Here is a 41,182-nt window from a genome sequence, read left to right on the forward strand (position 1 = left end):
GCCGAAAGCTCGGCGGCTGATACCACCTTTAAAGTTGCCACCGAGCCTGCTTTTCCACCGTTTGAGTCGCAGGCTTCAGACGGTTCACTCGAAGGATTTGATATCGATTTGATGAATGCGATCGGTGAAGCCGCAGGCTTTAAGGTCGAATTCGAGAGCTTACCATTCGATGGCATTATTCCGGCGCTACAGGCTGAAACGGTGGATGCTGCTATCAGTGCTATGACCATTACTGCCGAAAGAGCCCAAACGGTCAGCTTCTCCCGACCTTATTTCAAAGCTGGTCTGGCGATCGCTGTGCAAGAGTCGAATACCGACATCACCTCGCTTGACAGTCTGAAAGGTAAGAAAATTGCTGCTCAGATTGGTACAACGGGTGCAAACCAAGCCAATGAAGTCGAAGGCGCAGAAGTTCGCACGTTTGATTCTGCACCGCTGGCATTGCAAGAGTTACTCAATGGCAACGTCGATGCCGTCATCAATGATGCTCCTGTAACCCTCTATGCCATCCAGAGCGGCAATATCCAGGGGCTTAAAGTCGTTGGTCAGTTGGTGACCGAAGAGTTTTATGGCATTGCATCGCCTCAAGACTCGACCAATGTCGATCTGATCAACACAGGCTTGAGCGCTATTTTGGATAACGGTAAGTACACCGAAATTTACAAAAAATGGTTTGGCAGCGAACCCCCTGAGTTACCCGAAACCGCACCCCTCTAACCTGTGCTAAATCATGGTATGAGTTTGACAGTGAACCCTTTGGCTTCACTGTCAAACTCATAGCTAATATGAGATCGCAATAGAGCCATCATTTAGATCGACGTCCGTTTAATATTTATTACTGTGACTAATTTTTTAGACATTATTGTAAAAGCCCTGCCCAATATCTTGTTGGGCGCTATTGTTACCCTGCAACTGACGGCTTTGTCGGTGGTTTTAGGGATGATAGGAGGCGTCCTCATTGGTATCGCGCGCCTTTCTTTGAATCTGCCGATACGATGGCTTTCTAGAGCGTATGTTGATTTTTTTCGTGGCACTCCCCTACTGGTGCAAATCTTCTGGATTTACTTTGGCTTTCCGGGGCTTGCCAATGCGATCGGCTTCAAACTCAATATGAATCAGTGGACCGCAGCCGTGCTGGCTCTGAGTCTTAATAGTGCGGCTTATTTAGCAGAAATTGTTCGTGCCGGTATCCAATCGATTGAAACAGGTCAGCGTGAAGCTTCTGAATCATTGGGATTGGGTGCAGTTCAGACGATGCGCTATGTAATCTTTCCGCAAGCCTTCCGCCGGATGATTCCGCCCATCGGCAACGAATTTATTACCTTGCTCAAAGATACCAGTCTGGTTGCCGTGATTGGGTTAGAAGAAACCTTTCGCCGGGGGCAGTTGATTGTTGCCCAAACCTATCAATCCTTTCAGGTCTATACAGCTGTTGCGTTAGTCTACTTGATTTTGACAACGCTTTCATCCTACGCCTTTACGGTGCTAGAAAAGTCGATGAATCCTGTTGAACAAGCCAAACGTAAAGCCAATCAACCCGTTCAAGATGCGATCGCTGGAGAGTGAAGAGACAGAACCATCGCTTCAGTCAGTGTTGTTGAATGAGCATCTCTATAGCCCCCCAGATCTGCCAATTCTGGGGGATTTTTATTTTTTATTTCCTTGATAGCAGTCGAGGGTTTGATGAGGGCAAAGGTAGTGTGAGAACCCGCGCGGAGCGCGGGTTCTCACACTACCCCCTGATTTAACCGTCTCGACGGTTGCGATATCAATGGCGCGATCGCCAACTTACGATCTGAGATGGCTATGCTCTGGGTGCCACAGGTTATCCTGTGTAATAGGGTTCATTAGAAACCGTTCCACCCTTAATCACCCGTCTCTTATCCTTCAGCTCCTAAATCTACCTATGATTGATCTCTACTACTGGACAACCCCCAACGGGCACAAAATCACCATTTTTCTAGAAGAAGCTGAGCTGCCGTATACCATCAAGCCGATCAATATTGCGCAAGGCGATCAGTTTCAGCCCGATTTTCTGAAAATCTCACCCAATAACCGTATTCCAGCGATTGTCGATCAAGCTCCTGCGGATGGTGGCGCACCGATCAGCGTATTTGAATCGGGAGCGATTTTGCAATATTTGGCAGAGAAAACAGGGAAATTCCTTGCATCAGATCTGCGCGATCGCGTTGAAACCATGCAATGGTTGTTCTGGCAGATGGGTGGATTGGGACCCATGTTGGGGCAAAACCATCACTTTGTTACCTATGCACCCGAAAAAATTCCCTATGCGATCAATCGCTATGTCAAGGAAACAGAACGGTTGTATGGGGTGTTAAATGAACGGTTGAGCGATCGCGACTTTGTTGCCGGAGCTTACTCCATCGCTGATATGGCAGCCTATCCCTGGATTGTGCCCTACGAACGTCAGCAGCAAAATCTGGATGATTTTCCCCATGTCAAACGCTGGTTTGAAGCCATCAAAGCTCGTCCGGCTGTTCAACGAGCCTATGCCAAAGCAGATGAAATCAATACCGCAGCAACTGTAAACGAAGCCTCCAAAGCCATCCTCTTCAATCAAGGACGACGAAGTTGATGATGCAGTTTTATAACTATCAAATCTAAATCATGCTTTTGCAAAAAAGCCCTGCAAGTCTATTCCTAGGCATGCAGGATTTTCTTGTAAATGCTTGTCAGCTAGTTTTTTAATAATGCGGATTTTAGTCCAAACCCCATTCATTCCGAAGAGTATCAAGTTTAGGACTCTTAACACTCAAACTTTTACACTCATTCAAAAACATTATTACCTGCTCGTTATCAAGAGATAAACCTGCTTCTTGTAAATTACTAATAAAAGTGATGACATCCGAAGTTGTCAGAGAAGAATTAATCTCACCCAACAAGATTGCATTTTCGAACTCCCTGCAAATTAGTTCAATATCAGAAGAGGTACATCTAGAACTTTGTTCTGCCAGAATCGTAAAGTTAATAAGTTCTAGTTTTAGATCGAAATCAAAATTAATAAGTTCTAGATTCTTCTTAAGCTTCAAAAGATAGTAGTTAAACAACTCTAGTCGTTCTTTCTCATTAGGCGGGAAAATAGGAATTTTCCAATCAAATCTGCCAGAGCGTTTTAATGCGCCATCAATTCTACTCAAACAATTCGTTGCTGCAATCACGATAACATCACTATCTTTAATGTTATTCAGTTCAATCAGAAGTTGATTAATCGTTGCCTTCTGATCTGTATGAGCTTGAAATTCATCTCGACTGAATCCAATACTATCTAGTTCATCGATAAATAAAACCGAAGGGGCTTTCTTTTTAGCTTGAGCAAAAATATCTCGAATATTTTTTTGTGCTTCACTAATATAAGAACTCTGAATATCAGCAGGAGAAAATTTAAAGAAATACCTTTCAGACTCATTAGTAAATGCATTAGCAAGTAGAGTTTTACCACACCCTGGTAAACCAAAAAACAAAATACCTCCTACTCTACCTTTAAATCCTTTAGCCTGAAGATCTAGAAGTCTTTTCAGTTTTACTTTCTCATCATGCAGTCCGACAACATCTTTAAAGTCTAACTTAACTTCTTCAGCAATTGGGATTACCTTCTGAGCCTGAATATTTCTATTAGGTGAAATGTATTTAAAGGAAGGATAGTTTATCGTTTCAAACGATACTGAAACTAACTGATGATTTTCATAATCAGGTGACATGATTAAGAGCTTGAAAGACCGTCCAAATTTCGAAGAAAAATCATGTTCAAGAATTTCTTTAACTTTCTTGAGTTGATAATAATTCCGAGCAACTTCAAATCCAGGTAAAACTAGCCAAAGGCTTTCAAGTGTTTCGGGCCATCCCATGGATTTAGCTAAAGTTCGGTCAATTAAATCAAAGAAAACATTTCCTCCATTATACCCTTTACTTTTTAATGTTTCTACTTCAACAAAAATTCTGTTTTCTATGCAAACATCGGGGCGTCTTTTAATAGAGTTTTCTTCTAAGATTTCTTGAATATTTTGATCTTCTGTGACACCATCAGAAGAATTGCTTGTAGTTGTTCCAATCTCGCAACGAATTTCGGATAAATTGAAGCCGATATTTTCAAGAGTTCTAATAGCAAAATATTTGAGGAAAATATGCTCATCACTCTCATATCCCCAAGTTAAGCTACTAAAATGTTCAGGTTTCATTTTCAACAAAAGTTGGGATTCTGCTTGAATCTGAGTTTTTTGAAGTTCTAGAAAATAGTCAAGCATGGATATCTCATCTTCATCAAGCTGATAATTTGGGACTTCAAGTAAAAGCCGGAAATGAGCATAGATATCTTCTAAATTTTGAATTTCACTAAATCTAGAATATTTACATCTTAAAGTGAATGTAAAGGGGATTTGGCTGGCGGCTCTATTAACTAAATATCCTAATAAGTCTTCTCTTTGATGACTATGAATTTCATATTCTGAAGGGCAGTGAAACAAGATGAAAAGCTGATCAGAATTGTATTTATTTGCATATAAAGATAATCGTTTTAGTTCTTCGTCAAACTTCTCCGAATCTAATAGTTCTAAGCCAGTCGAGCCAAGCAAAACATTCGTCATAGTAGTTTGATCAAAATGAAAAATGCTAGCATTAAGAAAATCGAAGCTACTTGAGTTTTCAATCTGGCCATCAGCCCGATCAAATGAAATTTTTGAAGATAAAGGTATGCCATGCAAGCCACGATACTGAGATTTTCTAACTAATTCATAGGTTAGAATTTTGACGACAACTTCAGAGAAGAAATCTTCTTGGGATGGAATCAGGAAGATTCCAATAGGTTGATTTGAATCAAGACAAGCTTGAAATCGCTCATATTCTTGATCAGAGCCAAAATCAAATAGATAGTAAAAGAAATCATGCTTCACCTGCACAGGTTCTAGAACTTGTGCTGGAGTTCGACTTGTTAGTGAAGGTTGACCGATAAAAGTTTCAGAGTTTCCTTTGATAGAAATATAAACTCGTGTATCAATTGGTATATAAGTATCAAAAGCAGGTGTGCAAGAAAGTCCTAAAGCACTAAGAGCGATATTAAATTCATCTATAAACACCTGGCTTCTACGAAGGTAGCCAAATTGCTGCATGATTGTTTTAACTCGCATACTCTTTTTAGATTGACCTGTTCTTTGAAGCTCATTTTTGATAGCGGTTAGATATTCGATATACATGATGTTGCCTCGTCGAATCTTTTTGATTGAATGTTTTACAAGGTTTTCGTATGATAGTTCTCTAAATGCTGATATGAAACAGTTATCGTTCTGAAATTTAAGCAAAGTAAACAAAGCTTTTAATATCGCAATATTGATTTTCTAAAAAGATAGAGGTTACGATTTTAACTCTGACAGACATGATTTATCAGAGTATTCAACGCAGCAGAGAGCAACTAATGCTTGATAGCAACAATGCGTAATCTGCGATAGTGGGCAGTCCAGTGATCATCTTGATAAAAGCGATCGCGCAGATGCTCTTCAACTAGATGAATCGCTTGGCTCTGTTTCTCAATCGGTAGCGTAGACAAAAATGGGGCAGCAAACATCGTCAACCAATTCGCCATGCCTGCATCACCCTCTTCTAATGGGGTTGGACGATCGAAAAGAGCGGCAAAGTTAACTTCAAATCCTGCTTGCTCTAACAAGGTGGTATACTCCCCAATGCTCGGAAAATACCAGGGATTCAAGGCTTCGGGCTGATCAACACCCAGAGTTTGCAGTGCCAAATAAAGTGCATCGGCGATCGCCTTGATATTTCCCTTACCGCCCAATTCGGCAACCAATCGCCCACCCGGTTTTAGGGCTTCATAGATACAACGAATGGCGTCTTCCGGTGGCTTGATCCAGTGCAACGCGGCATTGGAAAAAATGGCATCGACCGGATCTTCGATCTGAAAATTTTTTGCATCTGCCACAACAAAGTGTAAGTGCGGATAGTTACGTTTTGCTTGCTTGATCATGGCAGCATCGGCATCCATCCCCAACACAGAGGCATGGGCGATCGCAATTTCCTGAGTCAGTTGACCCATGCCACATCCCAGATCTAGAATTCGTTCTCCAGGCTGAGGATTGAGCAGTGTCACTAATGCTTTGCCATAGTGCCAGACAAACGCATGATTCTCTTCGTAAAGGGTCGTATTCCAGGTATGTTGTGGCATGGCTAAATCAGGAGATGGAGTTCAACTGGGTCTAATGACACGGAGAATTGGGAGTTGCGCCCCCAATCCTTTGTAAACCGTTTAACTCCTTCAAAAGAAGGAGATTGGAGTCAACGTCTCCCTTTTTAAGGGGGTTTAGGGTGAGGGCAACCTGTCATGGGTACTACCACGGTAGAAAAGAGAACTATAAATGTCCAATATATTTTTCTCTATGGTTTAATATCTGAGGGATCTTAAACCGGGTGGGTGGGTAGCCATGATCGAACTCCGTCACTTGCGCTATTTCATTGCGGTTGCTGAGGAGTTGCACTTTGGCCATGCCGCAGAACGATTGCACATGGCACAACCGCCCCTGAGTCAACAAATTCGTCAGCTTGAAGAAGAGCTTGGGTTTCAACTGTTTTACCGCACCAAACGCAGTGTGCAACTCACAGACGCAGGGCAGGTTTTTTTAGAAGCCTGTCGGCACCTGTTTGTGCAACTGGAGCAAGCGATTCAGGCCGGACAACAGGCCAGTCGCGGTGAAACGGGTCAATTGGCGATCGGGTTTGTTAGTTCTGCGGCTTACAATGTGTTACCCAAACTCTTGCAGCAATTTCGCCAACATTATTCGTCAGTCGATTTGGTATTGCGAGAGTTAACGACCGATCAACAGTTGCAATGGTTACGAGAACGACGGATTGATATAGGGTTTGTTCGTCCACCGATTGAAGATGAAACATTGAACCTGCAAATCATTCTGCGAGAAGCATTGGTGTTGGCATTACCCGAAAATCATCCCCTTGCCACGCAACCTCAGGTTAGCTTGCGATCGCTATCGACAGAACCCTTCATCCTGTTTCCCCGCGCCCTGGCACCGGGATTATATGACCAAATTATTAGCCTTTGTCAGCAAGCAGACTTTAGCCCCAAAGTGGTGCAACAAGCGATTCAAATGCAGACGATTGTTAGCTTAGTAGCCGCTGAAATGGGGGTTGCCATTGTGCCTATTTCGCTGCAAAATCTGCAACGCACGGGGGTTGTCTATCGCCCTTTGCAAGAAGCCACTCCCGAAGCGGCGATCGCCCTGGTTTGGCGACGCCATGACCTCTCTCCCACCATCCAGCGCTTTCTGGAAGTCGTGAAATTAACCCTTTCCTAGCAGTCAATTTCTATTTGTGCGCTCGCAGAGAATTACAGGTTGATTCGTCTGCAATCCTAACGATCCTTACAAGATTAAAACCCACACCTTTTTTGGGAGCGCGCGGCTCCGCCGCGCGCTCCCAACTATGACAGTTATGCCAAAGTTATGCCAACGTATATTTGTATTCTGCTTTCAACAATTTCAGGGTTAGCTGAGAATCGTAGCTGATAATTCCCTGAATATTTTGCAGCTTGTCGAAAAATGCAATTAACTCTTCATGAACTCCGAAAAATACATCCACAATAACGTTGTACCGACCAGCGGCGATCGCCACAAATCGGATCTCTTCCATCTTGGCTAATTCTTCAGCAACCGCATCCACTCGCCCATTGGCAACTACCATATAAATAATTAACAAATGAGGCGTACCAAGCTTTTCCGGGTTAGGCCACGCCAAAATTTGAATCATGCCAGATTGCAATAATCGTTGCACCCGATACCGGGCTGTTGCCTCTGGAATGCTTAACCGCTTGGCAATTTCGGTAAAGGGCATCCGCCCATCAATTCGAAGTAACCCAATGATTTCTTGATCTACGACGTCTAATCCTGTGTTGGGGCTAGTGGGGGGGATAGCTTGGGTCATCGCGTCTATTTAAGTAACGATTAAGTTAATAGTTGTTTTTTAGGGATTCCGCAATTGCAGCCTATCTTACTACGTTTGTAGTGAGAGAGACATTTTTCTCTTATCATTCCCTTAAGCTTTGTCGGTACTCTTTGTGTGAGTGAGTTTCATGGCTGCAAACTGGAACAGCTTCGAGTTTCCGGGTATCCAAAATACTCTGGCGATCGCCTATGCACTCGGTGGTTATGGTATTGGCATTGCACTCTTGACTCAGCCCCAGTGGGAGTTCAATCTATTGGGGGTGGGTCTACTCAGCCATGCCCTCGTGATTGCTGCCGTGCTCATCCATGAGCTGATTCATGGCAACGTTTTCAAAAATCGTGCCCTCAATAGTTTCTGGGGAAAGCTGATGACCCATCTGACGGGTGCTTGCTATGCCCCGTATGAACATGTGGTGCAGCATCACTTAAACCACCACGTTTACCATGCCGATTTTATTCCCTTCGATATTCCAACGTATTTTCAGTCGTTGCCAAGCTTGGTGCGGCACATGTTTCTGGCATTAGAGTGGGCTTACGTTCCTATCTTTGAATTTATTTTGCGATGGCGGTTGATCGCAGCACCCTTCCACCAGCCCGATCAGGCACCCCGACGCCTGCAAACCATTGCCCTACTCGCGTACCGACTCGCCTGCTTTGTTGGATTAGCCTGGATTTCGTGGAAAGCTGTTGTGCTCTACGCACTGGCTTATATCTGCTTTGTAAATTTCATGCGCTTTGTCGATGCGTTTCACCATACGTATGATTACGTCGTGGTTGGGCATCCTATCCCAGCCCGAAATCGAAGCTATGAAGACGAACACACGTTCTCCAATTTAGTTTCAGAACGTTATGCTGGGTTGAATGGGGTGTATCTTAACTTTGGGTATCACAACGCCCATCATCACGATATGCGATGTCCCTGGTACGAATTGCCCCAACTCCACGAAAAACTATACGGCACCGCTAGCAAAAATCGGTTATCCCTCCCCAAGCTGGTGAATAACTACCATCGATTTCGCTTAAAACGGTTGTTTGGCGGGCAGGGCAACCTCAGTGATCAAGCCCATCAGCCTCCCCAATTGGAAACCTTCACAGGAGGGGTAGGGGTCTCGTTTCTCACACCTCCTTAGCCACTGATAAACAGGAGGTTGATGTGTTGAAAAGCGTCGCAGCGCGTCGCTTTTCAACACATCAACTGTCCTGGCTCGATTGCGTCAGGCTATATGAGATAAATTAGGGTTGTTTTGTGGTTCAACCCGTAACGGTGGATTTAATCGATGAAAACATTTTTGCGCAAACTCAGGTGTTCATCAAAACCGACGGGTTGGAAGGATAATGTCTTACCACAGCCTTCTTTTCAATCTCCCAGGAACCTGTCGGAGATCCCTCTAAATTCTCCTACCCTGCGAAAAGACTGCGCCAACAAAAAAGGATTTCCGAGCAATTTTTCTCATTTGAAGGAGAGCGAAGGAGAAGCAAATCCATGTCTCCGGCAGGCTGTTAGTAGAGGCAACGTGGGGAGTTTCGTGATCCGGTATGGGGGACTTGGGGTCATCTTGGCATCTGTCATATTCATGACGATCGCCTGTCAGGCTCCAACCCGCGAAACTCAGAGTCAGGGGACTTCTAGCCCTGTTCCTGACCTATCTGCACCCAGTTCCATCTCCCAAACTCCTAATGCTCAACAAGCCAAGGACCTGACAACCAGCACACCTGTTGCCTCTCTCCCAGCGGTTGGGTTAGAACCGGGAACCTATTGTTTTGCGGCGGACACTGCCACTCTGACTGCTTATGTGCAACTTGCTGTTACTCCGGGGAACACCGTTTACGGCAATACGCAAGCCACCATTCACGATCAACAGGCAGGATATTACAGTGCTTATACCCAGGTGTTTGAAGGACAGTTACAGGGCGATCGCCTGGATCTGAATATCATTACTGAGATTGAACTGGATACTCAAAATGTTCAGGAAACCTGGACGCTCAGCCATGATGCGATCGCAGATCGCAATACCCGCTTCGACAAAACGACCTGTGACGCAGAAGTAGAGCCACCCACCCCGGTTCATATCGTTCGCACCCAATTTGACCGAGGTGCCCAGTCGGCAGTGATGGAAAATGCTGTAATCCGAGGAGAACGAGATATTTATCTACTCAATGCCCAGGCAGGGCAACAGATGCAAGTCCGCATCACATCACCGGAAAATAATGCCGTGGTCGATATCCTGGCACCCGGCGGAGAAATCATTCAGCAAGAAGTCACCCAAGCCGACCTGACCTTACCCAGTTCTGGAGATTTTCAAATGGTCGTGGGCGGCACACGGGGGAATGCGTCGTATCGCCTTGAGGTCAGCATTAAATAACTGGAGCGTTCCGCGCCTGGATGGATGACGGGTGTTGAAGGAGTCACGCTGACAGGCTCCATAAAATCCCCTTTGTAGGGTGGCGCGGCTCCGCCGCGCCACCCTACAAAGGGGATTTGGCAAGGGGGATTTGTGATCTTTAACGGGTTTGCAAAAAGATTGTTCAAAACCTCATCTTGTATTTTTGATACACAGACGCATTGATAATAGAATATTATGGATGTCTGTGATCTCAGGTCTAATTTTGGTATACAGTAAAACCCTGTAGCCCCCCACAAATCAGCGATCGCCCAGTTAATGGGCAAAATCTCTACTTCTTATACCAATCGTCTACTGGCACCCAGCGAGGCGACAGGTCAACACCATCGTGTGATCGCAGGTTATTCACTTGAACCATCGATTGCATTAAAAGTTCGGTAAAGCGATTCAAACATTTAGCTTTTATTCGTCTAATGGGTGAATGCTAAATTAAACTGCCAATCTTACCGATCACTCTGTCGGTTTGAATGAATAGTTGCGTTTAAACAATTGCATAGAAGGAGAAAAAACCATGCTGAGCCTTGGAGCCTATGCGATGCATAAAATTACAGGACATTCTGGCGAAGTTTCCGGATATGGGCTTCGCGTTGTCAATGGTACCTGTATCCCAACCTTGAAGGTGCGCGTCACAACCCGCAAACGTCATAGCAAAGGCTGTTGCGTAGAAGACGTCACATCGGCATGGTTAGAGCTTGATCGAATGTCGTATCAGATGCAGCCATCCTCTGACCAGCCTTGTAACCTGGATAGAGAGATCTGTTCACCGGTTCCGATTCGACGATGAAAGTTGCTGTTTTCAGTGCCAAATCCTACGATCGCAAATTTTTAACGGCGGCAAATGCCAACCACAATCACGAGTTGGTATTTTTTGAGTCGCAGCTCAATCATGATACGGCTGTTCTGGCAGCCGGGTTTCCTGCCATCTGTGTGTTTGTCAACGATGAACTCAGCGCCAAGACGATTCATGCGATCGCAGCTCAAGGGGTGCAGTTAATTGCCCTGCGTTCTGCCGGGTTCAATCATGTTGACCTTCATGCTGCCAGCGAGAGGGGGTTAACGGTTGTGCGGGTGCCTGCCTACTCACCCTATGCCGTAGCAGAACATACCATCGGCTTGATTTTAACGCTCAACCGCAGAATTCACCGGGCTTATAACCGCGTCAGAGAAGGAAATTTTTCCTTAGAAGGGTTACTTGGCTTTGACTTACACAGTCGCACCGTTGGTATTGTCGGAACGGGCAAGATTGGCATGATTGTTGCCCAAATTTTGCATGGGTTTGGCTGCAAGTTGCTGCTGTATGACCTCTACCCCAATCCCGCCCACACCGACATCGGGGCAACCTATGTGAGCCTACCGGAACTCTTTGCGGCGTCCGATATTATTACCCTGCACTGTCCGTTGACGCCCGATACCTATCATCTGATTGATGAGCCAGCGATCGCCCAGATGAAACCTGGGGTGATGCTTGTCAATACCAGTCGGGGGGCACTCGTAGACACACAGGCGGTGACCGAAGGGCTAAAGTCTCAAAAAGTAGGCTATCTGGCATTGGATGTTTACGAGCAAGAAGCCGATCTATTTTTTGAAGACTTATCTAATGTCGTGATTCAAGACGATGTTTTTCAGCGCTTGCTCACCTTCCCCAACGTGCTGATCACCGGGCATCAAGCATTTTTTACCGAAAATGCGCTGACGAATATTGCCGATATCACCATGGCAAATATTGCCGATTTTGAGCACGGTCGTCCCTGCGCCAACGAAATTCGCGCTGAACAGGTGGTGTCAGGCTAAACGCCTGGATGGATGATGGGTTTTGAGAGAGCCGCGCAGAGCGCGGCTCTCTCAAAACCTTACGATTCGTGCCCTTGAAACTCGCTATGGACTCTGGAACCGTTGGGCGATCGCATTAATCATCCGAACCGATCGCCTGCCCTGCTAACCAGCCGGTTGTCCAGGCACTTTGGAAGTTAAACCCACCCGTGATGCCATCGATATCTAAAATTTCTCCAGCCAAATAGAGACCGGGGCAACAACGGCTTTGCATGGTTTTAAAGTCCACTTCTTTTAAATTCACCCCGCCACAGGTAACAAATTCGTCTTTAAATACTCCTTTGCCCTGGATGGCAAATTCAGCCTGGGTGAGTTCTTGTACCAGTTGATTGAGCGCAGGTTTAGAGAGTTCTGCCCAGCGCACATCGGGATTGACGGCACAGCGAGATAGCACATAGTGCCAGAGGCGACGCGGTAAAGAGAAAGGTGACTGGGAGGCGATCGCCCGTTTTGCCCAATCAGTTTTGAGGGTGAGTAATTGCTGTCGCACGGCATCGGGTTTGTGCTGGGGCAACCAGTGGATCTGGAGTTTGGCGCGATAGCGGCAATCGTGTAAATGTCTGGCACCCCAGGCAGAAAGTTTCAGTACCGCAGGGCCACTCAGCCCCCAATGGGTGATCAACAATGCCCCCGTTTGCTCTAACGGTTTTTGGTCGGGAATCATCAGACTGACCCGAACCGTTTCCACAGACACGCCTGCCAATTCCCATAGATCTGGATCGGCAATATTAAAGGTAAATAGGGACGGTACTGGCGGTTCGAGCGTGTGCCCCAACACCTTTGCCAGCCGATAGCCCTGAGGATTGCTGCCCGTGGCTAAAAGGAGGCGATCGCACCACAGGGGTTTCCCCTCTTTCACATCCAGTTCAAACCGATCGTCCAGACGCTTGACTCCCGTCACCGGACACCCCGTGCGAATATCAACACCCGCTCGGCGGGCGGCTAGCATTAAACATTCGACAATCGTTTCAGAGTCATCCGTTACCGGAAACATGCGCCCATCGGCTTCTGTTTTCAGGGCAACACCCCGCTGCTGAAACCAGGTTACGGTATCCTTGGGCTGAAAACGGCTGAATGCACCCCGCAGAGCTTTGCCACCTCGGGGATAATGTTGCACCAGCAACGCCGGATCAAAGCAGGCATGGGTCACATTGCAACGTCCGCCGCCAGAAATTTGTACCTTATGTAAGGGTTGGCGACTGGCTTCCAGTAGCGTCACCCGACGATGGGGATAGGTTTCGGCACAGGCGATCGCTGCAAAAAATCCGGCTGCTCCACCCCCAATCACGACGACATTGGCAATTGACACGACCGCAACTTCCCCCTCAACCCGTTACAACAACCCACTAATTTTCGTTTCTAATGTGGCGCGCATCACATCATAGCCCTCAAATTATGGCTTTAATGACGAATGTTGCGAACCCTAAATTTTGCAATCTGGGGGGTGGATGCGCAGCCTCCACGCAGGGGTGGAACCCCTGCACCCCGTTGTCAAACGTTTAATTGGGTCTACTGACAATGAAATCAGATCCCCTATAACCATTCTCAATGGCGTCAAGTACACGGTGTTGTGCGATACCAATCGTTTTATGAAGTTGCGCCAAACTAGAACCCCCTGTAGTCCCCCTTGGCAAGGGGGACGGCGACAGCCGGGGGTTGAATAAGACGCCGCTTCACATTAAATCGGTATGAGAACTGCGCTCCGCGCAGTTCTCACACAACACCCAAATCTATCCAGCTGCAAAGTCCGATGTAGCCTGATGTCCTGATATTAAGACAGGTCATGGATGGAACAGCAGCGCTCCGCGCTGCTGTTCCATCCATGACGATCCTGGTTCTGAACGCGTAGCGCTATACAACCGGGTTTAGAGAAATAATGTAAGAAATCATAGTTTGTTGTTCTATCGTTTTTGTGCCCATGTTACATACCTTTGAGCCGCAGCCGTTGATATATGACGAACCCAAGTTTTATTATTTCGCCTATGGTTCTTGCATGTGTCCTGTTGATTTAAAGCGATCGCTAGGAGAATGTACTCATCCCTATGTGATTGGTCCAGCGGTGCTAAAAAATTATCGGCTAGGCTTTTTTCGGCGATCGCATTTTCGCAACTGTGGCGTTTTAGACGTCACTCCAGACCCCACCGCTTCAGTCCAGGGTGTCTTATATCACTTACCGCAACGGTTAAGCGATCCGCTAGACGCCAGAGAAGAAGGGTATTGCCGAGAAACTATTACCGTCTATCACCAAAACCGAGCGTATACCCATGTGCGAACCTACACGGTCATCGAAAAACTCAACCAGGAACACGCACCCAATGATTGGTACTTAGATGTGGTGCTGCGGGGAGCGGTCACCTGTGGATTGCCCGAAGAATATTGCTGGAAACTATTCCATCATATGCACCAATTGCAACAGCAAGAAAAAGCCAGCAACGCCACCCCCAAGTACAATAAATAGGCTCTGCTCCTCAACATTGCAACATTGTGGTTGGTTTTTTTTGGGTTCTGCTCTCTTCGATTTGTTTCGCGTTTCAAAATGTTGTCGTCAGAATTTTGTTTAACGAACAACGGCTGTTAGGGTTTGTTGTTCTGGGTGGATACGTCACACCAACGCTACAACATTCGTTTTTACTGATGTTCATGCGAATGCTATCCGTTGTACCGCTGATGGCAATCCTGGCAGCTAAATTATATCCGCCGACCTGGCACGAGTTACGCCAATTAGTAGACCCGAAACAACGCCATCTCCTATTCCAATCGTTGGCATGTGGGGTGTTAATGTTTCTCTACTTAGCGTTGCTCTATATTGCCATTGGCATGATTCCCACCGGCATTGCGATGACGTTGTTCTTTACTTATCCGGCGTTTACAGCGTTATTCTCCTGGCAACTGTCTGGCGATCGCCCCTCTTTGTTTCGCTGGATGGTGATGGGTATTATCTTAGGCGGCAGTGCGCTGACGATGCCCCATATTAGCCCGATGCCGGGTGGGAATAGTTTGATTGGCATTCTCACCGGCATTGCCTCCGGCATCACCTACGCACTTTATGCCGTTATTGCCCAAAAATGCTTTGCCAAAGTCCATCCTGTCCCCTTTACCTGGTTGAGTTTTGCCATCACCTTAGGGCTATCGGGCATCTGCTTGCTGTTCTGGCGCATTCCCACCGAGGAAATCGCCTGGACACCGTTGTGGATCGGAGGGTTGGTCTCGGGATTCGTCACCTTTGCAGCCCACTTGCTCAATAACATTGGCATTCGCTCGATTGGCGCAACTGCCGCTGCCATGGTCGCCGCCAGCAATCCAGCGATCACCGTATTATTGGCATGGCTGGCGATCGCAGAGCTAATCAGCCGGTTACAATTGGGCGGCGTGATCATTGCCACTTTGGGTGTCACCCTGTTGAGCTTAGAACGCATTCCTCGTTCCCCTACTCTCGTAAAATAGGGGGGATGACTCCACTGGTTTTACTCAATCACCCATGACTCACTCTACCGATATCAAAACCCTGGCGCGATGGATGGCGGCAGACTTTAGTAATCAGCAGCAAGCCTTTGACAATCCGCCTCTGTATGCTCATATTCGGGTGTGTATGCGCCCTCTGCCGTTGGCGTTGCTGGATGGCGTCAGCATGGTGGTCGAGCAAGCCTACGATTTTATGTTGAGTACGCCCTATCGCCTGCGGGTGCTCAAGTTGATCCCTCGTGACGACCTGATTGTGATTGAAAACTATACGGTCAAAGATGAGGAATCCTTTTTTGGCATGGCGCGAAATTTAGACAAACTCAAAACGCTAACTGCCGATCGACTGGAAAAGTTAGAGGGCTGTAACGTGTTGGTTCGTTGGACGGGGCATAGCTTTAAAGGCAGTGTGGAACCCGGAAAAGCCTGCATCGTTGTCCGCAAAGGGATGACGACCTATCTCGATAGTGAATTTGAGATTGATGATCAAGCGTTTATTAGCCACGACCGGGGACGAGACCCCGAGACGGATGAACATCTCTGGGGGTCGCTTGCAGGACCATTTCAGTTTGTTCGGGTCGCGAGTTTTGCTGATGAAGTCGAGCAATTGCTGTCCTAGTAGGGTGTTAGTGATAGAGTACGATTGGTGAGAGAGCTGCACTCCGCGCGGCTCTCCAGGCGCTCTGTAGCCAGAAATGCACAGTCTCCATGCAGAGAATTACACCTTCATAAATCCGCGTTCCTTAGGGACATCTGCCAATGCGTCATCGGGCAGCACATACGAATGACCGATCACGGTGTCATTGTCATTGATCAGATCGGGAAACCGGATGCCGTGTAACACTTGCACCGCAAAAATTTCCTGTACCGCATCTTCAAATTTGAGAAATGCAACCGTCTGCCCAGTTTGCAAATCAACCACCCAAACTCCACATGTCCGTTCTTGCAACGTTTCGGTGATGGGAATGCCGCTAAAAACAGCCGTTTCTCGGACTTGAGACAACCCAATAAAGGCAAATTGCCCACAGAAGTCAATACCGCGTGTGAAACCCGGAAGTTTTACTACCGTTTGCAACGTACCACTTTGTAAATCGACCGTCGCCAAGCTGCCATTACCCGATTCTAGTACCCACAAGCGTCCGCCATACCAGCGAGGCGAATGGGGCATGGATAACCCTTGCAACACTATTTCTTGCGTTTCCACATCCATTAAAACGCCGCCCTTTGCTTTATTGTCTCGCCAACCTCGGCTGACATTGGTTGCACCCAGAGCCGTGACATATTTAGGTTGACCATTCATCATCCCCAACCCATTCAGGTGACACCGATCTTCGGGGGCTAAAGCCGTTACAAATGTCGGACGCCAACGTGGCACAAAGCTGTAGTCAGGATGAAGGGTACATAATGCCGAAAAGCGCGTGTTAACAATCCACAGTTCACCATTCTCAGCCCATGCCATTTCGTGAATGTCGATATCTCCGGTGGTATGAAGGTGGCGCGGCAAGTAACAGGCATCATGCTTGCCCACAGGTTCTAGCTTGCGTCCCACATCGGGTACATTGCGAAATTCCCAAACTTCTGATTGTGTTCCTAATGCCAGACGCGATGGACTGGCAGCAATGCCCATTGGCTTTCTGAAGGTACGGAAATGGGTATTCAAACTCCCCTGGTCGGCACGGATTGCAATCAGTTTGCCCGTTTGGTAAGTCGATACCATCAACGAAATACCAAGCTGATCTAAAAGCCCAGGTAAATTAGTGGTATAAACACTGCGTAAAGACGCTTCTGTTGCGGGTTGAGGTTCTATGTTAGAGGGGGTAGCAGCAGTAGATTCGGGCATAGTCTCAGGGCTGGGGGTGACAGGATGAATCAGTTCAATCCGCTGGGATGCAACGGTAGGATGTGATATGTTCTCGGGTGTGTTATTGGATGGATTGGTAGATGGATGATTGGATTGAGGTTGAAGGGTAATCCAGCGGTTTGCTTGCTGAGCGATCGCCTCTACTGTCGGTAATACTTCAGCCAACTCTACTTCATTGCGTTTCCACTTATGAGGGTCGGGGGGAGTCAGGGTATATTTTGAAAGCGGTAAATCATCAGGCAAGTCTTGATCCCAGACGATTCCAGCAAACTCACACAGCCGTTTTGCCTGCGCCTGTGGATCGGCAATCAGATCAGCATAGCGAACGGTGCAGCAACGCTCAGCCGGTAAATCTGCTAGATCCGTGAGTAAATGTTGATTGGCAGATTGCCACTGGCTTGCCGCTAATTTTGCCAGAGATTGATCTGCCAGCGATCGCCAGCCTGGAATCAACAAAAACGACCAGGGTTGATGGTGCCAGTCCGGGAGTTGGGGATAGGTGATGAATCGTCCAGATTTCCAACCCTCCAGAATACTACTGATGGTTTCGTGAGGTTCTCGATAGAGATAGATAAACAACGCATCCGGAAAAATCGTATTGAGGAACGGCACTCGCAATGCATTTTTCGGCGTTTTTTCTAACAATCGGAGGGCAGTGGTTCCGGCACCGGGCGGATTGCCACCCCGATCGCGGAGTTTTGCCAGAAAATTAGCCTGCAATTGGTGAGCGATCGCTGGCGTCACATCATCGGCAGTTAAACGATTAGAATCAAACCCACGTTGAGCGGGATTAAGCGATGGAATACTTTCAAACAGGTGATGGCTTTCGTCGCCAATGGTATAGACACTGGGCGATCGCGATAATAATTCAAATAACAATGTACTGCCCGATCGAGGAGCCGAGACAATAAAGACGGGGCGATCGAGTTTGGGTTTGGGTGGTGTTGCTGGGATAGGAGGTGTGGACGGTATGGGTATAGTTTGACTGGGTATATCCTGTGGGGATTGCGCCATATCAGGATTGAGTGCCGAGCGAATCACAGCTTGCCGTAAAATTTCAACTGCTTCAGATCCGTTAGGTAATACCATGCGGCGTTCAAAACTTGCCAAAATCCCATTCATCTGGTCGAGGGCTTGACGGTAAGTATCCCATCCTTCCGGGCGATCGCCATGCTGAGCCCATAATGCTTTCCAATGACGATGAAAGCGTTCCATCTCAGCTTCTAGTTGGGCTGCCCACTCTATTGGAGCTTGCGGAGATTGCTTCAAGTCAACAAAGAAATTAGACAGCAAACATAGTTGCTCCCAGGGCGTCATCACGACTGGAAAGTTAACAGATTCTAAAATCAAGGGGGCTACTTTCCCTGATTCATACGAAATGAATCGAGGAGTCCTGGGTGCTGAAGCGATCGCCGTTGCTGGAAATGGGTTTTCACCCTGTGCCACAACATCCCAAAATGCAGATGACCCTACCGTATCTGCCACCAAATGAATTCGAGCATTGGCAGTTGGATTGAGGACGTTATGCCGTCTCCAGGTATCAAAGATCCAGGTTTCCCCCGCCGCCATATGAATTGAGCGATCGCCGCACAGAAATCGAACTTCCGGAAACGTCACGATAGGGATATGGACCCTGACCCGTTGCATCCAGTAATAGTTGGTGTCTACATGAGGGGTTGCTTCACCGCCCGCATCAATTCGCATTAACCGGGTGCGCCCCAAGACAGTTTCTAATGCTGCCAACACCTGACGCAAATAGGGACAGCGATCGAGATGAGGGGTTGGGTGCATGGCACCTTTAACGCTGTCATTGGCAGGATTTCCAGCAACCGCAATCAGGGGCAACGCCGAATTACCCCGATGTCCTTCAGGATGAGCGCGCCAATCTGCTTCAGAAAACTGCGCCACTTCTGCCGCTAACCGTTCGGCATCAAACTGCAAGGGCAATTTACAAAATTCGCTTTCTAGTTTCATAAACTGACGATGCCTACCACAAAACCCACTTCATATATGCTTGATGCAATTAGTTAGGACAGAATGTGATGGATGAAAAGCGGCACGCTGTGCCGCTTTTCATCCATCACATTCTTGACCCTGAACATGTAGCGCATACCCTCCAGGCTAGCAGCAGATCTGAGCAGCTTCAGGAATACTTAAGAAAATTGACGGTTTCTCCGGCATCTGTGAAATGGCGCGTTTTAGTACAGCGATCGCTACACATCCGCAACATTAAGTTTCAGGCTAAAGGTATCGAGAGTTTGAGTAATCGAATACTAAATTTTCAGCGAATATTAATATGCGGCATATTTTGTATTTTTTTAGACTGAATTTCCAGAAATGCTTCTAGAAAAGCTTTTATAGCTTATTTAGAGCTAACAAAGTTTAAATTAGGCTCAAAATAAATCCAAGACTTTATAAAACTTTATGAAGAAACAGGTCTATTTAGTCGTACTTACACGGATAGAAGACTGTTCGATTTGAAGAGTGACTTAGGTCAACTCGTTATCTCTAAGGAGTAATCCACGAATATGGCGACATTTACTGTTACTAATTTGGACGATAGCGGAGCTGGGAGTCTTCGCCAAGCTATTCTCGATGCAAATGCTTTGGCAGGGGCAGATACAATTCAATTTAATTCCAGCTTGGCAGGGACGATTACCCTTACCACAGGTGAGCTAGCCATCACCGATTCCCTCACCGTTACAGGCCTAGGGTCTTCTAACCTCACCGTGAGTGGCAACAACAGCTCTCGTATCTTCAATGTTGACGATGGTAATGGCACTACGTTTATCGACGTTACTCTTTCTGGAATGACCCTTACGGGAGGGAATGCTACAGATGGAGGTGCCATCTTTGATGATGGTGAAACGTTAACCATTACTGATGCCGTGATTACAGGTAATACGGCTAGTGGGAATGGTGGTGGTATCTACACTAGTTCTTATGATGGTCTTCTTACCATTCAAAACAGTATCATTTCGGGTAACAGTGCGGCGGCTGGCGGTGGTATTTACTTTGATGATGGCGATTTTAAAATCCAGGACAGCGAAATTTCCGGTAACACAGCCACCAGTGGCAACGGAGGGGGGATTTTTGTTAATGACACAGAAGGAACTTTCCTCGACCCATCTGTGATTGAAAACTCCATCATTACCGGAAACGATGCCAGTGGTGATGGTGGAGGTATTTATATAGATGACACTGATGCTCTGATTGAAATCCTCAGCAGTACAATCTCCGGCAATACCGCAGGAGATGATGGTGGTGGGGTTTATATTTTTGGTGCCGATGATTCGATTACATTCGAGAATTCAGAAATTTCAGGCAACACCGCAACGGATGTTGGGGGTGGTATTTACTTCAACGGCAGTTCAGTTGCTTCTGTTATTCTCCAACAATCTGTGATTGCCAATAATACAGATGGTGGAGGTAATAACGATCTGGTTCGAGTGAATGGAACTATTGATGCCAGTAACAGCCTCATTGAAGCTCCAGAAGGTGCTATCAATGGGACGAATACTAATAATACGAGTGGAGTAGATCCCAACGTCATTACTCTGGCGGTTGCGCCGACCAGCACCACAGAAGATGGTGTCGCTCTTGTTTACACTTTCACTCGCACAGGTTCTACGACGAGTGCGCTAACGGTCAACTTTGGGGTGAGTGGAGCGGCGACCTTTGGAACAGACTATACCCAAAGTGGTGCAGCCAGCTTTAGTGGCACCACAGGCACGGTTACATTTGCAGCTGGAGCTAGTACGGCTACTGTTACCCTGACTCCGACCCTCGATACATCAACGGAAGGGACGGAAGCGATCGCTCTCACCCTCACCAATGGCTTGTATGTGAAGGGCACTACAGGGGCAGTCGAGAGCAGTATCAGTGATGCAGTTGCCATCACCACGGGCGTAGCACCCGCAGCCATCAAATTTACAGGTGGCAAGAAGGGAGACACCATCATCGGTACTCCAGCGAAAGACACACTGGTTGGAACCGGAAAAAATGACATCATTCGCGGTAAAGGCAATGCTGACCTGATGAGAGGTCTGGGTGGCAAAGATCGGATGTTTGGCGATGCTGGCAATGACCGCATGCTCGGTCAGGGTGGCAATGATCGGATGTTGGGTAATGCTGGCAGTGACCGGATACTCGGGGGTGGCGGTAGAGATGAGTTGCGTGGTGGGGCTGGTGGCGATCGCCTGAGTGGTGGCGGTGCAGGTGACATTCTCATCGGTGGCGCTGGCAATGACACGCTCATCGGTGGTGGCGGGAAAGACTTATATGTCTTCAATAGCCTGTCCGATGCAACAGATACCATCATTGGCTTCAATGTCAATCAAGACCTGATTGATCTGAGCGATATCTTAGGAAGTGTGTCGCTGACCACTGCCGCTAAATTCTCTCAGTTCATCCAATTCACTCAGGTCGGCGCAAACACAGAAGTGCAAGTCGATACCGATGGTTTGGGAACCAGTGCTAGCTTCACAACGTTGGCAGTCTTGCAAAATATTACAGCAAGCACAGTCAAAACAACCAACATTGTTGTTGCCTAAGCTAGTACAGCAAAACGAAAGTTTTGTAAGGGGTGAAGGGGTGGAACCCCTTCTTGGGGGCGAAGTCCCCAACCCCCCATGTTGCAAAATTTGGTGTTTGCAACACTAGAACAATCAATGGTGTCGCTCAAGCGATCGCCCATTTCATTGCTTTAGGAGTCTGACAAAATTAACCCCCAAATCTTTTAGGGAGAGTGCGGCTCCGCCGCACTCTCCCTAAAAGGAGGATCCTTAGCTAAAGACTCAGTGATCTGATTCCCGGTATTTTAAACATGCCGGGAATCTTTGTGTTTGGCAATCTTAGGCAAGCCCAACTAGCTTAGCGCTCAATTCCCACAGGCGTTTTGCCTTGTTGTCATCGCTGGCTTCATCTGAGACTTCCTGAGAGAAAGACTTGCGACCTTCTTTCTGGCGATTGCCCCAACTCCAATACACCCCCAACTGGTTGTATTCCGGATCAACGGCTACCGCTGCAACGCGATCGCCTTAGAGAGCAGAACGCTTATATGATGGGGTTCACCCAACTGGAGGATGCGTTTGGGTGAAGTGATTCAATGAATCTACAGATAGGCTGAGATTAGTAGAATTCCAGGCAGGAGAGGGGACAAAATGATGAAAAAACTCATGCAAGCTGCCACTATCACTGTTGCGCTGTATCTAACGATGGGAATTGGTGCGCAACAAGCCTCACGTCCCCTGGCCTCTACCTCGATCTACAAACCATTAGCCCAAGTGCCGATGTCTCCGGTCAAGCAACGTAATTTGTTTTGAGGGTGATCGGTTTATTCAATTCACCATCCTTACGGGCGCACTATTACAGGGGTATGAATCCGCACTTGAGCATATAGCTGTTCGATATCCTGGTTGTGCATACGGATACAACCGTGGGAAACGGCTTCACCAATCAGACTGGGTTGATTGGTGCCATGAAACCCAATCTGGTGTTCACCATCTACCCAAAAGCCAATCCAGCGACTTCCTAGAGGATTTCTTTCGCCGGAGGGCACAATTTCTTTGGTAATAGGATGCCGCCAGATCGGGTTCAGTTGCATTTGTACCACCTGAAATGTGCCAACGGGTGTTTCCCATCCCGGCTGAGCCACGGCGATCGCATAACTGGCGCTGAGGGTTCTGCCATCGTATAAATAGACGCGGCGATCGCTCAGGTCTACTACCAGTCGTGGATTTTTAACCACATTCTGGATGGGTAAACCGGCTTGAGCATCTGAGTCATCATCTGGTTCAGTCGCGCCACTCAGCGAAGGTAGAGACAGGGTTAAGAGCGGTAGTGAAGCAACGGCTGACGTTGTTTTATCAGGCAATGAGATTGACCACTGCTGTGTCAAGAGCAACAACCCTGCTCCGGTAAAACACAGCATCATAAAACTCCGGGAAATGAAGGCGTTTCCAACCATCGTCAGCTGTTAGCTATTCGCCTATTCAATGGGCTGCACAGCCGCTTGAAAGCCGTTACTGTTCAAAATCTGAACGGTTTCATCGGCATTTTCGCGGCTGCTGTAAGCCCCAGCTTGCATCATTGTCCGACCGTTGATTGAGGTGCGGAACGCGCCTGGTACGAGCGATCGCACTTGCTCTTGCATGCGTTGATTGGGCGCATCGACCACAACCCGATAGCGTAAGCCCAGGGCAGATGCTAAATTCGTGGCGGCTGGTGGTGGGTTACCTCCCTGGCTTCTATTCCAGGGGGTTTGACCGACCGAAATAGTTGGCAGGCTGCCTGTGTTGCCAATGGGAACGTTGGGGTCGGGGACGGGCAACAAATTAGCGCGATTGATTGGCGAGGCGACTTGGGGACTGGTCAATTGATTCGCAGGAGCGGCATAGGCAGTAGTGTTAGATGCCGGTAACGGCACCGGAATTTCGATCGCGGTTGCGGCGGTCGTTGCCGTTGCGCCATTGCTTCGGGTGGAGGGACTATCTGCACCCGGCGATCGCGGCGTATTTCTGACTGCCACGGTAGATACGGGTTCGGATCGAGATGAAGCCGGTAATGGCACCGGAATCTCAATGGCGTTGGTTGGGGTTGCCTGGGGTGTCACTCTGGCGGCGGCTGGAGGAGGAGTCACGACAATCGGAATCGCGGTGGGTACCAGTTGCGTGGGAGTAGCAGGATTAGAAGTAGAACGACTGGCAAGATTGATTCTGGGGGTAGACTGTAGTGGATCTTGATTCTGGATGCTGGTCGGTCGAGGAAAAGAGGCGCTTGACGGCTCGCTTTGGCTACTGTAGGCACGAGTTTGATTGCCTGTGGTAGACGGCTGCACCAGATTGACAGCAATGGGGACTGGATTTTGCCCTAACGACGAGGAGGGCGCAGACTGCACATGGGGTGCGCTGGAAGATGCACTCGCGGATGGTGCCGCCGTCGTTACTCTGGGCTGAACGGGTGCAGGGATCAGGCTAACGGGTTGAGCCTGGGGGGTAATTGCCCCTGATGCTCGCAGGGTCGAATTGAAGGGTGTATTTGTAGAATTGTTAGTTGGCGCGGCAGTTACCAGTGAGGTCGGTGATGCGGACTGCGGTAGACTACTGCCGGATAAATCAACAGTGCCGGTAACGCGATCGCGACTCAAGCCATTACCAAAGGCACTAATGGTCTGACGGCTAGCCGTTGCATTAATATCCAACTGTCCGTTATTGCGAAACTGATTATTACCCGGTGCTGCGGCTGTCCCTAAATCAGGCAGTGCCTGGGCGATCGCCGCTAACCCTGCTTCGCGATTATTTTCTAACAGATTCTCTCGCAACACAGGACGAGCATTGCCCTGTACGACTACGCCGTTACGGTTGCCGACAATGCGATTGGCAACAATCAGTGGGGCAGCATTTTGTGCGACGTTAATGCCAAACCCTGTATTTTCAAAAATATTGCCTCGAATTTGCGGCTGAGATGAACCAAACACCGTAATGCCATTGGCACCATTGGTGGTAAACCAGTTGTCTTGAATGACGGGCGCACCGTTGCCGTTAACTGAAATGCCGTCGTGGGTGCTATTGGTAAAGGTATTGCTGGTGACGATCGGACTGCTGGATTCGATCCACAAACCATAGCCCCGTGGATTGGAATTGATGATGGTGACGCCGTTGATCACAGCCTGATCATTGCCCAACATCGTAATATTTTGTCGGGCTGCCGTTGGGCTTAAGAAATCACCACCGCCCTGGATAACAATGCCCCGACCTCTAGCACCCGGATTGCCTTGCAAAATCACACCCGGATTGAGCGCCAAAGGAAAGGTTTCCCCACTCTCAGCACTGTAGGTGCCAGGAGCCAGCAAGATGACGGTATTGGGCTGAGCCAGCTGTAGGGCATGGGTGATGGTGCGCAAGGGCGATCGCTGGCTGCCATCGCTGCTATCATTGCCCAGATTGGGGTCAACAAAGAGTAGGTTAGTGACAACGGCTGGAGAATTGGGGACTTGAGCCATGACTTGAGGAGCTACCTCCTGGGCGATCGCCGCATTTTGGGCAATCAGTGGTCCCAGTCCCAATCCTAAAATCAGGGTGAACGCCAGACCCAACGGCTTCGAGCCTGGGTTGAGCTGGCTTGCTACATCAGCAGGTCGTAACCCAGCTCTGGCACATGTCCCATAAGGAGACTTTGAACTCACAGACATCCTCCTCACTCCAACCATGCTCAATTTCCTTGCGTTTAACGAATGTAGGTAGTGTTTCAGGTCTGGTGTTGCTTTTACGGAAAAGCTCGCGGAGCGAGCTTTTCCGTAAAAGCAACACCAGAATCTAGACCATCACCACGACTGTGCTTATCCCCATCTATCGATTCAGAGAGCCAATAGCTGGATGTTTAAAGATCATCAAACTTGCATTCACACGATTGCGAAGACAAGCTCTCTTTTACCGCCAAGTGCAAACAAAAATCAACCCTGAATTTATCGACGTACCTCAATTTTTGATCTGACTGCGCATCTAAAAAAGTTTGAGACTCTTTTTCCCCAAGGGTTTGCGCGTGACATTCAAAACGATTGAGTGTAGATGAGGTTTGTTCTTGGAATTGAGTAGCCTAAATTGTAATAGACCAGACAGAGATTGTTAAATAAAATTCAATTCCCATATTTCTAATACATTTGGCGGCAATGGTCTAAATTGTGCATGATTTTTTACAACTAGCAACATCTTTAAAAAATTAAATTAGCGATTTGGGCAGATGTTGTGTCGAAGCCATCAAATCCAAACAGGATTTATAGCAATTAAATGGTTAATTTAGGACGGGGTGCGGGGGTGAAACCCCTGCACCCCGTCCTAATCAGCCTTGCTTTGGCTGCTATGGCATGTGCATGAGGGCATCTCATCATCGTTTGGAACGCTGCTAATTGGCTAGACAAATTTGAATCTGGGGAGACAGTGATAGGATCTAAGGGTATTTGAACCGTCCAATTCGTAGTAAACCAGATGAGACTTTCTGAGTTTGCAATTTTTAGGATTTTAGACGCCAATCTCGACCGGGCGCGGGAAGGCTTGCGCATTATTGAGGAATGGTGTCGATTTGGGCTAAATAGCGTCGAATATACAGACGAATGCAAGCATTTGCGACAAGACCTGGCAAAATGGCATACGTCTGAAATCCGGGCTGCACGCGATACGCCGAATGATCCGGGCACTGACCTGACCCATCCCCAAGAACAATATCGGGCTAGCATTACGCAAGTGTTGCAAGCCAATTTTTGCCGGGTTGAAGAAGCCTTACGGGTGCTGGAGGAATACGGCAAAATTTCTCTTCCCGATATGGCAGCCGCCTGTAAACAAATGCGCTATCGCGTCTATACCTTAGAGAGCAGCTTGATTGGGCATCATCGGCAGCAACAATTGTGGCGATCGCACCTGTATCTGGTGACCTCTCCTGGCGATCGCATTTTCAGTGCCGTTGAGGCAGCCCTCCAGGGCGGCCTGAGTCTGGTGCAATATCGTGATAAAACGGCTGATGACCTCACCCGCATCCACATCGGCGAAAAACTGCGGCAGCTCTGCCACCATTACAATGCCCTGTTTATCATGAACGACCGGGTAGATCTGGCATTGGCAGTCGATGCCGATGGGGTTCATTTGGGGCAGCAAGACATCCCCATTGCCCTTGCCCGCCAAATTTTAGGACCCAAGCGGATCATTGGACGCTCTACGACCAACCCCGATGAAATGGATCGAGCGATTCGCGAAGGTGCAGACTATATTGGCGTCGGTCCCGTTTACGAAACCCCGACCAAACCCGGTAAAGCTGCGGCTGGGTTAGACTATATCCGTCATGCCGCCGCCCATTCATCGATCCCCTGGTTTGCGATCGGCAGTGTCAACGTAGACAATCTCAATGAAGTATTATCGGCGGGTGCCGAACGAGTTGCCGTTGTTCGCTCTATTATGGATGCCGAACAACCCACCCTGATCACCCAATACTTTATCTCTCAACTTGCTCGGGTTCAAACTCTGAAAGCCAGTCAGTAAATAGAATGATGGACTGAATACCCCCCATTGTTGGAGAGAGCGACGGCTTCACCGTCGCTCTCTCCAACAGAAGTATATTTTTATCCCGTTATCCTTCATCTTTTCCTCACCCATCACGTATGACTTCTTCCGATTTGATTGCATTACAGGTGAATGGCGAGACTCATGAATGCGCACTCCATACGCTGTTGCCCAACTTGTTAGAACAACTGGGCATGAATCCTAAATTGGTGGCAGTAGAGTATAACGGCGAGATTTTACATCGCCAGTTTTGGCAGGAAACTGAGGTGAAACCAGGCGATCGCCTGGAAATTGTCACCATTGTCGGCGGCGGCTAGGATGACTCAGGCATAGTAACGTTTTTGCAGCGCTCACTGCGTGAGCGCTGCAAAAACATTACTAAAAAATCACTAACACCTTTGAAATATAGCAATCCTATTTGATTCGTGAAAATGATCGGTTGTGAAAGTGCCCGCCCGAAGGGCGGGCGCTTTCACAACTGATTTAGGATCGCTATACAATCAATCGGGTTGGCATGAGTATAAACATTAAACAAAATCAGCCTGGGTGATCAGGTTCGCATTCACCCCTTTGACGATCGCCAACAGGTCATTGTTGGACTGAATCAACGTATTCTTGCCCTGAGTCGTAATGTCTAAACTAGCAAACGTCAGACCTGCGCCTAAAATCAAGCGATCGCTCTGATCTTGAAAATCAACAATTGTATCCACACTATCGCCAAGCGTCAGGAAAAAGCGATCGCGCCCAATCCCGCCCCGCAAGGTATTATCACCAGAGCCACCATGAAGAGAATCATTACCTTGTGCCCCCAGCAGGCGATCGTTGCCCTCGCCTCCCGATAACGAATCATTGCCAGCCGCTCCGATGAGCTGATCATTTCCCGTTCCTCCCCAAAGGCGATCGTTGCCCGTATTCCCTTTCAATCGATCATTTGACCCATTACCCGTAAGGCGATCGTTACCCCCATTGCCCGTCAGCACATTGGCAAAATTATTCCCCATAATCGTGTCATTGCCGCTGCCACCCACCGCATTTTCGATCGTGACATCGTTAGCAATGGTAAAACCCCCATAGATAGCTGCCACATAGGAAACAAACCCACCGGCATTGGCTCCGACCAGGGGTGCTTCCCGCAAGTCGATAAATGCCTTTGCCGTGCTATCAGAGGCAGAGATCGTATCCGTGCCACCTGTATCCCAAATGCAGCTATAGTTTGTGCCAACCTGGTTGCGAGTGGGTAAGGTATAGGTCGTGTTGTCTTGATGAAACGTGGTATTGGCACCATACAGGTATTGAATGGCAGCAATATCAAACGCCATGGGGGTCGCCTGTAGCCCAAACAGGGCATCATCGGCAACCAAGTCGTCAAATTCGCGCCAACCATCGTTGTAAGACATGGTAGTCCAAATACCCTGGTTGAGGCTGTAGTCACCTAAATCGGCATCATCACCCGGCGTCACTCCCGGATAAATTGAGGACCCGCCGCCATTGTCGTGGGGGTGGGCTAACCCCAATGCGTGACCAAGTTCATGAATCAGGGTGGCAAACCCACCACCACCAGGTCTCAGCCCCTTTTGACTCCAGGCATCCCAATCCCAGGCATAATAAATAGTGCCTGCACCGCTCTCTCCAGGCGGATTGGCATACCCCAAGGCATCCAGTTGTGCGACGGTATCTAGATTGAGCGTCAGGGTCGCGTTGGAATTATCGATAGCTCTGACAAAAGAAATATTGGCTACATTTGACCAGGTTTCGAAGGCGGATTTGACCGCCACCCTTTCGTAAGTATTCCATTGATAGGTATAGTTCCAAAATGAATAGTCAATGACACGATTGGCTCCGACAGTCCACTGCTGTCCGCCCCAGAGGATGCCATTGATGTATACATTTCCAGTCGGGAATGGCGCTGTACTGGTAGGTAAGATAGCCATTGTTCTAGTTTCAACGAAGATGAAAAGGGTCTTAAGTATCTCGACATTCTAAAAGACAATATTCCGGAAGCTGCTGCTATTAATGCGGAGTGTCTGGCACAGACCAGGGTCTGGATTTTTTGTGTTCAGATGAATGGCGATCGCTATCTTTACATAGTTCCCGGTATAACTCAGGTATGCATGAACTCAGACCAGTTGTCCTAAAAAAGTAATGATTTTTGTGGCGCGGGCAACGCCCGCGCCACAAAAATCAGCACGTTTATTGAAGATGATCCCAACTCCCTGGGGGAGAAGGGCAGCATTTAGAAACTAAAGGTAGTTCTCACGGTTGCTGTAACAAAGTCACGATTGTCGGCATTTTGGTCGGGTGCTGTGATCCAGGCAATGCCGGGGGTAATAGAAATGTTGTCGTTGATCCGGAACTTATAAAACGCTTCCAGATGCAATGACGTATCATTTTCGACTGCCAGGTCAAATAGCGTTACATTGGTGCTGCCCAGATAGGGTTCAACCCCAACCATAATGCCGCCCAGATTGCCTTCGCCAAACAAATCGGGGAAGGCTAACCCCATGCCGTAATACCAGACTTCCCCATCACCAGCGTTGATGAAAATCAGGTCGGTATAACCGCCAAAGGCGTTGATGACAATGTTAGGACTGATTTGCCAGGATGCCTCAACCCCGTAGGAATTGCTGACCGCAGGAATGCCCAAAGCGGCATGGGTGGCACTGGCAGGCACCGTACCGACAAAGAAGTCATCGTCATACCCCGAGTCAAAGATGTAATTATCGTCGGTGTGGTAGCCGTGGACGTAGGTAAAGCCAAGCTGGAAGTTGTCACTGGGGGTAACGGTCAGTTGTCCCAGGGCAGCATAGTCGCCGTTAAAAATTCCACTGCCAGCTGACGTAACGGATGCTTCATCGGCTAAATAACCCAACGACAGAACGAAGACATCATTGTCATCCAAGGAGATGCTGACCCCGGCACCTGCCCCACCGCCAATCCGATAAATGGGACTGGATTGACTAAAGGTTGTGATGCTGCCGTTGCCACCGTCGTAGTCTTCAAAGTAAGGACTGACGGTGCTGAAGACGTAATCGCTATGGCTACCGCCTACACCTGCGACGTACGCATTAATGCGATCGCCAACCGGGAAATAATACGCCAACCAATCCAACACAATATCGCGATCCGTTACCCCTCCGACCCGTGTGACAAACAGAGCTTCTTTCGTCCCTTCATTAATATTGGGATACGCCCCAGGGGTTGTAAATGGAATCACGTTGCCACTTTCCAGACGCGCATGCAGGGCATCTTCGCCCGTAAAACTAGTGACGAAGTCGAGACGTATCCGACTACGAAAAACGGTGTTGTTGCCTTCCAAGCCATCATCGTCAAACAGGTCGTCGAGACTCATGATGACTTCACCATGCAGTTTCGTGGTAGTGGAAAATTGGTTGGCTTCTAGTTCACCCACTCGCGCTTCCAGAGCATCGGTGCGACCTCTCAAGGTGGCTAATTCTGCCGCAAATTCTTCCGCCAGACGTTGCAGGGTTGCCAGATCATCGCGGGTTGCCAGATTGCTGCCAGCTTCACTAATCAGCGCATTAATCTGATCCATACAGGCATTGAGCCCAGCTGCAAATTCAAATCGAGTCAGCGATCGCTGACCTCTAAACGTGCCATCTGGATACCCTGCAATACAACCGTAGCGCTCAACCAGAGATTGCAGCGCTGGATATGCCCAATCCGTTGGCTGCACGTCTGCAAGCTGAGATACAGAGGTTAACTGTGCCATCGGATCACCGTCCCAGGCGATCGCGTTTGCCGATTCAGACGGTGTGATCGAAAGCTGCTCAACTGACGGTGTGGGTGTTGTGTAGGCGTCAACCGTCGGGTTAATTAGTGTATCGTCTGTCGTATTCAAGACCGTATCCGATACCGTATCAGGCACTGTATTGGATGCCGCATCAGGTACCGTATTGGATGCTGTATTCGCTACCGTATTAGATACCGTGTCTTCAGCCTGAGTTAGAGCATCGATAGAAACATTTTGAGCCACATCCGTCGCATTGGATTCTGCAAACTCTAAATCAACAGCTGTCGCGTCTACTGATTCATTGACATCTTGAACTTCAGTGGCGATCGCCTGTGCAGACAACAGAAACGATGCACTTAGCAGAACAGGCGTAAACAAGAATGAATGCAATAACAGTTTTGCCATGGTTTTGGTTCCTCACACCCAGTTATCACTATTTTTCAGGAAATTGGAATGAACACAATTGCAACAGACCATGTTGAAACCTCAGGGCTGATGAGCTGAGGGCTTTGCCAGCTAATACGATCCCAATGGGAATGGCTATATTTTCACGCAAATCCCTTCAAATGATGCATTTAATTAAACCGGATTCTGTTGGAGAGAGCGATCGCTCCAGCGTCACTTTCTCAGCATCATGACCGTGGATGGTTGGCAGCGCGGCGTCGCCGCGCTGCCAACCATCCATCCACAATCTTTAGTGAGGTTTACTTGCCATCAAGTCTGTGATGGTTACCACATCGCTTTTCTGCCCCAAACGGTAATTTGCATTGGCAGCCACTGGGTCAAGCGACATGACTACTCGGTCGTCGCGATCGGCAGTGCTGGCATTCAAATCGACCAGAGGAATCACCTTAAACACGACTCGCCGTTCGCCTTTAGGAATGGTGATTTTATTGCCCTGTTTGGCATGACCTGCCCTGGCACCCGTTTCATATTCCAACACATAGTCGATGCCATATTCTGCATCGCCATCAATGCCATAGCTGACGGTAATCGGTTGATCGGGCAGATTTTCGGTAATTTCAATCACAAATGAGCCGATGTCTGCACCTCGGCTACCGGGACTCCCTTCGGGTTCTGTTGCCGATGGATCGGTGGCTCTGACTTCAACGACAGGAATCTTGTCCCCGCCATCTGTAACCTGTTTATCTACGATTTGAATCGTCGCAGACCGTTGATTGACAGTGCTGGACAGGCGATAGCCGGTGCCACTTTGAAGTGCTAATTCAACTCCTTCAGGACCTTCAAATACCCTGGCGTGTTCTGGATCGGCTTTAGGAGTCACCTGAATAACAGCTTGACGGTTGGTTTTACTCAGCACCACGGCGTCTACCAAAGGAAGATAATCGATGCCTTCTTTGGCGTGTCCGGGTTGGGCAACAACGCTGAGATTGACTGCAATATTCCCATCCGTACGAGGTTCGCCCTGCAAACTCACCGTAAATAAGCCTTTTTGGTGGTCTGCGGCTGATTTATTTGGATCTGGTTCGATGGCATTGCGGGTGGGTGCAATGGTGACAATCGGTAATGGTTTGGGAATCGGTGAATCATAAATTTGGATGACCGCAGATTTTCCAGCGTCCGTAGCAGGCAAGCGATAGTGGTTTCCGGGTTTCAGCTCTAGCTTGATATTTTCACGACCTTCCCGTTTTCTTTGCTTGGATGGGTCGGGCTTAGCAATCACCGGAATCAGGGCTTGCATTGCCCCTTTAGGAATTTTGACGCTGCGCGACAACGGTCGGTAATCGACTCCTTCTCGGGCAATTTTCACAACCGGCACTACATCAAATTTAATCTCTAGATCGACGGGGGTTGGCTCGGTGAGATAAATAGTAAATAAGCCCTTGTGAATATCTGCGATCGCCACTCCCGGTAACGGTTCTTTGGCATCTTCTGTGCCTTCGATGGTGGCGATCGGCGGTGCGTAGTCGGTAATCAACAAATAAGCGCTGCGGTTAGCCAGGGTGTAACGGTTGCCGGGGCTGGGGAGTAAGGTGAGTGCAACAGAGTCATCCTGAAAATTAGTGTCGGGTTTGGGAATGACGAGGATGGTGCGGGATAACGATCCCTTTGGAAACACAATTAGATTTCCTACAGGTGTACCATCGCTACACTTTAAGTCATACGTTGCCCGAACCGCTGTTCCTGCGAGTTGGTAACCCACAGAAAGCGTTTCTTCGGGCTTTTTATTGAGCGTTAGGGAAAAGATGCCACTGACACCCGCTCTAAATACCTGCGGTTCAACCCCATCTTGCAACGCCCGAATGTTGATAGCTGGAGGCACATAGTCGCCAATGATGACGGTATCCCGTTGCTTTTCAGGGATGACATCGTAGCGATCGCTTTCTATGAGAATCAGCTCAACCGTATCATCAACAAAGTTAGCATCGGCACTGATGGGTTTGACAATCACCTTCAATTCTTGCGAACCTTCCGGAAACAACAGCGTTCCCGACACATTGCTGAGTGGCCGACCGTCTTCGTAAGATAAGGTATACCGATCTTTTTGTGCCGTCCCGGCGATCGCATATTTCACGGGCAGGTCTTCAAATACTTGTTTGTCAACTTCGACCAGAAAGACACCGTTATTGGCGGCGCGGAACGACGTTGGTTCTTGAGCCGATTCATCAATTGCCGTGACACTGACTTTCGGGTCAAACAAAATCGATGTTTCAATATAGCAATTGGCTTCTCTGGCGTAGCGTTCGGCATAGAATAGATCAAAGTAATAGTCTTTGCCGACTTCCAGGGTGATTTTGCGTTGCTCTGGGGTCATCGTTGCGGCAACGTCAGCAGGTACCAACCACTCTAAATTATCCAATGCAATATCAGCCGTTCGAGCTGGATGCAGACCACCCAGATCAACCACTAATTTGCCATCGATAAACACCCACAGGTCATCATCTCCGGTAAATCTAAAGGTTTCTCCACCTCTGTAAGTAAACCGATGATGCAGTTCCAGCGTGAAGTGAAAATTGTGCTTGCTACCGGGGACAATCCCTTCAAAATACTGTTTGGGGCTACCATCTGGTTCTTGGGTCAATGTATCCAGTGGAAAAAAGCCTTCAAATTTACCCGTTGAATCAACCTTGATGCCATTGCTGCCCCAAATTTTACCGACGGTGTTGGGATCAGGTCCAAATTTGTAGGTGTTTTTGGCTTCATCTAACTCCAAATCCAGCAAAAACGAAGAGACAGAGGTATTGACACCTGGGCGATCGCTATACCAGGAAGCAAATGCATCCGCACCATTGGTAGACCGTTTGTTCAGGGGTCGAGTCCCACCCACATATTTGAGCTTGCGATTATTGGGATCGCGCTGTTCAATCGGCAACTGGCTATCGAGAATCGTAATTTCGTGGTGAACAATGCCTAAATCTAACGTGTCATCATTATCACTACCCTGCTTAAATTGAAAGTCTGGATGACCATTGACTTGCACGACGGTTCGGTTATCTGGGGCAACACGAGATTTAAAATCTCGCAGTGAAACAGGCAACTCAATTTTTTTAGGTAAAGGCATGGGGGCACCTCTTAAGGGGAATTAAGACCAGGTGAATCGTTGACAAGAGACACTACAGTGCGCTTTCCAGTATTTCCGTGCCCCGGACAAAAAAACTGGATCGAATTTGCCAAATGCCCAGTCCGTCTTGCTTTGAAGTAGTCTTTGAACGTTAGCTCATTGCCATCAGCTGTATCCCGCTCAAACGATTAACGGATCAGAATTGGCTGGGTTAACCGTTGAGGAAATCAGCCAAAATATTTGTTGTAAAACAGTTTCAGCCTGATTCAATAGATCGCTGTTCAAGCGGTGGTGAAGATCCTTGAAGCCACAGCCAGTTGAAAGAGTGGCACACATCAGCACCTATAGCGTTACGCGGTTAGAATCGGCATTGCGTAACAGTAGGATGAATGTGCCGGTGAACCCAAAGGGTTCACCGGCACATTCATCCATGGATCTATCGCCGAATAGGAATCTGAATCGTAAATTCAGTTCCCTGTCCTGGAAATGAGCAACATTTCAATTTGCCGTTATGTTTTTCGGTGATGATTTGGTAGCTAATCGACATCCCCATTCCGGTTCCTTTCCCCACAGGTTTGGTGGTGAAGAATGGGTCAAAAATCCGTTGTCGGATGGCTTCAGGGATGCCGGGTCCATTATCGGCGATCGCAATTTCTATCCATTGGGCATCTACCACCGCTGTTCGGATTGTAATCTGCCCCGGATGGTTTTGGTTCTGCTGATAACTTTGCTTTGCATGCCGATCGTCCAGAGCATCAATCGCATTCACCAGAATATTCATAAACACCTGATTGAGTTGTCCGGCATAGCATTTGACTTGAGGTAAATCACTATAGTCTCGAATAACTTGAATCTCTGGGCGTTCAGGTTTAGCCTTCAGCCGATGCTGCAAAATCAACAACGTACTATCAATGCCTTCATGCACATTCACCGCTTTAAATTCGGCTTCATCCATGCGCGAAAAGGTGCGGAGTGATAGCACAATTTGGCGAATCCGATTCGTCCCAATCGTCATTGATGACAGGATTTGAGGCAGGTCGCTTTGCAAAAACTCCAGGTCAATCTCCTCGGCTTGCAATTGAATTTCGGTAATTGGATCGGGATAGTGCTTCTGGTAAAGGTTGATAAAATTCAGTAAATCCTGAGCATAGTTTTGCACATGCATCAGATTGCCATGAATAAAGTTGACAGGGTTGTTGATTTCATGGGCAACACCTGCGACAAGTTGCCCCAAACTCGACATTTTTTCACTTTGCAACATTTGCAACTGAGTTCGTTGCAATTCTTTGAGGGCATCTTCTAGCTCTTCTGCTTTTTGCCTCAGGTTTGATTCTGATTGCCTGAGCTGTTGTTCGGCTAGTTTGCGCTCTGTGATATCTTCCGAAATGCCTAACAAATATCGAGGATTGCCCTCTGCATCCAAGATGGGGAGCTTTTGAGTATGAAGTAACCGTTGTCCTCGATGAGCAGTTTCAATCGGTTCTTCGGGAATATCGAGCAGTTGGCGGCTATTTAATACCTGGCGATCGTTGGCAATAAAAAACTCAGCTTGTTCTGCTGGAAAAAAGTCGCGATCGCTCTTTCCTAAAATGATATTGGCAGGAAACCCGGTGAGGTCTTCTTCCGCTTTATTCCAGGCGACAAAGCTGAGATTTTCAGCTTCTTTGACAAAAATACCAGCGGGCACATTGTCAATAATCGATTGCAAAAAGACTTTAGTCTCTCTAAATGTCTCCTCGGTTTGTTTGTGCTCGGTAATATCTTCGTAGGAACCAAAAATACCAATGATGTTACCAGCTTCATCATGCAAAGGAACTTTGCTGGTTCTCAACCACAGGATGGTGCCATCTTCTTTAACCTGGGGTTCTTCATAGTTAATCCGTGTGATCCCATTTTTTATCACATCTGTATCATCTGCGCGGTAAAGATGGGCAGAATCTTTCCAGGACAACTCAAAATCACTTTTACCAATAATTTGTTCGGGTGATTCTAAGCCTGCATCTTGAGCAAAATAAACGTTGCAACCCAGATAGTTAAAGTCTTGATCTTTCCAAAAAATACGCTGGGGTAAGGTATCACATACCAGTTGAAATAATTGTTTTGATGCTTGCAAATCTTTGGTAATTTGTTTGCGATCGCCAATTTCCACTTCTAGTTGAGTAATGACCTGTTTTAGTTGATAGGTGCGTTCTTCTACTTGTTCTTCTAAGTTGCGATTTGATTTGGCTAGCAATGTTTCCGTTGCTTTCAAGGTAGTGTTTTTGGTTTCCAATTCCTGGGTATAGGTTTCTAACTGTTTTAAGAGCGTGCGATTTTCATCAAAAATGTGAGAAACCTTAGTAAACCAGGGTTGCCAACTTTTGGGCAAATGGCTGGGTGTAGACGTATTGCCTCGCAGTTCAGCTTCAATATGCTCAACTAATTTTTGAGCGGGGGTAATAAATTCTCGTTTGGTCAGTTGATTAAACACAACCAGTGTTAACCCCAGACCGGGCAAAAGCAGTAAAAACAACCAGTCTGTTTGCGCTAAAACTGCCAGGATCATGTCCTGTTGGGGAACCCATAAAACTAACTGCCAGGGGGCATTGTTTAAGGAATGATGCAGGATCAAATACCCATCTACAGAGGTTATCTGATTAACAGGTGTGTCTAAAACTTGCTCTAACTGATCCTGCAACGGTTCAGGTAAGGCAATGTGTCCAGATTTGACCTCCGTATCGGCTGACCTGACCAGGGTTGGATGTGCTAGCAGTTCGTTGTATTGGTTCACGACAAACAACTGGGTTTGGTCAATATCTTGAGCTTTAAACGTGCGAATAAAGGTATTTAAAACATCTAATGTTAGATCGAGGGCGACTGTTCCTAAAAAGCGATCGCCATCATAAATCGGTGCCGTTGCTGTCACCATTAATCCTTTTCCAGCGGTGTCGGTGTAAGCATGAGTCCACAACAACTGGCGTTCGGGATTGTTTTCTGGTAAGCCAAACGTATAAAAATCTTGTGTATAAAGTTCCTGATGAAATTTGAAATCTGCGCTAGAAACCCAGGGATAAAGGCTAATAAAGTTTTGCTTAGACGTGTAGTACACCCAAGCGAAATTTGGAATATTTTCTTTGGCAGCTTGAAATAGCGAATTGAGCGATAACACCATTTCAATTTCTCGTTGCACATCGTCTGCAAGTGTGCTCAGAGAACCCTCTCCTGTCAAGTTAGCAACCAGGTCGGGCGTCAAAGGAGCATCTAGTTGATCAAGCCCATAGTAACCCGGTTCTGATAGGTCTTTAAGTTGGGAAAACAATAGGGATGAACTTTCAGGTTCCGGATGAATTGTCAGATAAGATTCAGCTGCAATTTGAAGAGTCGTCAGCTGATTTATTCCTCCTTCCAAAAGATAATCTAGACTGGTTGCCTCTTCCAGAAATTTAGTTTCTAATTGCTCTTTTTCAGTTTGGTAACGAGCGCGAAACTGTATATAAAATAAGCCCGATGATACAACAAAAACTAACGAAAACGTTGCAACAATAAGGCTGTTATATCTCCTGAAGAAGCTAGTGGTAGACTTTTTCATTTTAGTAGCTTGTCGAAAAAAGAATATATCTTGATTAATTTAGAGTGCCCTTAGCCACAAACGAAATTAACTTAAATGTGATAGTTCTCAAAACTCTTATAAAATGCACAAATAACGCTTATACAGAATTTCTTATTCCTGTTCTTTTTTGCTAAGAACGTTGAATAAAAGATGTTCTAAAAAGATTGAACTATTTAATAAATTTAGGAATTAGTGATCTATTAACCCACTTAAAAATTTGAGAACTCTGTATTACTGATATGTCAAAGTAGCCCAAATTTCGATCAAATTTTATGATCTTTGAGTGCTATGTTCAGGGATATAAAGTTAACTCAATCCGTTGTGTTAAAGAGATTTAAAGAGGGTTGTCAAGATAGAATAGATTGCACCATGAAGGATGTTTCTGATGTTGGTGGACTGGTGTCAGAGCCATCAAACCCTGTAGGATATGGGATTTGAATAAAAATGTTAAGGTCAATCCAGGATTTTTACTTAACACTATGCCCCCTGATTGACTGACAAATCTTTGTAAGGGCAGGTTTAGCAAATTCCTGATCGGTTTGCAGTCAGCGTTTCGGCAAAACCCGCCCCTATGGTGGAATGCGCCTTCTGGCACTTTTGTCAGTCAATCAGCATCCGAAGTGTCCTTATATACACTTAAGCAAATGATTGTGACAATCTTGGGCAAATCGCATCGACTTTTATAGAGCTTCACAGCCCAAATAGACCTGTGATCAAGGGCAACAGATCTTTACAGGCGATCGCCAATTTCGATGCTTCTGATAAGCCAGAGGTGATGCCTTTGAGCATCGTCGTCGCTTGCTTTGCCAGCCGTTTCATGCTCCCCTCCTGGGGATTTTGTCCGGCTTTTGCCAACTCGCCCACCTGGGTCAGAGCATCCGCTTTATCGTCTTCCTTTAAATCTGGCTCTGCCTGAATGGCAGCGTGCAACTGTGCCAGCCAGGTTTTCAGATCAGCGGTTTCTGCCGTAGTGCTGGGCAATTGCTCAATCTGGTTACTCACCTGCCCACTGATATCACGCAGATTGACGACTGAATTAGTGGCATTGATGGCAAAATCGCCCCCGATATTAAAACTTTGGCTTTGATCACTCACAATCTTGTTTCCTAAAATATTTTCTGTTGTTGAAACAGGTGGTCGTTCAGCCAGACGATTGATGACTGACCACATCTGAACACTTTGCTGCTCATAGATAGTGATCTGTCGATCCTTTGCGTTGAGGTGTTGTCTATATTGGGCTTCGAGTTCTAGACGAATTTGTTCATAAGTTTGAGTGAACTCGCTGTGAATTTTCTCTTTATCTGTATTTGGTGGCACATTGACTCGAACAACGATTACTCCATCCCCTTTATTTTCAATGCTCTGAATCGTTAGCTCTGTACCATCATTATCAACTCGGATTTGATCAAACGCTTTGACAAAGGCTTTCCAGTCGATGCCATTTTGAAAGATCAGATCGATCGTATCCAGCACTTCTTCAAACAGCTTGGTAAATTCCCCCGGTTGAAACATGCCACTATTAGGGCGACGTTCTTGCTGATGACTGAGCAAATAAACATAGTCGCACAGGGCACCCTCTAGCTGGGTAGTGCTGTCGATATTCCACGACTCCAGGCAGGTTGCGGTCAACATCGCTTGACGAAACTTGGTGCCTAATGCCTGAGTTTTGGTCAACGTTGCCCCAGTCAAATCGGCTCCTTCTAGCGTTGCCTGACTCAGATCGGCTTCGGTAAAATTTGCCCCCACCAGGTCTGCCCCTGCCAGATTTGCCCCCTTGAGATTGCGACCGATATAGTTCTGATCGCGCCCCCGCAAACTGACCAACAACCGCTGTACATCAAAATCAGACAGCAGCGTATTTCCCAATCGCGACAGATGTAGCTGTTTTGCCAAATGAAACCGTGTCCGAGTGAGATTGGCATAGTGAAACTGGGCACTTTTGAGCACTGCCTCAGAACAGTCGGCATTGGTCAGGTTTGCATGGCGAAACTGGGTGCTACTCCAAGACCCAAACCAAACGGCAAGATCTCGCACTAATCGATCGCGGGGATCGCCCTGGAGTGCCCGCCGACTGACGAGGAAGCTGACGGCGAGGGTAAGCAGGCTACCCACCACGCCAATGATGATCAACGGGAGCGAGTTACCAGCGACAGCGACAGCGAAAGCGAAAGCGACAGCGCCAGCGACAGCGACAGCGACAGCGACAGCGCCAGCGACAGCGAAAGCGACAGCGAAAGCGATCAGAGCGATCCCCACTGTAGCGAGCAGCCCTCTGGCATAGAGCAGACCGAGAACCCCGATCATCAACCCTAACCCCAGCACCCCTACCACAATATCACCGCTGACGCTTCCCGTGGATGCCTTTTGGGAGTTCACCAAATAATCGGCAAGAAATACCCAAACTGCACTTGCCAGAAAGCTTGCCAGGGCAGATAGAGCAAAGGCAATCAACAGTTTGGGAATCAGCCAGCGGCGTTGGCTGCCAGTTTTGGCAGCAGTCAACTGGGTGTTGACCAGGGTGGCGTGGCTGAGGTTAGTGCCGCGCAGGTCGGTGCGGCTGAGGTTAGCATCCGTCAGGTCGATGCCGTTGAGGTTAAAGCCACGCAATGATTCGCCGCTCAGGTCTACACCAATAAATTGGCGTTCTCCCTGGCGATAGCGTCGCAACAATTCCTTGGCGCTGAGATGGGTCACGGTGGGGGCAGGTGAATGGGGTGATTCTATTAAATCCTATGGAGGGGGAAA

At 47.6% G+C, this 41,182-nt stretch carries 28 protein-coding genes and 1 pseudogene (1 of these 29 only partly in view); 15 read left to right on the forward strand and 14 right to left on the reverse strand.

All coding sequences use genetic code 11. The annotated features are described in order from the left end of the window. From ACR6Z4_RS11375 to ACR6Z4_RS11385, 3 genes are all read left to right on the forward strand, one after another. On the forward strand, positions 1 to 717 hold the 3' portion of the coding sequence (locus ACR6Z4_RS11375) for a basic amino acid ABC transporter substrate-binding protein (RefSeq protein ID WP_479717383.1). It extends 123 nt beyond the left edge of the window; only the last 717 of its 840 coding nucleotides appear in the window; the start codon falls outside the window, past its left edge; it ends in the stop codon at positions 715 to 717. 123 nt (positions 718 to 840) lie between these two features. Next, positions 841 to 1,566, forward strand: a complete 726-nt coding sequence (locus ACR6Z4_RS11380) for an amino acid ABC transporter permease (protein WP_479717384.1) — start codon at positions 841 to 843, stop codon at positions 1,564 to 1,566. Positions 1,567 to 1,906: 340 nt separating this feature from the next. Then, a complete protein-coding gene (locus tag ACR6Z4_RS11385; RefSeq protein WP_479717385.1) occupies positions 1,907 to 2,596 on the forward strand; it encodes a glutathione binding-like protein in 690 nt (229 codons plus the stop codon). A gap of 124 nt (positions 2,597 to 2,720) precedes the next feature. Here the strand turns inward: ACR6Z4_RS11385 and ACR6Z4_RS11390 are convergent, their stop codons facing one another. Continuing rightward, complete coding sequence (locus ACR6Z4_RS11390; RefSeq protein WP_479717386.1) at positions 2,721 to 5,207, reverse strand: AAA family ATPase; 2,487 nt, start codon at positions 5,205 to 5,207, stop codon at positions 2,721 to 2,723. A 215-nt stretch (positions 5,208 to 5,422) separates the two neighbouring features. Continuing rightward, positions 5,423 to 6,187 carry a class I SAM-dependent methyltransferase gene (locus ACR6Z4_RS11395; RefSeq protein WP_479717387.1) on the reverse strand — a complete coding sequence of 255 codons (765 nt, stop codon included), beginning with the start codon at positions 6,185 to 6,187 and terminating at the stop codon, positions 5,423 to 5,425. A 259-nt stretch (positions 6,188 to 6,446) separates the two neighbouring features. Here ACR6Z4_RS11395 and ACR6Z4_RS11400 point away from each other — a divergent pair, with 259 nt between their 5' ends. Then, on the forward strand, positions 6,447 to 7,328 hold the full coding sequence (locus ACR6Z4_RS11400; protein WP_479717412.1) for a LysR family transcriptional regulator: 882 nt from the start codon (positions 6,447 to 6,449) through the stop codon (positions 7,326 to 7,328). Positions 7,329 to 7,473: 145 nt separating this feature from the next. Here ACR6Z4_RS11400 and ACR6Z4_RS11405 read toward each other — a convergent pair whose 3' ends face one another. After that, on the reverse strand, positions 7,474 to 7,953 hold the full coding sequence (locus ACR6Z4_RS11405) for an Lrp/AsnC family transcriptional regulator (protein ID WP_479717388.1): 480 nt from the start codon (positions 7,951 to 7,953) through the stop codon (positions 7,474 to 7,476). A 148-nt stretch (positions 7,954 to 8,101) separates the two neighbouring features. Between ACR6Z4_RS11405 and ACR6Z4_RS11410 the strand changes: the two genes are divergently transcribed. The 4 genes from ACR6Z4_RS11410 (at position 8,102) to ACR6Z4_RS11425 (ending at position 12,166) form a co-directional block, all read left to right on the forward strand. Continuing rightward, on the forward strand, positions 8,102 to 9,103 hold the full coding sequence (locus tag ACR6Z4_RS11410; RefSeq protein ID WP_479717389.1) for a fatty acid desaturase family protein: 1,002 nt from the start codon (positions 8,102 to 8,104) through the stop codon (positions 9,101 to 9,103). Positions 9,104 to 9,529: 426 nt separating this feature from the next. Next, entirely contained in the window at positions 9,530 to 10,336 is an 807-nt protein-coding gene (locus tag ACR6Z4_RS11415; protein WP_479717390.1) for a hypothetical protein, read from the forward strand. 550 nt (positions 10,337 to 10,886) lie between these two features. Next, positions 10,887 to 11,159, forward strand: a complete 273-nt coding sequence (locus ACR6Z4_RS11420) for a hypothetical protein (RefSeq protein WP_479717391.1) — start codon at positions 10,887 to 10,889, stop codon at positions 11,157 to 11,159. Then, positions 11,156 to 12,166, forward strand: a complete 1,011-nt coding sequence (locus ACR6Z4_RS11425; RefSeq protein WP_479717392.1) for a 2-hydroxyacid dehydrogenase — start codon at positions 11,156 to 11,158, stop codon at positions 12,164 to 12,166. The genes ACR6Z4_RS11420 and ACR6Z4_RS11425 overlap by 4 nt, the downstream gene beginning before the upstream one ends. 115 nt (positions 12,167 to 12,281) lie before the next feature. Here the strand turns inward: ACR6Z4_RS11425 and ACR6Z4_RS11430 are convergent, their stop codons facing one another. Beyond that, entirely contained in the window at positions 12,282 to 13,514 is a 1,233-nt protein-coding gene (locus ACR6Z4_RS11430) for a BaiN/RdsA family NAD(P)/FAD-dependent oxidoreductase (RefSeq protein ID WP_479717393.1), read from the reverse strand. 609 nt (positions 13,515 to 14,123) lie between these two features. Here ACR6Z4_RS11430 and ACR6Z4_RS11435 point away from each other — a divergent pair. Genes ACR6Z4_RS11435 through ACR6Z4_RS11445 form a run of 3 tightly spaced genes read left to right on the forward strand, consistent with a single transcriptional unit; the run spans position 14,124 to position 16,283 of the window. Continuing rightward, positions 14,124 to 14,663: a gamma-glutamylcyclotransferase family protein gene (locus ACR6Z4_RS11435; RefSeq protein ID WP_479717394.1), complete on the forward strand. Its 540-nt coding sequence runs from the start codon at positions 14,124 to 14,126 to the stop codon at positions 14,661 to 14,663. A 26-nt stretch (positions 14,664 to 14,689) separates the two neighbouring features. Further along, a complete protein-coding gene (locus ACR6Z4_RS11440; protein WP_479717395.1) occupies positions 14,690 to 15,649 on the forward strand; it encodes a DMT family transporter in 960 nt (319 codons plus the stop codon). A gap of 34 nt (positions 15,650 to 15,683) precedes the next feature. Further along, a complete protein-coding gene (locus ACR6Z4_RS11445; protein ID WP_479717396.1) occupies positions 15,684 to 16,283 on the forward strand; it encodes a CpcT/CpeT family chromophore lyase in 600 nt (199 codons plus the stop codon). Between the two features lie 99 nt (positions 16,284 to 16,382). Here the strand turns inward: ACR6Z4_RS11445 and ACR6Z4_RS11450 are convergent, their stop codons facing one another. Beyond that, entirely contained in the window at positions 16,383 to 19,499 is a 3,117-nt protein-coding gene (locus tag ACR6Z4_RS11450) for a TIGR03032 family protein (protein ID WP_479717397.1), read from the reverse strand. Positions 19,500 to 20,053: 554 nt separating this feature from the next. Between ACR6Z4_RS11450 and ACR6Z4_RS11455 the strand changes: the two genes are divergently transcribed. Next, positions 20,054 to 22,078 (forward strand): beta strand repeat-containing protein, encoded by a 2,025-nt coding sequence (locus ACR6Z4_RS11455; RefSeq protein WP_479717398.1) that lies wholly within the window; start codon positions 20,054 to 20,056, stop codon positions 22,076 to 22,078. 300 nt (positions 22,079 to 22,378) lie between these two features. Here ACR6Z4_RS11455 and ACR6Z4_RS11460 read toward each other — a convergent pair. Continuing rightward, positions 22,379 to 22,564, reverse strand: a pseudogene (locus ACR6Z4_RS11460) (protochlorophyllide oxidoreductase); the annotation flags it as partial. Positions 22,565 to 22,687: 123 nt separating this feature from the next. Here ACR6Z4_RS11460 and ACR6Z4_RS11465 point away from each other — a divergent pair. After that, the gene (locus ACR6Z4_RS11465; protein ID WP_479717399.1) at positions 22,688 to 22,849 is read left to right on the forward strand and encodes a hypothetical protein; all 162 of its coding nucleotides are present in this window, start codon (positions 22,688 to 22,690) and stop codon (positions 22,847 to 22,849) included. Positions 22,850 to 22,878: 29 nt separating this feature from the next. Here the strand turns inward: ACR6Z4_RS11465 and ACR6Z4_RS11470 are convergent, their stop codons facing one another. Both ACR6Z4_RS11470 and ACR6Z4_RS11475 read right to left on the reverse strand, forming a co-directional pair. Continuing rightward, the gene (locus ACR6Z4_RS11470) at positions 22,879 to 23,460 is read right to left on the reverse strand and encodes a L,D-transpeptidase (protein ID WP_479717400.1); all 582 of its coding nucleotides are present in this window, start codon (positions 23,458 to 23,460) and stop codon (positions 22,879 to 22,881) included. Between the two features lie 54 nt (positions 23,461 to 23,514). Further along, positions 23,515 to 25,710 carry a DUF1565 domain-containing protein gene (locus ACR6Z4_RS11475; protein ID WP_479717401.1) on the reverse strand — a complete coding sequence of 732 codons (2,196 nt, stop codon included), beginning with the start codon at positions 25,708 to 25,710 and terminating at the stop codon, positions 23,515 to 23,517. Positions 25,711 to 26,509: 799 nt separating this feature from the next. Here ACR6Z4_RS11475 and ACR6Z4_RS11480 point away from each other — a divergent pair. Beyond that, positions 26,510 to 27,553 carry a thiamine phosphate synthase gene (locus ACR6Z4_RS11480; protein ID WP_479717402.1) on the forward strand — a complete coding sequence of 348 codons (1,044 nt, stop codon included), beginning with the start codon at positions 26,510 to 26,512 and terminating at the stop codon, positions 27,551 to 27,553. 119 nt (positions 27,554 to 27,672) lie between these two features. Continuing rightward, positions 27,673 to 27,891 carry a sulfur carrier protein ThiS gene (gene thiS / locus ACR6Z4_RS11485; RefSeq protein WP_479717403.1) on the forward strand — a complete coding sequence of 73 codons (219 nt, stop codon included), beginning with the start codon at positions 27,673 to 27,675 and terminating at the stop codon, positions 27,889 to 27,891. Positions 27,892 to 28,101: 210 nt separating this feature from the next. On the opposite strand, the gene ACR6Z4_RS11490 is transcribed toward thiS, so the two are convergent. The 6 genes from ACR6Z4_RS11490 to ACR6Z4_RS11515 form a co-directional block, all read right to left on the reverse strand. Continuing rightward, positions 28,102 to 29,505, reverse strand: a complete 1,404-nt coding sequence (locus ACR6Z4_RS11490) for a M10 family metallopeptidase C-terminal domain-containing protein (RefSeq protein ID WP_479717404.1) — start codon at positions 29,503 to 29,505, stop codon at positions 28,102 to 28,104. Between the two features lie 302 nt (positions 29,506 to 29,807). Further along, on the reverse strand, positions 29,808 to 31,730 hold the full coding sequence (locus ACR6Z4_RS11495) for an iron uptake porin (protein WP_479717405.1): 1,923 nt from the start codon (positions 31,728 to 31,730) through the stop codon (positions 29,808 to 29,810). 157 nt (positions 31,731 to 31,887) lie between these two features. Next, on the reverse strand, positions 31,888 to 32,010 hold the full coding sequence (locus ACR6Z4_RS11500; protein WP_479717406.1) for a hypothetical protein: 123 nt from the start codon (positions 32,008 to 32,010) through the stop codon (positions 31,888 to 31,890). A 9-nt stretch (positions 32,011 to 32,019) separates the two neighbouring features. Then, positions 32,020 to 34,848, reverse strand: a complete 2,829-nt coding sequence (locus ACR6Z4_RS11505) for a fibro-slime domain-containing protein (RefSeq protein WP_479717407.1) — start codon at positions 34,846 to 34,848, stop codon at positions 32,020 to 32,022. A 436-nt stretch (positions 34,849 to 35,284) separates the two neighbouring features. Next, a complete protein-coding gene (locus ACR6Z4_RS11510) occupies positions 35,285 to 38,416 on the reverse strand; it encodes a PAS domain-containing protein (RefSeq protein ID WP_479717408.1) in 3,132 nt (1,043 codons plus the stop codon). 711 nt (positions 38,417 to 39,127) lie between these two features. Next, the gene (locus ACR6Z4_RS11515) at positions 39,128 to 41,131 is read right to left on the reverse strand and encodes a pentapeptide repeat-containing protein (protein WP_479717409.1); all 2,004 of its coding nucleotides are present in this window, start codon (positions 41,129 to 41,131) and stop codon (positions 39,128 to 39,130) included. Between the last annotated feature and the right edge of the window lie 51 nt (positions 41,132 to 41,182).

The sequence above is a fragment of the Calyptranema fuscum S582 genome, from assembly GCF_055793305.1.

Excerpts from the sequence above, each read along its gene's own strand:
- ACR6Z4_RS11445 (WP_479717396.1), top strand. The coding sequence starts at position 15,684 with ATGACTCACTCTACCGATATCAAAACCCTGGCGCGATGGATGGCGGCA.
- ACR6Z4_RS11405 (WP_479717388.1), bottom strand. The coding sequence starts at position 7,953 with ATGACCCAAGCTATCCCCCCCACTAGCCCCAACACAGGATTAGACGTC.
- ACR6Z4_RS11450 (WP_479717397.1), bottom strand. The coding sequence starts at position 19,499 with ATGAAACTAGAAAGCGAATTTTGTAAATTGCCCTTGCAGTTTGATGCC.
- ACR6Z4_RS11420 (WP_479717391.1), top strand. The coding sequence starts at position 10,887 with ATGCTGAGCCTTGGAGCCTATGCGATGCATAAAATTACAGGACATTCT.
- ACR6Z4_RS11500 (WP_479717406.1), bottom strand. The coding sequence starts at position 32,010 with ATGGATGGTTGGCAGCGCGGCGACGCCGCGCTGCCAACCATCCACGGT.
- ACR6Z4_RS11455 (WP_479717398.1), top strand. The coding sequence starts at position 20,054 with ATGGCGACATTTACTGTTACTAATTTGGACGATAGCGGAGCTGGGAGT.
- ACR6Z4_RS11395 (WP_479717387.1), bottom strand. The coding sequence starts at position 6,187 with ATGCCACAACATACCTGGAATACGACCCTTTACGAAGAGAATCATGCG.
- ACR6Z4_RS11425 (WP_479717392.1), top strand. The coding sequence starts at position 11,156 with ATGAAAGTTGCTGTTTTCAGTGCCAAATCCTACGATCGCAAATTTTTA.
- ACR6Z4_RS11390 (WP_479717386.1), bottom strand. The coding sequence starts at position 5,207 with ATGTATATCGAATATCTAACCGCTATCAAAAATGAGCTTCAAAGAACA.
- ACR6Z4_RS11465 (WP_479717399.1), top strand. The coding sequence starts at position 22,688 with ATGATGAAAAAACTCATGCAAGCTGCCACTATCACTGTTGCGCTGTAT.
- ACR6Z4_RS11410 (WP_479717389.1), top strand. The coding sequence starts at position 8,102 with ATGGCTGCAAACTGGAACAGCTTCGAGTTTCCGGGTATCCAAAATACT.
- ACR6Z4_RS11495 (WP_479717405.1), bottom strand. The coding sequence starts at position 31,730 with ATGGCAAAACTGTTATTGCATTCATTCTTGTTTACGCCTGTTCTGCTA.
- ACR6Z4_RS11470 (WP_479717400.1), bottom strand. The coding sequence starts at position 23,460 with ATGATGCTGTGTTTTACCGGAGCAGGGTTGTTGCTCTTGACACAGCAG.
- ACR6Z4_RS11505 (WP_479717407.1), bottom strand. The coding sequence starts at position 34,848 with ATGCCTTTACCTAAAAAAATTGAGTTGCCTGTTTCACTGCGAGATTTT.
- ACR6Z4_RS11510 (WP_479717408.1), bottom strand. The coding sequence starts at position 38,416 with ATGAAAAAGTCTACCACTAGCTTCTTCAGGAGATATAACAGCCTTATT.
- thiS (WP_479717403.1), top strand. The coding sequence starts at position 27,673 with ATGACTTCTTCCGATTTGATTGCATTACAGGTGAATGGCGAGACTCAT.
- ACR6Z4_RS11480 (WP_479717402.1), top strand. The coding sequence starts at position 26,510 with ATGAGACTTTCTGAGTTTGCAATTTTTAGGATTTTAGACGCCAATCTC.
- ACR6Z4_RS11385 (WP_479717385.1), top strand. The coding sequence starts at position 1,907 with ATGATTGATCTCTACTACTGGACAACCCCCAACGGGCACAAAATCACC.
- ACR6Z4_RS11490 (WP_479717404.1), bottom strand. The coding sequence starts at position 29,505 with ATGGCTATCTTACCTACCAGTACAGCGCCATTCCCGACTGGAAATGTA.
- ACR6Z4_RS11435 (WP_479717394.1), top strand. The coding sequence starts at position 14,124 with ATGTTACATACCTTTGAGCCGCAGCCGTTGATATATGACGAACCCAAG.